The organism is Acinetobacter sp. ANC_7504, from assembly GCF_056779995.1.
In genome coordinates, this window is the sequence record NZ_JBWYIZ010000016.1 from 1 (window position 1) to 55,030 (window position 55,030).

General features: G+C 39.7%; 51 protein-coding genes and 4 tRNA genes. 25 read left to right on the forward strand and 30 right to left on the reverse strand.

The features are described from left to right. Positions 1-304 precede the first annotated feature (304 nt). The 3 genes from yfiR to yfiB are packed head-to-tail and all read left to right on the forward strand — an operon-like array spanning position 305 to position 2,483. Positions 305-769 (forward strand): regulatory sequestration protein YfiR, encoded by a 465-nt coding sequence (gene yfiR, locus AC1M9F_RS13355; protein WP_481598035.1) that lies wholly within the window; start codon positions 305-307, stop codon positions 767-769. Continuing rightward, positions 762-1,979: a diguanylate cyclase DgcN/YfiN gene (dgcN, locus tag AC1M9F_RS13360; protein WP_481598011.1), complete on the forward strand. Its 1,218-nt coding sequence runs from the start codon at positions 762-764 to the stop codon at positions 1,977-1,979. Before yfiR ends, dgcN begins: the two co-directional genes overlap by 8 nt. Positions 1,980-2,003: 24 nt before the next feature. Then, positions 2,004-2,483: an outer membrane lipoprotein YfiB gene (gene yfiB / locus AC1M9F_RS13365; RefSeq protein WP_481592342.1), complete on the forward strand. Its 480-nt coding sequence runs from the start codon at positions 2,004-2,006 to the stop codon at positions 2,481-2,483. 110 nt (positions 2,484-2,593) lie between these two features. Here yfiB and AC1M9F_RS13370 read toward each other — a convergent pair. The 8 genes from AC1M9F_RS13370 to secA all read right to left on the reverse strand — a co-directional run bounded on the left by AC1M9F_RS13370 (position 2,594) and on the right by secA (position 8,929). Continuing rightward, positions 2,594-2,670, reverse strand: a tRNA-Pro gene (locus tag AC1M9F_RS13370). Between the two features lie 17 nt (positions 2,671-2,687). Then, positions 2,688-2,763, reverse strand: a tRNA-His gene (locus AC1M9F_RS13375). A gap of 37 nt (positions 2,764-2,800) precedes the next feature. After that, positions 2,801-2,877, reverse strand: a tRNA-Arg gene (locus AC1M9F_RS13380). Between the two features lie 47 nt (positions 2,878-2,924). After that, positions 2,925-3,001, reverse strand: a tRNA-Pro gene (locus AC1M9F_RS13385). A 156-nt stretch (positions 3,002-3,157) separates the two neighbouring features. Then, positions 3,158-4,225, reverse strand: coding sequence for a quinolinate synthase NadA (gene nadA, locus AC1M9F_RS13390; RefSeq protein ID WP_481590904.1), 1,068 nt, complete (start codon positions 4,223-4,225; stop codon positions 3,158-3,160). Between the two features lie 114 nt (positions 4,226-4,339). Further along, complete coding sequence (gene argJ / locus AC1M9F_RS13395) at positions 4,340-5,560, reverse strand: bifunctional glutamate N-acetyltransferase/amino-acid acetyltransferase ArgJ (RefSeq protein ID WP_481592341.1); 1,221 nt, start codon at positions 5,558-5,560, stop codon at positions 4,340-4,342. 169 nt (positions 5,561-5,729) lie between these two features. Beyond that, positions 5,730-6,080, reverse strand: coding sequence for a hypothetical protein (locus AC1M9F_RS13400; protein ID WP_092768561.1), 351 nt, complete (start codon positions 6,078-6,080; stop codon positions 5,730-5,732). Positions 6,081-6,214: 134 nt separating this feature from the next. After that, positions 6,215-8,929: a preprotein translocase subunit SecA gene (gene secA, locus AC1M9F_RS13405; RefSeq protein WP_035267914.1), complete on the reverse strand. Its 2,715-nt coding sequence runs from the start codon at positions 8,927-8,929 to the stop codon at positions 6,215-6,217. Positions 8,930-9,259: 330 nt separating this feature from the next. On the opposite strand from secA, the gene AC1M9F_RS13410 reads away from it, so the two are divergent. Next, positions 9,260-9,901, forward strand: a complete 642-nt coding sequence (locus tag AC1M9F_RS13410) for a peroxiredoxin (protein ID WP_481598012.1) — start codon at positions 9,260-9,262, stop codon at positions 9,899-9,901. A 141-nt stretch (positions 9,902-10,042) separates the two neighbouring features. Here the strand turns inward: AC1M9F_RS13410 and AC1M9F_RS13415 are convergent, their stop codons facing one another. The 4 genes from AC1M9F_RS13415 to trpA are packed head-to-tail and all read right to left on the reverse strand — an operon-like array spanning position 10,043 to position 13,974. Beyond that, positions 10,043-11,005 carry an SPOR domain-containing protein gene (locus AC1M9F_RS13415; RefSeq protein WP_481598013.1) on the reverse strand — a complete coding sequence of 321 codons (963 nt, stop codon included), beginning with the start codon at positions 11,003-11,005 and terminating at the stop codon, positions 10,043-10,045. Continuing rightward, positions 10,992-12,281, reverse strand: coding sequence for a bifunctional tetrahydrofolate synthase/dihydrofolate synthase (gene folC, locus AC1M9F_RS13420; protein WP_481598014.1), 1,290 nt, complete (start codon positions 12,279-12,281; stop codon positions 10,992-10,994). The genes AC1M9F_RS13415 and folC overlap by 14 nt, the downstream gene beginning before the upstream one ends. After that, positions 12,278-13,174 carry an acetyl-CoA carboxylase, carboxyltransferase subunit beta gene (gene accD / locus AC1M9F_RS13425; RefSeq protein ID WP_035267924.1) on the reverse strand — a complete coding sequence of 299 codons (897 nt, stop codon included), beginning with the start codon at positions 13,172-13,174 and terminating at the stop codon, positions 12,278-12,280. Before accD ends, folC begins: the two co-directional genes overlap by 4 nt. Further along, positions 13,171-13,974: a tryptophan synthase subunit alpha gene (trpA, locus tag AC1M9F_RS13430; RefSeq protein WP_035267926.1), complete on the reverse strand. Its 804-nt coding sequence runs from the start codon at positions 13,972-13,974 to the stop codon at positions 13,171-13,173. Before trpA ends, accD begins: the two co-directional genes overlap by 4 nt. A gap of 351 nt (positions 13,975-14,325) precedes the next feature. On the opposite strand from trpA, the gene AC1M9F_RS13435 reads away from it, so the two are divergent. Beyond that, positions 14,326-15,663, forward strand: a complete 1,338-nt coding sequence (locus AC1M9F_RS13435) for a Na+/H+ antiporter NhaC family protein (protein ID WP_481598015.1) — start codon at positions 14,326-14,328, stop codon at positions 15,661-15,663. Positions 15,664-15,725: 62 nt separating this feature from the next. Here AC1M9F_RS13435 and AC1M9F_RS13440 read toward each other — a convergent pair whose 3' ends face one another. Then, on the reverse strand, positions 15,726-16,781 hold the full coding sequence (locus AC1M9F_RS13440) for an AraC family transcriptional regulator (protein ID WP_481590896.1): 1,056 nt from the start codon (positions 16,779-16,781) through the stop codon (positions 15,726-15,728). A gap of 141 nt (positions 16,782-16,922) precedes the next feature. Here AC1M9F_RS13440 and AC1M9F_RS13445 point away from each other — a divergent pair, with 141 nt between their 5' ends. Then, positions 16,923-17,798, forward strand: a complete 876-nt coding sequence (locus AC1M9F_RS13445; protein ID WP_035267930.1) for a metal-dependent hydrolase — start codon at positions 16,923-16,925, stop codon at positions 17,796-17,798. Between the two features lie 157 nt (positions 17,799-17,955). Continuing rightward, positions 17,956-18,825: a metal-dependent hydrolase gene (locus tag AC1M9F_RS13450; protein ID WP_481598016.1), complete on the forward strand. Its 870-nt coding sequence runs from the start codon at positions 17,956-17,958 to the stop codon at positions 18,823-18,825. A 53-nt stretch (positions 18,826-18,878) separates the two neighbouring features. Here AC1M9F_RS13450 and AC1M9F_RS13455 read toward each other — a convergent pair whose 3' ends face one another. Both AC1M9F_RS13455 and AC1M9F_RS13460 read right to left on the reverse strand, forming a co-directional pair. Then, complete coding sequence (locus AC1M9F_RS13455; RefSeq protein WP_481598017.1) at positions 18,879-19,874, reverse strand: DUF2804 domain-containing protein; 996 nt, start codon at positions 19,872-19,874, stop codon at positions 18,879-18,881. A gap of 131 nt (positions 19,875-20,005) precedes the next feature. Beyond that, complete coding sequence (locus tag AC1M9F_RS13460; RefSeq protein ID WP_481598018.1) at positions 20,006-21,124, reverse strand: CaiB/BaiF CoA transferase family protein; 1,119 nt, start codon at positions 21,122-21,124, stop codon at positions 20,006-20,008. 210 nt (positions 21,125-21,334) lie between these two features. Here AC1M9F_RS13460 and AC1M9F_RS13465 point away from each other — a divergent pair, with 210 nt between their 5' ends. The 5 genes from AC1M9F_RS13465 (at position 21,335) to AC1M9F_RS13485 (ending at position 26,884) form a co-directional block, all read left to right on the forward strand. Beyond that, on the forward strand, positions 21,335-22,345 hold the full coding sequence (locus tag AC1M9F_RS13465) for an AraC family transcriptional regulator (RefSeq protein WP_092768523.1): 1,011 nt from the start codon (positions 21,335-21,337) through the stop codon (positions 22,343-22,345). A gap of 125 nt (positions 22,346-22,470) precedes the next feature. After that, complete coding sequence (locus AC1M9F_RS13470) at positions 22,471-22,896, forward strand: hypothetical protein (RefSeq protein WP_481598019.1); 426 nt, start codon at positions 22,471-22,473, stop codon at positions 22,894-22,896. A 196-nt stretch (positions 22,897-23,092) separates the two neighbouring features. Further along, positions 23,093-24,298, forward strand: coding sequence for an acetyl-CoA C-acetyltransferase (locus AC1M9F_RS13475; protein ID WP_035267939.1), 1,206 nt, complete (start codon positions 23,093-23,095; stop codon positions 24,296-24,298). A gap of 11 nt (positions 24,299-24,309) precedes the next feature. Beyond that, positions 24,310-26,442 carry a 3-hydroxyacyl-CoA dehydrogenase NAD-binding domain-containing protein gene (locus AC1M9F_RS13480; protein ID WP_481598020.1) on the forward strand — a complete coding sequence of 711 codons (2,133 nt, stop codon included), beginning with the start codon at positions 24,310-24,312 and terminating at the stop codon, positions 26,440-26,442. Positions 26,443-26,554: 112 nt separating this feature from the next. Beyond that, complete coding sequence (locus tag AC1M9F_RS13485) at positions 26,555-26,884, forward strand: hypothetical protein (RefSeq protein WP_481598021.1); 330 nt, start codon at positions 26,555-26,557, stop codon at positions 26,882-26,884. Positions 26,885-26,922: 38 nt separating this feature from the next. On the opposite strand, the gene AC1M9F_RS13490 is transcribed toward AC1M9F_RS13485, so the two are convergent. Next, positions 26,923-27,351, reverse strand: coding sequence for a GNAT family N-acetyltransferase (locus tag AC1M9F_RS13490; RefSeq protein ID WP_481592330.1), 429 nt, complete (start codon positions 27,349-27,351; stop codon positions 26,923-26,925). Positions 27,352-27,372: 21 nt separating this feature from the next. Beyond that, positions 27,373-28,584 carry a class I SAM-dependent methyltransferase gene (locus tag AC1M9F_RS13495; RefSeq protein ID WP_481598022.1) on the reverse strand — a complete coding sequence of 404 codons (1,212 nt, stop codon included), beginning with the start codon at positions 28,582-28,584 and terminating at the stop codon, positions 27,373-27,375. A 103-nt stretch (positions 28,585-28,687) separates the two neighbouring features. Between AC1M9F_RS13495 and trhA the strand changes: the two genes are divergently transcribed. After that, entirely contained in the window at positions 28,688-29,326 is a 639-nt protein-coding gene (trhA, locus tag AC1M9F_RS13500) for a PAQR family membrane homeostasis protein TrhA (RefSeq protein ID WP_092768508.1), read from the forward strand. A gap of 141 nt (positions 29,327-29,467) precedes the next feature. Continuing rightward, entirely contained in the window at positions 29,468-30,778 is a 1,311-nt protein-coding gene (locus AC1M9F_RS13505) for an MFS transporter (RefSeq protein WP_035267948.1), read from the forward strand. 43 nt (positions 30,779-30,821) lie between these two features. On the opposite strand, the gene AC1M9F_RS13510 is transcribed toward AC1M9F_RS13505, so the two are convergent. Next, positions 30,822-31,832 (reverse strand): metallophosphoesterase, encoded by a 1,011-nt coding sequence (locus tag AC1M9F_RS13510; RefSeq protein ID WP_035270000.1) that lies wholly within the window; start codon positions 31,830-31,832, stop codon positions 30,822-30,824. A gap of 171 nt (positions 31,833-32,003) precedes the next feature. On the opposite strand from AC1M9F_RS13510, the gene AC1M9F_RS13515 reads away from it, so the two are divergent. After that, on the forward strand, positions 32,004-33,566 hold the full coding sequence (locus tag AC1M9F_RS13515; protein WP_481598036.1) for a phospholipase D family protein: 1,563 nt from the start codon (positions 32,004-32,006) through the stop codon (positions 33,564-33,566). Between the two features lie 40 nt (positions 33,567-33,606). On the opposite strand, the gene AC1M9F_RS13520 is transcribed toward AC1M9F_RS13515, so the two are convergent. Then, on the reverse strand, positions 33,607-34,401 hold the full coding sequence (locus AC1M9F_RS13520; protein WP_092768504.1) for a lysophospholipid acyltransferase family protein: 795 nt from the start codon (positions 34,399-34,401) through the stop codon (positions 33,607-33,609). Positions 34,402-34,779: 378 nt separating this feature from the next. Between AC1M9F_RS13520 and hflX the strand changes: the two genes are divergently transcribed. The 3 genes from hflX to AC1M9F_RS13535 are packed head-to-tail and all read left to right on the forward strand — an operon-like array spanning position 34,780 to position 37,212. Then, positions 34,780-36,111: a ribosome rescue GTPase HflX gene (gene hflX, locus AC1M9F_RS13525; RefSeq protein ID WP_481596616.1), complete on the forward strand. Its 1,332-nt coding sequence runs from the start codon at positions 34,780-34,782 to the stop codon at positions 36,109-36,111. A 42-nt stretch (positions 36,112-36,153) separates the two neighbouring features. Continuing rightward, positions 36,154-36,525: a hypothetical protein gene (locus tag AC1M9F_RS13530; protein WP_092768555.1), complete on the forward strand. Its 372-nt coding sequence runs from the start codon at positions 36,154-36,156 to the stop codon at positions 36,523-36,525. Between the two features lie 9 nt (positions 36,526-36,534). Further along, the gene (locus tag AC1M9F_RS13535) at positions 36,535-37,212 is read left to right on the forward strand and encodes an LrgB family protein (protein ID WP_481598023.1); all 678 of its coding nucleotides are present in this window, start codon (positions 36,535-36,537) and stop codon (positions 37,210-37,212) included. A gap of 78 nt (positions 37,213-37,290) precedes the next feature. Here the strand turns inward: AC1M9F_RS13535 and AC1M9F_RS13540 are convergent, their stop codons facing one another. The 4 genes from AC1M9F_RS13540 to AC1M9F_RS13555 form a co-directional block, all read right to left on the reverse strand. After that, positions 37,291-38,142: a symmetrical bis(5'-nucleosyl)-tetraphosphatase gene (locus AC1M9F_RS13540; RefSeq protein WP_481598024.1), complete on the reverse strand. Its 852-nt coding sequence runs from the start codon at positions 38,140-38,142 to the stop codon at positions 37,291-37,293. Beyond that, positions 38,143-38,955 (reverse strand): 16S rRNA (adenine(1518)-N(6)/adenine(1519)-N(6))-dimethyltransferase RsmA, encoded by an 813-nt coding sequence (rsmA, locus tag AC1M9F_RS13545; RefSeq protein WP_035270009.1) that lies wholly within the window; start codon positions 38,953-38,955, stop codon positions 38,143-38,145. A gap of 30 nt (positions 38,956-38,985) precedes the next feature. Further along, complete coding sequence (gene pdxA / locus AC1M9F_RS13550; RefSeq protein ID WP_481598025.1) at positions 38,986-39,966, reverse strand: 4-hydroxythreonine-4-phosphate dehydrogenase PdxA; 981 nt, start codon at positions 39,964-39,966, stop codon at positions 38,986-38,988. Between the two features lie 106 nt (positions 39,967-40,072). Further along, on the reverse strand, positions 40,073-40,345 hold the full coding sequence (locus AC1M9F_RS13555; RefSeq protein ID WP_481598026.1) for a hypothetical protein: 273 nt from the start codon (positions 40,343-40,345) through the stop codon (positions 40,073-40,075). Positions 40,346-40,705: 360 nt separating this feature from the next. On the opposite strand from AC1M9F_RS13555, the gene rplM reads away from it, so the two are divergent. The 6 genes from rplM to AC1M9F_RS13585 all read left to right on the forward strand — a co-directional run bounded on the left by rplM (position 40,706) and on the right by AC1M9F_RS13585 (position 44,184). Then, complete coding sequence (gene rplM, locus AC1M9F_RS13560; RefSeq protein ID WP_035270016.1) at positions 40,706-41,134, forward strand: 50S ribosomal protein L13; 429 nt, start codon at positions 40,706-40,708, stop codon at positions 41,132-41,134. A 12-nt stretch (positions 41,135-41,146) separates the two neighbouring features. After that, positions 41,147-41,533: a 30S ribosomal protein S9 gene (gene rpsI / locus AC1M9F_RS13565; protein WP_035270019.1), complete on the forward strand. Its 387-nt coding sequence runs from the start codon at positions 41,147-41,149 to the stop codon at positions 41,531-41,533. A 277-nt stretch (positions 41,534-41,810) separates the two neighbouring features. Continuing rightward, entirely contained in the window at positions 41,811-42,182 is a 372-nt protein-coding gene (locus AC1M9F_RS13570; protein ID WP_092768494.1) for a hypothetical protein, read from the forward strand. A 222-nt stretch (positions 42,183-42,404) separates the two neighbouring features. Then, positions 42,405-43,058, forward strand: coding sequence for a glutathione S-transferase N-terminal domain-containing protein (locus tag AC1M9F_RS13575; RefSeq protein ID WP_035269487.1), 654 nt, complete (start codon positions 42,405-42,407; stop codon positions 43,056-43,058). Between the two features lie 21 nt (positions 43,059-43,079). Continuing rightward, on the forward strand, positions 43,080-43,514 hold the full coding sequence (locus AC1M9F_RS13580) for a ClpXP protease specificity-enhancing factor (protein ID WP_035269488.1): 435 nt from the start codon (positions 43,080-43,082) through the stop codon (positions 43,512-43,514). Positions 43,515-43,533: 19 nt separating this feature from the next. Continuing rightward, on the forward strand, positions 43,534-44,184 hold the full coding sequence (locus tag AC1M9F_RS13585) for a hypothetical protein (RefSeq protein ID WP_481598027.1): 651 nt from the start codon (positions 43,534-43,536) through the stop codon (positions 44,182-44,184). Between the two features lie 45 nt (positions 44,185-44,229). On the opposite strand, the gene AC1M9F_RS13590 is transcribed toward AC1M9F_RS13585, so the two are convergent. The 6 genes from AC1M9F_RS13590 to AC1M9F_RS13615 form a co-directional block, all read right to left on the reverse strand. After that, on the reverse strand, positions 44,230-46,179 hold the full coding sequence (locus AC1M9F_RS13590) for an acetyl/propionyl/methylcrotonyl-CoA carboxylase subunit alpha (protein ID WP_481598028.1): 1,950 nt from the start codon (positions 46,177-46,179) through the stop codon (positions 44,230-44,232). An 87-nt stretch (positions 46,180-46,266) separates the two neighbouring features. After that, a complete protein-coding gene (locus AC1M9F_RS13595; RefSeq protein ID WP_481598029.1) occupies positions 46,267-47,097 on the reverse strand; it encodes an enoyl-CoA hydratase/isomerase family protein in 831 nt (276 codons plus the stop codon). A 14-nt stretch (positions 47,098-47,111) separates the two neighbouring features. Continuing rightward, positions 47,112-48,269, reverse strand: coding sequence for an acyl-CoA dehydrogenase family protein (locus AC1M9F_RS13600; protein ID WP_481598030.1), 1,158 nt, complete (start codon positions 48,267-48,269; stop codon positions 47,112-47,114). Positions 48,270-48,413: 144 nt separating this feature from the next. Beyond that, complete coding sequence (locus AC1M9F_RS13605; protein ID WP_481598031.1) at positions 48,414-50,027, reverse strand: acyl-CoA carboxylase subunit beta; 1,614 nt, start codon at positions 50,025-50,027, stop codon at positions 48,414-48,416. Positions 50,028-50,051: 24 nt separating this feature from the next. Further along, positions 50,052-50,933, reverse strand: a complete 882-nt coding sequence (locus AC1M9F_RS13610) for an SDR family oxidoreductase (RefSeq protein WP_481598032.1) — start codon at positions 50,931-50,933, stop codon at positions 50,052-50,054. A 74-nt stretch (positions 50,934-51,007) separates the two neighbouring features. Beyond that, positions 51,008-52,813 (reverse strand): acyclic terpene utilization AtuA family protein, encoded by a 1,806-nt coding sequence (locus tag AC1M9F_RS13615; protein WP_481598033.1) that lies wholly within the window; start codon positions 52,811-52,813, stop codon positions 51,008-51,010. Positions 52,814-52,967: 154 nt separating this feature from the next. Between AC1M9F_RS13615 and AC1M9F_RS13620 the strand changes: the two genes are divergently transcribed. Then, positions 52,968-53,570 carry a TetR/AcrR family transcriptional regulator gene (locus tag AC1M9F_RS13620; RefSeq protein WP_481593999.1) on the forward strand — a complete coding sequence of 201 codons (603 nt, stop codon included), beginning with the start codon at positions 52,968-52,970 and terminating at the stop codon, positions 53,568-53,570. 52 nt (positions 53,571-53,622) lie between these two features. Here AC1M9F_RS13620 and AC1M9F_RS13625 read toward each other — a convergent pair whose 3' ends face one another. Next, positions 53,623-54,786: an acyl-CoA dehydrogenase family protein gene (locus AC1M9F_RS13625; RefSeq protein WP_481598034.1), complete on the reverse strand. Its 1,164-nt coding sequence runs from the start codon at positions 54,784-54,786 to the stop codon at positions 53,623-53,625. Positions 54,787-55,030 lie beyond the last annotated feature (244 nt).

The following is a 55,030-nucleotide window of genomic DNA, read 5'->3' on the forward strand; positions in this document are numbered from 1 at the left end:
TAAATCCTTGTTTTTCAACAAGTTTTAATCAACATCACCGCCGATGGATGTGCATTCTACAGTATTTCATATCCAATGCAACCTCTTTTTTCAATATTTTAGTATTTTTTTAAATTATGAGTTTTGAGTGGGCATTAAATAGTCAAATTCACATCATTCAGTATGATATTGATAAAAAATCGAACACTTTAACTTTATTAAAATTAGATTAGAATAGTCACTATTATTTAACTGACTAGAACTATCTTACTAAATGGCTATATTTAAAATCAAAAAAGCCGTATTGATCTCCCTACTGCTTTTGATGTGCAGCTTTAGCCATGCCAATTCCAACCAGAACATTTATCAAATGACTCTATCTATTTTGAGCTATGCCAAAATTTCATCTCCACAACCAGATTTATGTCTAATTGATAACACTGTGGCATTAGCAGAGTTTAATCAAACTATTCAAAAGCAAAATTCAAATATCAAAGCACAAAATATTCATGATTATGAATTAAACAAGACCAATTGTGATGTTATATTTTTCTCTAAATCTTCTCCAACAGTCGAACAAAAACTCATCCGAGAATCACTAAATAAGTCAATTCTCTCATTTTCAACAAATAATGAAGATTGCGAGGTTGGAAGTGTTTTCTGTCTCTATAGCAATAAAGCAGGTATTACAAAATTTAAAGTCAATTTAGACAGTCTTGCAAAAACCAAAATCCACGTTGATCCTCGTGTATTACTTCTTGCACAGAAATGGAGTAATTCAGATGATTGATAAATTTTTTGGATTAACTTCACTCCAATCACTATTTAGAAGATCACAATTTTTAATTTTTGCGATTACTTTTTTGATCTGCACTTTAATTTTTGCAACGATTTCAATTTTTACGGTGAAATCATACGCCAATCAAAACTTAACCTTAGTGAGTCGCACAATTGCGGAACGCATTCAACCTGCTCTTGTTTTCCAAGATAAATACACTTTAGACAATATTTTACACGAGTACACACAACAACATTCAATTCGCCTTATCCAAGTATTGGATAGCAGTAAAGTTAAAATCACTGAAAGCAGCAAACTGATAGATCGCCATTCAGAACTTCAAACTTGGTTTGATGGATTATTTTTTTCTAAGCCGATTCAAATTGAAGTTACTCACAATGGACAATTGGTCGGTGAGCTTCATCTATTCGGCAGTTCTCAAGATATCATTTTATTCATTATCAAGATTTGTTTAGCCTTGATCTTAGGTATGCTTTTTATGATTTTCGCCTTATGGTGGTCGGTTAATGCAACCTATCGTCATATTATGAATTCTATATCACCAATTATTCATACAGCACAATTAGTGAGTCAACAAAAAGCATATAATCTCCGCTTTCCAAAAAATGATATTCAAGAATTTCATCATCTAAACTCAGTATTTAATCAACTATTAGAAGAAATTCAATCTTGGCACAATCAGTTACAGTCTGAAAATACGCAGCTTAATTATCAAGTACAACATGATGAATTAACACAATTACCAAACCGACATTACTTTTATAAAGTTTTGTGTAGCCTTTTCGATCAGCCTGATAAACGTGAAAATACTGTTTTGATTTTTATAGATAACAATAAATTTAAGTCTATTAACGATCAATATGGTCATTTAGTAGGGGATGAAGTGTTGAAAGAGATGGCTAAACGATTAAAACAAAACACTCGTCAAAATGATTTTGTCGCAAGATTAAGCGGTGATGAATTTGCAATTATCCTAAGTCCTGTCAGTCAGGTGGATCACTTAATTTCGATCGCCGAAAATCTTATAAAATGTTCTGATGAGCCCTTAAAATATAACGGACAATCAATTCATTTTAGTTTTAGTCTTGGTATTGCTTTGGCTAAAGAAGCTCATAACCCAGAGGACTTAATTTCTCAAGCAGACCAAGCGATGTACAAAGCGAAGAATCTAAAACATCATTGGCACATATTTCAACAATAGAGTTTTTACTGAGGATTAATACCTATGCTCAATCGTAGTTTCAAACTTTTTATCATGAGCATTCTTTGTATAGGATTAAGTGCATGCTTGGGTATGGGATCTTTAAGCTATAAACAAGTAAAAATGTTAAAACAACAAGGTTTCGTCCTCACAGAGGAAGGTTGGAGTTTGGGACTCCCCGAACGACTTCTTTTCGATTTCGATCAGGCTGAAATCTCTAAAAAAAATCGTGAACAGATTCAACATCTCGCAGCACAACTACAAAAGTACAATTTAAAGAAAGTCCGTATCGTCGGTCATACCGATCTTATTGGCAATCCAGATTATAATTTTAAACTTTCTGAAAGCCGTGCCCGAAGCGTAAGCACTATTTTTATCGAAGAGGGTTTTAACCCTACTCATATCCAAACCATTGGTCGCGGTTCCACCCAACCTATTAATACTGCAAATACTGACGCTGCCCATGCAGAAAATAGACGCGTTGCTGTTATTATCGTGCCTTAAACATTCAACAAAAAAAGATCCTGATAGGATCTTTTTTTAACAGCAAAAATCAGACATAAAAAAACCGCTTAACGCGGTATATTTTATCTGACCATTTATAATGAAATAAATGGTCGGAGCAGTAGGATTCGAACCTACGACCCCCTGGTCCCAAACCAGGTGCACTACCAGGCTGTGCTATACTCCGATTACATCGGTTTGTGTTGGGGTGAATGACGGGATTCGAACCCGCGACAACCGGAATCACAATCCGGGGCTCTACCAACTGAGCTACATCCACCATCACAAAATTTGGTTCTATAAAATCAAGCGACCAATGGCGCGCCTGACAGGATTCGAACCTGTGACCATCCGCTTAGAAGGCGGATGCTCTATCCAACTGAGCTACAGGCGCATTACCCATGATTGCGAGATCATTGGAAAACCTTTGCCTTGAAGAATTGGTCGGAGCAGTAGGATTCGAACCTACGACCCCCTGGTCCCAAACCAGGTGCACTACCAGGCTGTGCTATACTCCGATTCATCTCAGCTTTTGTACCGTTCAACTTATCGTTTGATGTATCGTTCGGTACGGTGTGCATTCTAGGCGTGACGCTGGATAACGTCAACACCTATCTTCAAAAAAAATCAAAAAAACACTTCAAATGTATATTTATCAAGCATTTTGACTAATATTAACGCTTTAATGACGCACTAAAGTTTAACATTCGATCTAATGGTAATTTAGCGCGCTCTGCTAAAGCGGGATCAACATGCACTTCCTGATCACCATGTCGTAAAACATGCAAAATGCCATCCAATTCATTCATTGCCATCCATGGACAGTGTGCACAAGAACGACAAGTCGCCCCCTCACCTGCCGTAGGAGCCTCAATCAAAGTCTTATTCGGCACCATTTGTTGCATCTTATAAAAAATACCGCGATCGGTCGCAACAATCATTGTTTCATGCGGTAGTTCTTTTGCAGCTTTAATCAATTGTGAGGTACTTCCTACTGCGTCAGCAACATCAATTACCGATTCTGGTGATTCAGGATGTACTAAAACTGCAGCATCAGGATAGATGGCTTTCATCTGAGCGATGCCACGTGCTCTAAATTCTTCATGTACGATACAAGAACCATCCCAGAGCAACATATCCGCTCCAGTTTTCTTTTGAATGTAACGTCCTAAATGCTGATCAGGTGCCCAAATAATTTTTTCACCTAAACTATCTAAATGCTCAACAATTTCGACAGCACAACTTGATGTTACCACCCAATCTGCACGTGCTTTTACCGCAGCTGAGGTATTTGCATAAACCACAACAGTATGATCAGGATGAGCATCACAGAACTTGGTAAACTCATCTACAGGACAACCTAGATCGAGTGAACAAGTTGCCTCTAAAGTAGGCATTAAAATGGTTTTGTTAGGTGATAAAATTTTAGAAGTTTCACCCATAAACTTCACACCAGCCACAACGAGTGTTGTCGCATCATGATCACGTCCAAAACGTGCCATTTCAAGTGAATCTGAAACACAACCACCAGTAAGCTCCGCAAGCTCCTGTACGACCGGATCACAATAATAATGAGCAACCAATACCGCATTACGCTTTTCCAATTCAGCCTGGATCTCAGCAAATTTTTGCTGCTTTAACTCTGGTGTTAAATCTTGATTGTTAGATTCACCAATCAGGTCTAAATGAGCTTGAACAATTGCTTTCGCATCATTTGCAATTAAATTGGTTGCATCATTCATTATTTGCATCTCTATCCATAGCGCTTATCAATATAAGCAATTACACACCGATTGGATTTGACCAATCATTAAAATTTGATAAATAAAAAGCCTCAACAGGGAGGCTTAATTTATTTAAGAACGATAATCTGCGTTGATCTTGACATAATCATATGACAAATCACAGGTGTAAACCGTATCTTTGGCAGAACCACGGCCCAAATCAACGCGGATAGTAATTTCTGATTGATTCATTACTTTAGCACCAGCCTCTTCTGTGTAATCTGCCGCTGCACCACCATCTTTACAGATCTGGACATCATCTAACCATACTTGGATTTTGTCGACATTTAAATCTGGGACACCAGCATAACCGATTGCAGCCAAGATACGCCCCCAGTTAGGGTCAGAAGCAAAGAACGCTGTTTTTACCAAAGGTGAATGTGCAATGCTGTAAGCGATGTCACAACACTCTTGCGTATTTGCACCACCTTCAACTGAAACAGTTATAAATTTGGTTGCACCTTCACCATCTCGAACGATCAACTGAGCCAAGCGCTTCATGACACGTGTAAGTACATCTAAAACAACAGAGTAACGAGCATCTTCTTTAGATGTAATTTCAGCACCACCTGCTTGACCAGTTGCTGCAAAAATACAAGAGTCGTTAGTAGATGTATCACCATCAATCGTGATGCGATTAAATGATTGTTCAACCGTGGTTTTTAATAGTTTTTGAACCAATTCACGAGCAATAGGCGCGTCTGTCGCTACGAAAGACAACATTGTTGCCATATTAGGACGGATCATTCCTGCACCTTTTGAAATCCCCGTCATTGTATAAACAACCCCGTCAATTTCAAATTGTTCAGAAGCCCCCTTAGGTAAAGTATCCGTCGTCATAATACCTGATGCTGCCTGAGGCCATACATCATCTTCAAGACTCTCAAATGCTGGTTTTAACCCAGCAATCAAACGCTCCATTGGTAATTGTTCACCAATTACGCCTGTTGAGAATGGCAAAACCTCGTTCTCATTTACACCAGCAATTTTGGCAAATTCAGCACAAGTGTCCTTTGCATTTTTCATACCTGTAGGACCAGTACCTGCATTCGCATTGCCTGTATTAATTACAAGGTAACGTGGATTTGTTTGAGACAAATGCAGTTTTGAAATATGTACTGGCGCTGCGCAAAAAGCATTTTGGGTAAATACACCTGCAACTTGAGTGCCTTGTGCAAATTCAAATACAACCAAGTCACGTCGATTTGGGTAACGTACATACGCTTCTGCTGAGCCAATTCTTACACCCTTTACCACATGCATTTGTGGCATTGATACGTCACCCACCGCCATTTTTGATTGTCCGAATTAAAAAAAATGATGGCTAAGCTTATTAGAAATTAGAAAAAAAATCGAGTGAATAAGGCATTAGGGTTGATTGAAATGAATGATTTGAAATAAATCTCGATCCCTAAAAACAATAAAGCCAGTCAAAGACTGGCTTTAGTACGAAATTCTAAAATTAATTAGATACAGTTTGTTCTAATAAAGCTTGTTTTGCTTTTTCTTGACTTGAACTTGAAAGAGCTGGATTTGATGCAACAATACGATTTGCTGTAGCTGGTGTTGCTGGTGCTATTGCAGCTGTTTGAAGAATAATTGGTCGACCAGCCGTATTACCAAGTGTATAACGAATACCAGTGCGTGGACTTATCACCGTTGTGGAGTCATTTTTAACTTCAGTTTGTGCTTGAGTAACACCCGCAGCTGCTTGAACTTTCGCTAGAGGTACAGTTTTTGTATCAGTATTGGCAAATGCAAAAGCTGGTAAAGCAAAAACTGCAAATAAAGCCGGTTTTAGTATTTTTTTCATTGTCGCTTCCATATATTCAATCATGCAAAATTAAATAGCATTAACTGAGAAAATTGGCAATGCTTATTCACATGAACTGACCAAGCACTATAATAAAATAAAAAAAGCAGAACCTAAGTTCTGCTTCATGAAATTTAGATTTTACCGTGACACTGCTTGTATTTTAAACCAGAACCACATGGACAAGGTGCATTACGGCTTTGAGGTGGCGTAATCTCAACTTCATTCTGATCCAATTCTTGAGTATTAACTGTTTGCTCACCTGTTAAACCATCAACTTCAGCATGAGAAAGTGAAAGTTGCATCGCTTCAGCTTGAGCTTGCTGCTGTGCTTCCATTTCTGCCAGCTCTTCAGGCGTTGGTAATCGCACCAATGAAAGATCTGTCACAACATCAGACTTAATGACAGCTAACATATTTACAAACAGATTAAATGCTTCTTTCTTATATTCCTGCTCAGGATTCTTTTGCGCATAACCGCGTAAATGAATACCTTGACGTAAATAATCCATCGCTGCTAAATGATCTTTCCAGTGGCGATCTAAAGAACTTAACATAAAGTTTCGTTCTAACACTGCTGCAGATTCAGCCCCCATTTGTTCACGACGCGCACGATAGCGTTGTAAAACCTCATCAGTAATACGACGTGCTAATGCTTCTTCATCTAATCGACGATCTTGATCCAACCATTGCTGCACAGGAAGATCAATATTAAAGTCTGAGCGTAATGCAGATTCAAGACCTGGGACATCCCACTGATCATGAATTGATTCAGGTGGGATATACGTTTCAATCACCCCTTTCATCACTTCTTCATGCATTGACTCGATGTATTCTTGCAATGTACTTTCTGCCAGAATTTCATCACGCTGTGAGTATATAATTTTACGTTGTTCATTATTTACATCATCATACTTCAACAGGTTCTTACGAATATCGAAGTTACGTGCTTCAACCTTACGTTGGGCGTTTTCAATCGAACGAGACACCATTTTATGTTCAATGGCTTCATTTTCTTGCAGACCCATTGCACGCATCATTGCGACGACACGATCACCTGCAAAGATACGCATCAAATCATCTTCTAACGATAAGAAGAAACGCGAAACACCTGGATCACCTTGACGACCTGAACGACCACGTAATTGGTTATCAATACGACGAGATTCATGACGTTCAGAACCAATAATGTGTAAACCACCAGAATTCAGCACCAGTTGGTTATTTTGTTCCCATTCTGCTTTTAAACGTGCTTCATCTTCAGGAGTTGGATTTTCAATTTTCGCCAGTTTCGCTTTCCAGTTACCACCGAGCAAGATATCCGTACCACGCCCTGCCATGTTGGTCGCAATAGTCACGGCACGTGGAGAGCCAGCTTGTGCAATAATATCCGCTTCACGCTCATGCTGTTTGGCATTCAGCACTTCGTGTGCGATACCCGCTTCTTTCAGTTTATCCGATAAGATTTCAGAAGCTTCAATTGTTGCCGTACCAATCAAAATCGGTGCAACACCAGCTTCATGAATTTTCTTAATTTCTTCAATAATCGCATTGTATTTACCATTACGATTCAAATAAATTAAGTCATTCAGATCTTTACGAATCATTGGACGATGGGTTGGAATCAGCACCACATCTAAGCCATAAATTTCTTTCATTTCAGCAGCTTCAGTATCTGCTGTACCTGTCATACCTGAAAGTTTACGGTATAAACGGAAATAGTTTTGGAATGTGGTCGTTGCAAGCGTTTGGTTTTCAGGTTGAATTTCTAAACCTTCTTTCGCTTCTACCGCTTGATGTAAACCTTCAGACCAACGACGACCAGGCATCGTACGACCTGTATTTTCGTCGACAATAATCACTTCACCGTCATGGACAATATAATGCACGTTACGTTGATACAAGTAATGTGCGCGAATAGAAGCTGTCACATGATGAACAAGATTTAAGTTGGCTGCAGAATATAGACTCTCACCTTCTGCCAATAATCCCATCGCAATAAGTTCACTTTCAATGGCTTCAAAACCAGCTTCTGTGATTTCGACTGAACGTTGCTTTTCATCGATCCAGAAGTGCCCACCATCTGCAACTTTTTCTTCTTTTTGAGCATGTAACTTTGGCGGAATCGCATTCATTGCCGCATAAAGTTGCGAAGAATCTTCGCTTTGACCCGAAATAATAAGTGGAGTACGTGCTTCGTCAATTAAGATCGAGTCAACCTCATCGATAATCGCATAAGCAAGACCACGTTGTTTTTTCTCGGCTAACGAGAACACCATATTGTCACGAAGATAGTCGAAACCAAATTCGTTGTTTGTACCGTAGGTAATGTCTGCTCGATAAGCTTCTGCTTTTTCGACAGGATTCTGCATGGAGTAAATCACCCCAACAGATAATCCCAAAAATTCATAAAGTGGACGGTTTAACTCAGCATCACGTTGCGCCAGATAATCATTGACAGTAATAACGTGAACACCTTGTTCACTAATTGCATTTAAATATACAGCCAAAGTACCCATTAGGGTTTTACCTTCACCTGTACGCATTTCTGCAATTTTACCTTCATGTAGGGTAATACCACCAATCAACTGTACGTCATAATGACGCATACCCATAATACGCTTACCAGCTTCACGACATACCGCGAAAGCTTCTGGTAACAAGCGATCAAGACTTTCGCCGTTTTTATAACGTTGTTTGAATTCTTCTGTTTTTGCAGATAAGTCTGCATCACTTAACACAGATATCGTCGGCTCGAGCGCATTGATCTTCTCGACAATTTTACGCATACGCTTCAATTCGCGCTCGTTTTTAGTACCGAAGATTCCTCCGATCAGACTTGCCAACATATAGACTCTCTAAAACTTACTTATCAAAATGATTTTTCTCAAACGTTATTATGGTGCTAGAAATTTGAAGTACAAGGGTTTTAAACAAATGCAATCAAAAAATTTCTGGATTATTTTCCATGACGCATGAGCAACGGCGAGTTAATGTAGCAAATTTGATCAAAAATATATATCGTTCAAATTCAATTTTATGAGCGTTTATTTGCACTCAGGCAGTCAAATAAATCTATTTTTTTCATAAGTAAATAAAAAAACACTATTTTTAATTATAAAGAGTTTCCGCCATATTAATTTCAGCACATTAAGGTTTTGATAAGAATAGAGGTATATATGGCATTACGTTTAGGTGACACCGCTCCAGACTTTGAACAGCAATCAAGTGAAGGAGTAATTAATTTTTATGATTTTCTAGGAGATCATTGGGGAGTTTTATTTTCACACCCTGCCGACTACACTCCCGTATGTACGACGGAATTAGGTTTTACAGCAAAACTAAAAGACGAGTTTGAAAAACGTAATGTTAAAGCGATTGCTCTCTCTGTAGATGATGTTGAATCACATCATGGTTGGATTAAAGATATCAATGAAACTCAGTCTACCACGGTAAATTTCCCAATCATTGCTGATCAGGATCGTAAAGTTTCGACTTTATATGATTTCATCCATCCCAATGCCAGCGAGACCCTAACCGTCCGATCTCTTGTGATCATTGATCCAAATAAAAAAGTACGCTTGATTATTACGTATCCAGCGTCAACTGGTCGCAATTTCCATGAAATTTTACGTGTTATAGATTCATTACAGTTAACAGATAACTATAAAGTGGCAACCCCTGCAAACTGGCAACATGGTGAAGATGTTGTGATTGTTCCCTCTATTAAAGACGAAAATGAAATTCAACAACACTTTCCTAAAGGGTACAAGGCAGTGACACCTTATCTACGTTTAACACCTCAACCTGATCTTGATTAATTTTGACGAGCCATCAAGTTTCAGCGTTCAGCCTATCCTCAGATAGGCTTTTTTTGATTATGGCTTATAATCTTTAACGCATTGATTTAAAAAGGATTTAAATTATGGTTTGAATCCTTTTTTCTAAAACAAAGCAAGAAACTATTGACGCTTATCCAGTGGTACCCAATCAATCACCCATGCTGATTTCATATTTAAACTTGTATCACTGTTAATTTTCTTACGTAACGCATCTGCCGAATCACGATCTTTAGATGGACCAACCATAATTCGAATACCTTTCGACGTTGGACTCTTCGTTACCTTATATCCTTTGGCACGAAGCTTAGCTGCAAGCGCATCTGCATTCGCCTCATTCGCAGCCAATGCCACTTGAACCATCCATTGACGATCTCCATTTTCCAGCAGATCACGAGCTTTTTCTGCCTCAGCTTTTTTCTTCGCTTCTTCAGCAGCTTTGTGTTTTTTCTCTTCTGCAGCTTTTTTATCAGCTTCAGCTTTCTTCTTCGCCTCTTCTGCTTTACGTTTTTCCTCAGCAGCTTTTTGCTCTGCTGCTTTCTTTTCAGCTGCACGTTTTTCTGCTTCGGCTTTACGCTTTTGTTCTTCTGAGGATTTCGCCTGTTGTTCTTTTTGCTCAGCTAAACGCTTCTGTTCAGCTATGCGTTTTTCTTCAGCCAAACGCTTTTGCTTTTCAGCTTCATCCTCAACCAATTCAGGAGGAATATTGTCTGAACTTTGCTGAGCAGCGTTTCGACGAGCATTCATTGCAGCATATTCTTCAGCAGCGCGACGTGCGGCTTCAGCTTCGGCCTCTTGTTGCATTCTTAAATATTCAGCAGCACGAGCCTCTTGCTCTGCCACAGCTTTCTCACGAGCACGTCGTTGCTCTTCAAGTAAACGCTTTTCAGTTTCCACATCAACTGTGAGAGGTTGAAGTTGTACTGCTTCAGGTTCATTCTTTTTTTGTTGAACAGCTTCAACCGGTTGTTCAACATTATTTTGGTGGATCTCTTCTTTGCCTTTTAGAAGTAATGCTGCCAATAAAACACCACCACCCAATAAAACAACACCACCCATCCAGCGTTGTTTGTTATTCATTGACATTCTCTAAATACTCCCAGACCGCTTCTAAGGTATGAAACGAACCACACACCAAAATCAACTGATTATTTTTTGTTTCTTCAAGTGCTGATTTAAATGCGACCTGTACATTTGAATACTGTTGTACTGTCTCACCTTGAAGCGCTGACTCTAATTGTTTTAATGGTGCTGCACGAGGCACATCCATCGGCGCAATTTTCCACATAAATACCGTGTTTTTCAATAAATTAACGACTGAATCTATATCTTTATCCGCTAACATCGAAAACACAGCGATAACTTCTGTGTACTGTTTATTGTATTCTAAATAATTTCGCAATTGCTTTAACAAAAATTCTACACCATGCGGATTATGTCCCGCATCGAAAATCACTGTTTTTCCTGCGATTTCCCTTATTTCAAATCGACCTGGTAAATGTGCTTGAATAATGCCCTGCTCTAGTGCAGTTTGAGAAATTTTCAATCCACTGACCAATAATGCAGCCACGGCAGTAGAAACATTATCTAGGGCCAACTGACCACATGGTAATTTTAAGGTCAGTGCTGAACTTGAAAATGTCCAAGTTTTACCATCACCATTTGCTTGATAAAAATAATCCTGATTTAGACATGACAGCGTCGCATTACATGCAATGACTTTATCCTGAATTGATGTTGGAAGTATTTGTTGCCCACCAAAAATGACTGGAATATCTGGACGAATAATACCCGCTTTCTCAAAAGCAATTTTTTCAATGGTGTCACCCAGCCAATCTGTGTGATCCAATCCAATATTGGTAATGACCGCAACATTTGGATTAACGACATTCACAACATCCAAACGTCCCCCAAGTCCAACTTCCAATACCCAAACATCACATTTCTGTTGTTTGAAGATGACAAAAGCTGCAAGGGTTGTTGCTTCAAAGAAAGATAAACTTAAATCACATTCACGTCGTGCTTGATCAACTTGAACAAATGCTTCGATCAGAAGCTCATCTGAAACTTCCTGACCTGCGAGTTTTACACGCTCATTGAAACGATAGATATGCGGAGATTGATACAGACCGACTTGATATCCTTGAGCATTCAGAATAGAAGCTAAGGTTGTGGTTGTTGAACCCTTACCATTCGTACCAGCAACGGTAATGACTTTCGCTTGCGGGTGTGTAACGCCCAATTTTTCAGCCACAGGAATGACGCGTTCAAGCCCTAAATCAATTCCTGTAACGTGAACATGGCTCCAATAATCGAGCCATGTTTGTAAATTATCTGTACTGAGTGGAGCAGTGAGGTTCAAGGCAAATTCATCAATTTCGCTACGATACGATAAACTGTATCACGTAATGCGTGACGATGAACAATTTGATCGACTACACCATGATCAAGCAAGAATTCAGCACGTTGAAACGGTTCTTCTAACTTTTCGCGTACAGTCTGTTCAATGACACGTTTACCAGCGAAACCAATCATTGCTTTAGGCTCAGCGATATGCACATCACCTAACATAGCTAAAGATGCGGTCACACCACCATATACTGGATGAGTTAATACAACAATGTACGGAATACGAGCATCTTTCATTTTTTGAATCGCAGCTGATGTACGTGCCATTTGCATTAAAGATAACATTCCTTCTTGCATACGAGCACCACCAGAGGCAGCAAAACAAATCATTGGCTGTTTGGTTTCAATCGCACGCTCTGCTGCTTGTACAAATCGATCACCAACTACAGTACCCATCGAACCGCCCATGAAATCAAATTCAAATGCACAAGCGATTAATGATAAACCTTTGATTTGCCCTTCCATCACCACGAGTGCTTCAGTTTCGCCAGTTTTCTCTTGTGCTTCTTTCATACGCACAGGATAAGCTTTGCTATCGACAAACTTGAGTGGGTCTTTTGCAACAAACTCTTGACCTAATTCTTTTGCGGTTTGATCAAAGAACCAATTTAAGCGGTCACGTGCTTTCATTTTTAAATGCTCATCACATTGAGGACAAACATAAGCATTGAAAGACATCGCCGTACGAGTCACCAGAGCATGACATTCTGGACATTCAATCGTAGGCTCAGTAAACGTCGCTTTTAACGATTGCTGTTGATCAGGGATTTGAATACCTGGTACTGAACGATCTGTCCAAGGTGTTGCAGGTGCTAAAGTTTTCCCTGATTTAACTTCTTGATTCATACTAACTCATCGAGCGCTGCTCGAAGCTCCTTGACTTTATTGACCGCCTGTTCAACTGCTTGATCAGGAGTTGTCTGTGCAAATGGTTTAACAAAAGCACTACCAACAATGACCGCATCCGCTGCGCTTCCGATTGCTTTTGCAGAGGCTGCATCACTAATACCAAAACCTACACCAACAGGTACATCCGTCATCGACTTGATTTTTTCGATGCGTTGAGCAGCTTCATTCACATCTAAAGTCGCTGCACCTGTTACACCCTTCAAAGACACGTAGTAAATAAAACCACTCGCTTGATTAGCGACATGTTGAATACGTTGATCTGTAGATGTTGGCGCCAACAAGAAGATCTGATCCATATCAAACTTTTTCAAGACAACATCGAGCGCTTGTGCTTCTTCAGGTGGTAAGTCCACCAAAAGAATACCGTCCACACCACAGTCATGAGCAGTTGATACAAATTTTTCATATCCAATGACTTCTACAGGATTCAAATAACCCATCAACACCACTGGTGTATCTGTGTCCTTTTCACGGAATTGCTTGACCATTTCCAATGCATCCAATGTATTTGTACCGGCTGCCAATGCTCGCTCAGCCGCAAGTGCAATCACTGGACCATCGGCCATTGGATCTGAAAATGGTAAGCCAAGTTCAATTACATCCACACCTGCTTCCACCATTTGATGTAACAAAGGAACCGTTACGTGTGGATGAGGGTCACCTGCCATGACATAAGAAACTAGAGCCTTACGCTGTTGAGATTTAAGCTGTGCAAATCGTGTGGCTAAACGTGACATAGGGATGTACTTTCCTTGAATTGTATAGAATTGAGGAGTTGGTTTTGTAAAATACAAGACGGCCCATTGTAACGCTATTTTTTACTCATTGAACAGAGTGTGATGAAAAGCACCAAACACTCTTTTCAGTTAAGTATTCCAAGTGCATATTTATCAATGTTTTGATTTTTTTAACAATGATCAAAAAGCTCGATTTTTTCTGTTTTTTCTAAATCATGAATATTTATATGAACTTATGTTTATTGATTAAAAATGTTTAAAAACAAATAGCTTAGCACTTACATTTTAACTTTTCTGAATTAGCCAAAGCTGTTCTATACTATACATGCTTACTCTTTTATTTCTTATGTTATGACCACAATCTCCCCAGGCAAAGCTTCTCCGCGAGCGCTTGCCCTTCTACCGCTTATTGTGTTTTTAGCCATTTTTTTGGGCAGCGGTATTTATCACACTCTGATTGGCACTGAGTTTGCCTTCTACCAAATTAAAGCCCCGATTGCTGCTATCCCCGCCCTTATTCTTGCGGTATTACTTTATCGTGGCAAATTAAATACAGGTATAGATGAGTTTCTCCGTGGGGCAAGCCATCCTAATCTTATTTTAATGTTTATGGTCTTTATGCTGGCAGGTGCTTTTGCCAGTATTAGTAGTGCCATTGGTAGTGTTGATGCAACAGTACAATTAGGTTTATCTCTCATTCCTTCGGCTTTTGTCCTGCCAATGCTCTTTGTTATTTCAGCGTTTATTGCTACTGCGATGGGCACCTCGATGGGTACTATCGCTGCTTGTGCGCCGATCGCATTTGGCTTCACTCAAGTCACCGATATAAATCCTGTTGTTGCGATTGGTGCTGTGGTTGGAGGAGCCATGTTTGGTGATAACTTGTCAATGATTTCAGATACCACTATCGCCGCAACTCGTAGTCAACGTGTAGAACTAAAAGATAAATTTAAAGTCAATGTATGGATTGCAGTACCAGCAGCACTTTTCACGATTTTGATTTATTTTGTGATGAGTCGTGATACGCAACAAGTTTCTTTCAATGACTATAATTTTTGGCTGATTTTGCCTTATTTAGCTGTATTTGCTTTGGCTTTTACCCGATTACATGTGTTGGCTGTACTTATGCTGGGCATTGTTATGTCTGGACTCGTCGGTCTGACTCAAGCCCCCGACTTTAACCTACTTAAATTAAATATTGCGATTTACGATGGCTTTTTGGGCATGTTTGAAGTCGCATTGCTTTCAATGTTACTCGGTGGTATTTCTGCCCTTATGCGAAAAGAAGGTGGCTTAGAGTGGCTAATACAACGCATTTATCAACTTACGCGTTTATTCAAAGTGGGAACGCAAAGAGCTGGTGAAATCGGAATCTGCCTTCTGGTAATCTTGTCTAATTTCTTTGTGGCAAATAATACGGTTGCCATTATTCTATCTGGCGATATGGCACGTGAAGTTGCTAAAGAATATGGTGTTGACCCAAAACGCTCGGCTGCTTTGTTGGATATTTTTTCTTGTGTTGTTCAAGGCTTAATTCCGTTTGGCGCACAATTATTATTGGCATGTTCAATTGCAAAATTATCGCCAATGGAAATGATCCAAAACGTTTATTACTGCTGGATCTTAGCGGTGATTGCTATACTCTCCATTGCTTTTAGATATCCCAAAATACAGATGAATCAATTTTAGACTGGCATAAAAGTGAAGTCTTTAAAGGTAAGCTACATGCTTACCTTTTTTATTTCCATAATCTAACTTAGATTATGGTGGTGAGTTGGTCGTTGTTTAAGTTGTTTTTTAAACTGCAACAGCGTTATTCCATTATACATTTTAAATGCTCTAGCAAGCGCAGACTGATCTGAGTAACCGAGTTGCACTGCGATATCCGTTAACTCTAGCCCCTGATTTAATAGGCGCTCACATTGTGACATCCGCTCTTGCTCAAGTATGCGTTTAAATGATGTTCCGCGATCTTTTAATTGTCGTTGCAAAGTCCTCACCGACAAACATAATTCTGTCGCAATATCTTCAATCTTTGGCGCTTCGTGACGAATACGCAAATACTCAGCAATAATTAAGTGGAGTTGCCGATCAAGACTCGATTGCACGGGTTTTGATGCAATCGCCTCTTCCGCTTGTTGAACCAACAATTGCATAAGTGAAGGATCTGCTTGTTGGGGTTTTAGCTGCAACCCCTGAGTGCGAATTTGAAACTGATATTCAACTTGGCTGAACTCTACCTGACAACCATAGAACTTTTGATATTCATACAATGGTGCGATAGCTTCATGCGCCATGATCACTTTATACAGTGGAAAGGTATCATGCACTAATATTTGCTTTGCCAATGAAACCATCATGGCATTCGTCAGCTCATTGATAAAATTATAGTCATCACAAATAAACGGCCAGCTTAAAATCAGTATTTCACCGTTCTGGTGAATCTGCATGGGTGTAATCTCTTCACCATCAATCACCAAGCGGCTAAATCTTAAAATATAGTTCAGTGCTTCCGCCACCGTCTCACTTCGTGTCGCCATATATCCAAGCACACCAAAATGCTCAGGTTTCACATATTGAGCCATTTCAAAAATATAATTGGCGCGATTCAAATAAACCTGCGTGAGAGAGTTAAGTTTTAAGAAAAAAGAATATGATGATTGCATGGCAATCGGTGCTGCCAAAATTTTATTCAGCGTATCAACATCCTGATTTAACGCAGTCTTTATCTCTTTATCGAGCTGTTTCACTTGAATAAATGTTTGCCATAAATGGAAATATCCATTGGGTATTTGAATATCTTTCACGATGCACTATTCCTTTAGGCAAAATTGACTTTATTCATTTTCATTTGTCGTAAAATGTATAAAAAATGGCAAGTACTGTCAAAACAATCAGACCAATGCCATACATACTTAAACGATCTAAAGCGGATGAATGAAAATAAGATGAACGCATTGGTAAAATATCAGGTTGATCCTGTCGTACGCACGAATCTCAATTTCAAGCTCTCAGAAATTCCTCGTTTTTGGTTTGGTGGAGATCCATTCAAAACCCGTATGTTTGATGCATTGAGTCTAACTTTCCCAGACGGAGAGCGCTACTTCATTGAATCAGTTCGATTATTTAGAGATAAAATCAAAGACCCTGAATTACAAAAACGCGTCGCAGATTTTATTCGACAAGAAGCACAGCATGGAATTGCGCATGACAAGATGAATCAGGTCATGAAAGATCAAGGTATGCCTGTCGATCAATTTATTAAGGTTCTTAACAAAATTTTTAAATTCGAACTGACACGTCGTTCACCTCAATATAATATTGCCATGACTGCTGCAGCCGAACACTTAACTGCATTAATGGCTGATACTTTTTATAGTCAAAAAGCAACCCTTGAAGATGCTCACCCCTATGTGCGCGCGCTTTTAGCATGGCATGCTATCGAAGAGATGGAGCATCGTGATGTGGCTTTTGATGTCATGAAACAAGTCGGTGATGTTCCAGAACTTACTCGACAATTTGCTTTGGCATTTACAACTTTCATGATGCTTGGATTTACAACTTATCGTGCCAATATCATGTTGAAGTATGACGGATTTAGTCGTTTAGACCGTTTCAAAATGACCGTCAAAGGACTTCCATGGTTTATCGGTCGAAATGGCATGTTAACGAGAATGAAAGGTCCATACCTAGATTGGTTTAAAAAAGACTTCCATCCAAGCCAACATCCTGTGATTGCCCAATATGATGTATGGGTAAAAACATTAGCCGAGACCAATGATCCAATTCAAGCTGGTGAAGCATTCTGGCAAGCAGCTCGATAGTATTTCTATTACTGGCTAAATCATTTTTATTCGGATGATTTAGCCGACATTACTTACAGTTTTAATCTCCTTCTCTCTTCTTTTGTCCTGTAGAGATAATGACCTTAATGTGATTTTTTTACATACTTGTTCTTTCTGCATAAGTGATAAAAATAAAATGAATGCAATTACCACATACCATCCAGTGATTCGTAAGCACCTTGATTTCCGACTCAACGAAGTACCACGATTTTGGTTTAACAACGATCCTTTTAAAACACGTGTATTTGATGCTTTGAGTTTGACATTTCCAGATGGAGAACGATATTTCATACAGTGTGTCCGACTATTTCAACCGCATATTAAAGATCCTGTCTTAGCCAAACGTGTGAAAGACTTTATTCAACAAGAAGCGCAACACGGTATTGCCCATGACAAAATGAATCAAATTTTAATTGAGCAAGGTATGCCGATTGAAAAATATATTCATCAAGTCAATCAACGTTTCAAACATGCGTTAAAAAGGTATCCTGATCGTTTTAATATTGCTATCACCGCTTCATGCGAACACTTAACCGCTTTAATGGCAACGACATTTTTCAGTCATAAAAGTACGATGGCCCATGCACATCCTTTTGTCCGGGGTTTATTTGCATGGCATAGTATTGAAGAAATGGAACATCGCGATGTTGCTTATGATGTTATGATCGAGGTAGCGCAGACTTCAAACCTTACACGTTATACCGCCTTGGTTTTAGTTACGCTTATGATGTTTGGATTTACCATGCAAAGAACACATGGACTTCTCAAACAAGATGGTTTTACTCGAATTGAAAGGTTAAAAATGTTTGCTCAAGGCTTGAAATGGTTGCTTGGAAAAGATGGCATTTTAACGGCAAAAAAACGAGAATATTTAGACTGGTTTAAAGCTGATTTTCACCCAAATCAACACCCTATTATTCATCAATACCAAGTTTGGGTTGATACGCTCGCTGAAACTCAAGATCCAATTCAAGCAGGTGAAGCTTTTTGGCAAGCTGCGATATAAAAAAGAATGTAAAAAAGTCCGATCAATCGGACTTTTTTGTTGTTATGACGCCATTACCATTTAGCGTAATGTTGCTCTAATAGTCCATACTCTTGATTAAGCTCAATATGCTGACCATCATCTGAAATAATAAAACCCGTAATTTTAGATTGCCACTGACTGAACTGGCTGCCTACCATTCTAAGATTAAGATTTTCATAACGGCGCCAGCCTGTTTCAATGGTCAATTGTAATTTATCATCCATAGATCGTATGGTCCACATCTGATCATTTTGCATTTCAAAAAGAACATCCGTCAACGCATAAAGGCGTCCATTAATCCACAAACAGTTTTCATTGCCAAAGCTTTCATTCACGCCAGAGGCAAGATTCAAACCCACACGGTTTCCTTGCGAATCCCAAAAATTAGAAGATAGCCAAAACCAAGCCGTTTCAGGTCTTAGAAAACCGCAAGTATCATCAAGCGAAGCAAAAGTTCGTGAGTTAAATTCAATTTTTTCTTTTTGTTTATTAATGAAATACCCTTCAACGGCCAATGTAGTTAGTTTCTGAGTATAGGTCCAACCATTTATACCAGTAGGACTGCACATCGACAAAGGATCTGTTCCAGCACAAAAGATTCGTGCAGACAGTTTTTCTTCACCATGTTTGATCACTTTGATATAACGAACACCATTGGCATGTTGGATATCGAGTTGGATTTTTCCATGTTGAAAATGGCTATGATTAAATAGTGGCTGTTCATCTAGAACCGTACTGTGTGCCAATACATTAATCGCATTCCACTCGACGACTTGTCCGGTGTTATGGTCATAAATATAGATGAAACCATGTCCCGCCCAAGCGATATCGACGATAGCCATCCCAATGCTGTAATGCTCATGTTGGATACTACAAAACTTAAATTTCTTATATTTAAGTTTTTTTCTCCATCCTTTGAGCACTTTGCCATATGGCGTTTTATAAATATATTTTGAGACAGAAATTGCACTTGGCAATTCTGTAAAACGCCCATAGCGCGGTTGACCATTTACTTGAATTAAATCCATTGGGACTCAGCCTAATTTCATTCCATGACAATTATAGACTTTAGTCTAAAGTATTTCATTTACTGTATGAAAACATAGATTAAAGAACCGATACAGATCGGTTCTTTTTTTTCATATATTCAATACTTTGACTACCAGTTCCCTTCACCCAGGGTTTGGCCGATATAATGATACTGTGCCTTGGATCTTGAAAATTTAATTGGGCAAGCCAACTGTTTTTCTACCTCATTTGCATCTTTCCTTAGAGGTACATCTACTGTCCAAGCACGTTGTTGAGCCAAATCTGACGTCAGAGCTTCGTCTAGATTTAACACAGGTTCTACACATACGTCTAATTCAGAAAATGTTTTACGCCATACATCAAAACTTTTTTCCTTGATTTTATCAGCGATGGCAGTCTTGACTGCTTTTCGATCTTCAACATCAAATGAAGTTCCTTTTTCCAATAAGATAGGCAGTTCTAATACAGTTGCCAGACCTGTCATAAATTGAGGTTCTAAACTTCCAATTGAGATATAGCGCCCGTCTTGCGTTTGATAATAGTCATAAAATGTTCCCCCGTTCAGATGTTCATTTTCAGGGTACTGATTCTGCCCACCTGCAAGTACAGCTGCCGCGGCCATATTGTTTAAAGTCACCGCACAATCCGTCATAGAGATATCAATATATTGACCTAAACCACTTCGTTGCCTTTCGATCACGGCTGTTAAAATGCCGATCACTGCGTGTAAAGAACCGCCTGCGACATCTGCAATTTGAATCCCCATTGGTGGTGGTCCATTTTCCTGTCGACCTGAATGTCCAGCAATCCCTGAAAGTGAAACATAATTAATGTCATGTCCCGCTTTATCTTTATAAGAACCTGTTTGCCCATATCCTGTTATTGAACAATAAATCAGACGTGGGTTTATTTCAGATAAAGTTTGATAGTCGAGTCCTAAACGTCGCATCACTTCAGGACGGAACTGCTCAATGACGATATCGTATTCTGAAATTTTTGATTTAATGAGTTCAATACTCTGACTATCTTTTAAATCTAGGGCAATCGACTGCTTGTTACGATTCAAATAACTGTGCGCCGTGGCTTGACCATTTGCATAAGGTGGCAACATTCTGACAAGGTCTGGTCGATTTGGTGACTCTATATGGACCACCTCTGCCCCTAGATCTGCTAAGTACAAGGTCGCAAAGGGTCCGGGTAATAATGTGGAAAAATCTAAAACTTTCAATCCCTTTAATGCAGCTGTCATTGTTATTTTCACCAAGAATATGTTGATTTTTCACCCATAATAGAAATATAAAACAAGATTAACAATGTCATGTTCAGCCATTTACCTTGATCATTTCGGCAATTTATGATGTAAAAGAGCAATTACTCTAGTGATAATTGCCAATTAAATTATTTTTTGTGTCATTTAGGTCAAGTAGCAGTGAACATCAAAGAGACTGAAGGATTTAACATGAGTCGCGATACGATAAGTATCCATTTTGTGAATGCAGCCCTGACTGGGGTAAAACGTCTAGGGATGGATGTTGACACTTTACTTTCACATGTCGGCATTGAAGCTGAACTACTCCGCCAACCTAAAGCACGTATTTCTCCTGAGCAGTACACACGCTTTGTTAAAATGCTGTGGATGGTCACCCAAGATGAACACGTTGGTTTTGATATCCAGCCACGTCGCTTAGGGACCTTTGCGATCATGTGTCAATTGATCATACATGCCAAAACTTTAGGTGATGCGCTTGAGTTATCATCACAGTTCTACAAGTTATTTGGTGATGAGTGGTCTGTGACTTTAGAGCGCGATAAGCATGAAGCACGCTTAGTTCCACTCATTCCAAAAACAATGGATCCTGACCATTTCATTACTGAAAGTATGCTCATGATCTGGCATGGTTTGGCATCGTGGCTCATTGAGCGTCGTATCCCGTTAGAGCGTGTACATTTTTCATATCCACGCCCACAACATGCAGATGAATATGATGCGTTATTTTTTGCGCCAGTAATCCAATTTGATTCAGCTCGTACTGAAATCACATTTGCTGCAGACTACTTAGATCTTCCAATTCGCCAAGATGAAAACACCTTGGAAGAGTTTCTAAAAGGTGCTCCAGCGAAACTGTTGGTGAAATTCAAAAATACCAATTCGCTCACATCACGTATTCGTGAAGTATTGAAGAGCCAAATTGGTGAAGAAATGCCAACATTAAATGATGTTGCAGCCATGCTTTATTTATCACCACAGACGCTTCGCCGTCGCTTAGCTGCTGAAGGTAAGAGCTATCAAGGTGTAAAAGATGCCTTACGTCGAGACGCTGCAATTCACTTACTGTTAAACCCATCTTTAACTTTAGAAGATGTGGCACAACAAGTCGGCTTTAGTGAAACCAGTACCTTCCACCGAGCATTTAAAAAGTGGACAGGGGTAACACCAGGACTGTATCGTCAATTACATGGTTATCATTAATTTATTCAAACATAAAAAAGTCTGACATTGTTCAGGCTTTTTTTTACATATGGATTTAAGTGCTTATTTAACAAAAATATTCAAGTTGAAATTAAAATATTCGTAATATTTAAAGGAATAATAAGATGACACTTACTGCAATCTTAATCTCAATTTTGATTGGAATAGCAATTTATTTTTACAGTGTAAAATCGCACAGCTCTCGACCTCAAGCTGATATACAGTACACTTATAATATTGTCGGAGAAAATGCATATCAAAAAAATTTACTTAAAATAGCTGGTCAAAAAAAAGCTGTATCTAAATTTCATGAATGTACTGCTCATGTTCTGTCAGAACCATTTAACCAATACGATCCAAATGCAATCAAAGTTGAAATCAACGGATTAACAGTTGGCTATTTAAGTAAATTAGAAGCTGAAAAGCTGAAAGGGCAGATTATCAATAAAAAAGTGCCCGCTGTAATTAACGGTGGTTGGTATGTTGATAAAGATAATGAAGGTTCTTATGGTGTAAAGCTTGCCATATCAAGCGCCAAAGATTTGATATAGCAAAATTATAATCAAAGCATTCGCAATACAAATTTTTTTTAATTCGTCAAAAACTTTCATTTCACAATTTAAAACACTTAATTTTTCAGTGACCAAAAATATCAAACGACTCATCCGTTCTCGTCATTGCACAATCACATAGATCATCTACACTCAAAACACCATAACAATTTCAACCTATAAAAAAGGAACTATTATGAGCGAGGCTTACATCATTGATGCCATTCGCACACCACGCGGAAAAGGAAAAAAAGATGGTTCTTTACATGAAGTAAAACCAATCACATTACTCACAACGCTGTTAAATGAACTTCAAACTCGCCATCAACTCGATACTTCTAAAGTCGATGACATCGTACTGGGTTGTGTAACTCCAATTGGTGATCAAGGCGGTGATATCGCTAAAACTGCTGCAATTGCTGCAGGCTGGAATGATGATGTAGCAGGCGTTCAAATCAACCGTTTTTGTGCTTCAGGACTAGAAGCTGTCAATCTTGCTGCACAGAAAGTTCGTTCAGGCTGGGAAGATGTTGTAGTTGCTGGTGGTGTAGAGTCAATGTCGCGTATTCCAATGGGCTCCGATGGTGGACCATGGGCACTCGATCCAGAAACAAACCTGAAATCTACGTTTGTTCCACAAGGGATTGGTGCTGATTTAATCGCAACTTTAGATGGCTACTCTCGTGCTGATGTAGATGCTTTTGCTGCAGATTCACAAAAGAAAGCAGCAGCGGCTCAAGCGAATGGTTACTTCAATAAATCAGTTGTACCAGTAAAAGATAAAGCTGGCGTTGTCGTTTTAGATAAAGACGAGTTCATCAAACCAACGACTACCGTTGAAGGCTTAGCCAAATTAAATCCAAGCTTTGAAATGATGGGTGGTATGGGATTTGATGCAGTCGCATTACAAAAATATCCAGAAGCTCAGAAGATTAATCACGTTCACCATGCAGGAAACTCTTCAGGCATTGTAGACGGCGCTGCTGTTGTTCTACTTGCATCTGAAAAAGCGGTTCAAGAACAAGGCTTAAAACCACGAGCCAAAGTATTAGCAACTGCGCTTGTCGGAACTGATCCAACAATCATGTTAACTGGTCCAGCACCTGCGGCACGCAAAGCTTTGGAAAAAGCTGGCTTAACCATTGATGATATCGATTTATTTGAAGTGAACGAGGCGTTTGCGGCTGTAGTAATGCGCTTTATTAATGAACTCAATGTCGATCCTGCAAAAGTCAATGTAAATGGTGGTGCAATTGCAATGGGTCATCCACTCGGTGCGACAGGTGCCATGATTTTAGGTACGTTGCTCGATGAACTTGAGCGTCAAGGTAAAAAACGTGGCTTGGCTACACTGTGTGTAGGTGGTGGTATGGGTATCGCAACGATCATTGAATTGGTATAAGGAGAAGAATAATGAGTGCAATTCAATTTGAAAAAAATGCTGATGGCATTGTTATTCTCACCTTAGACTCACCTAATCAGTCTGCCAATACCATGAATGCAGATTTCCGAGTTGCTTTAGAAGAGACGGTAACAAAACTGAAAGCCGAATCTGGCATTACAGGTATCATTTTTAAATCTGCAAAGAAAACCTTTTTTGCAGGCGGTGATTTGGATGAGTTGATTCAAGCTCAACCCGAACACGCCACTGAATTCTTTGGCATGATCCAAAAAATGAAAGCGGAATTCCGCTATATTGAAACCTTGGGTGTACCTGTTGTTGCTGCATTAAATGGAACAGCGCTCGGTGGTGGTTGGGAAATCGCACTAGGCTGTCATGCTCGTATTGCATTAAATGATCCTAAAGCGAAATTTGGTCTACCTGAAGTTACCTTAGGATTGTTACCAGGTGGCGGTGGTATCGTGCGTATGGTACGACTGCTCGGCTTGCAGAATGCTTTTCCTTTCTTGATGGAAGGTAAACAATTTGGTGTAGAAAAAGCAAAATCTCTAGGCTTAATTCAAGATACGGCTGATTCTGAACAAGAGCTCATGGATAAAGCGATTGCTTGGGTTAAAGCAAATCCAAAATCTCAACAACCATTCGATGTTAAAGGATACAAAATTCCAGGTGGTACGCCATCATCACCTCAAGTGGCTCAAGTCCTTGCGATTGCACCAGCGATGCTGCGTGATAAAACAAAAGGTTGCTATCCAGCCCCTGAAGCCATTATGGCTGCTGCCGTTGAAGGTGCTCAGGTAGATGTTGATAATGCATTAACCATTGAATCTCGCTATTTTACGTATTTGGCAACTGGTCAAGTTGCGAAAAACATGATTGGTACTTTCTGGCATGGACTGAATGCAATCAAATCAGGTGAAAGCCGCCCTAAAGAGCCTGCAAAATGGCAAGCGACGAAAGTAGGTGTTTTAGGCGCTGGAATGATGGGCGCTGGCATTGCCTACTCGACAGCGATTAAGGGGATTCAAGTCGTCCTTAAAGATGTATCGATTGAAAATGCAGAAAAAGGTAAGGCATATAGTCAAAAACTGTTAGATAAACGTGTTTCACAAGGTCGAATGACTGCTGAAAAGCGCGAACAAATTTTATCTCTCATTACCCCTACAGCAAATGCATCCGATCTACAAGGCTGTGATTTAATCATTGAAGCTGTATTCGAAAATCAAGAACTCAAAGCCAAAGTAACTCAAGAAGCTGAGCAATATTTGGTTGACGGCGGTGTGATGGCTTCTAATACATCCACCTTACCGATCACAGGTCTTGCAACAGCAAGCAAAGATGCGAAAAACTTTATTGGACTGCATTTCTTTAGCCCTGTTGATAAAATGCAGTTGGTTGAAATTATTAAAGGTAAAGAGACTTCAGCTGAGACACTAGCTAAAGCCTATGATTATGTTCAACAAATTGGAAAAACACCTATCGTTGTGAATGATAGTCGTGGTTTCTTCACCAGCCGCGTATTTGGTACTTTTGTCAACGAAGGTTTGCGTTTACTGGCTGAGGGAGTACATCCAGCCAAAATTGAAATGGCTGCTTTAAAAGCAGGTATGCCAGTCGGTCCATTAGCAATCCAAGATGAAGTCGCATTAACCTTGTCTGAGCATGTGACCAACGAAACGCGTAAAGCGCTTCAGGCTGAAGGCAAAGATTTACCACACTCCCCTGCTGAAGATGTTTTAAAGCAAATGATCCATGAGTTTGGGCGTAAAGGGAAAGCTGCTGGTGCTGGTTTTTATGAATATCCTGAAAGTGGTAAAAAATACCTTTGGGATGGTTTAAACCATTGGACGAAAGAGACTGATATTTCTGAGCAAGAAATGATTGATCGCTTCTTGTTTGTGCAATCTTTAGATACCTTACGTTGTCTTGAAGAGGGTGTTTTAGAGTCTGTCATTGATGGAAATATCGGTTCTATTTTTGGCATAGGATTCGCCCCTTGGACTGGCGGCGCTTTACAGTTCCTCAATCAATATGGACTCGCACAAGCGCTTGAGCGCGCGAATCAGCTTGAAGCGAAGTATGGTGAGCGTTTTAAAGCACCTCAACTCCTCAAGGACAAAGTTCAGTCTGGTCAATCAATCTGATTGATATAAATTAAATCCTCTCTTCGGAGAGGTTTTTTTCGGTCTTGTCGATAAATATGTGTTATAAAGTAACATATTCTCAGATTCATTTTACCCAACTTGGTATAGCATTATGACTGATCATTCTTCACCAGAAAAATCTCCTTGGGGTTGGAAAGCGCTAATTATCGCGATCATTTTAAGTATTATATTTATGGTGATTTTCTATATAGCCATTGAAAATGAACCTGACTATATGCCAAGTAAACAACGAACAGAAACCAGTGAACATCATGCATTCAAAGCATCACCTGTGATGTCTGAAGAAGCAGCAGCAAAAATAGAAGCCAACAAAGCTGCTCAAGCTAGTGCAACTGAGCACAATATGACTGAAGAAGAACACGCAGCAATGGGCGAACACAGTCATACACATGATGGTGAATCAGGTTCACATAGTCATTGATATTTGTGATGAAAAAACGGAGCATTGGCTCCGTTTTTTTATTCAAGCTGCATCGTCATATAAACATGAGGAATACCACAATCTAAGTATTCCTTACCTTGGGGCTCAAACCCTAAACGTTGATAAAATGGTAATGCATGAACTTGAGCAGAAAGATTCAAGGTTGGTCGCTTTTCCCTTTGAGCAAACTCAATTATAAATTTCATGAGCTCAAACCCAACACCTTTTCCTCGATAAGCCTTTATGACTGCTACCCTTCCAATACTATGGTTTTGAAGTAGTCGAGCCGTGGCGATTGCCTCACCTTCATGGAAAACAACGAAATGAATCGATGTCTCATCTTCCATATCCCATTCGTCTTCAGGTGAAATTAGTTGTTCCAGAATAAATACTTGCTCTCGTATCTGCATCGCGTAGCACTTTAATTGCGACCATGAACCTACTTGAACATCAAAGACATTACTCATATGTTAATTCCCAAAGGGGTGTTAGCACTTTTCACCAATATTTTGTTGCTCCCACTCACCTTTTAGAAGCAACTCTAATGAGTGCTTTTGAATACCATACATATTTTTTAATGCAATTATTTGATCTAACACTTGCTGATCTGGTGCGTTAAAATCTTTGCGCTTGGTGGCTAAAATCATTTTATTTTTGCTAGTATGTTCCAAAGCCACAAATTCAAAAACTTTAGTCTCGTAACCATAGGCTTTTAACAATAGCGCTCGAATTGTATCTGTCAGCATTTCAGCTTGTTGCCCCTCATGAATACCAAACTGCAACATTGGTTTTAATACAGAGGGACTTTGCATTTGAGGTCTCAACTCTTTGTGGCAGCACGGCGCGCACATAATCATTTGCGCATTCAATCGAATACCGGTATGAATCGCAAAATCAGTTGCTACATCACAGGCATGCAACGCAATCATGACATCGAGTTTTTCAGGCGAGTAAGTTCGTACATCTCCTTGGAAAAAATCTAAATGCTTAAAATCTGATTTACGGGCAACATCTTCACAAAAATGAACCATTTTCTCGTTCAGTTCCACACCTGTAACATAAGGATTATAATCATTTTTTTGTAAGTAGTCATACAGTGCAAAGGTGAGATAACCTTTACCTGAGCCAAAATCGACAACGTTGAGCTGCTGATCAACTTGAATTTGGTTTAATGCGCCTGAGCAAATCTCAACAAATTTATTAATCTGTTTCCACTTACGCGCCATGCTTGGAATAATTTGTTCTTTTTGATCCGTAATACCCAACGGTTGAAGAAAATAACTTTCTTGCTCAACAAAACGGTGTTTTTGACGGTCGTGTGATTTTTCAATGATCTTGGAGACTGAAGCCTTTTTACTTTGAGTTAAGATCGCTTTTTTCTTATTTTTCTTGAGCTGTAACTCGCTGTCCAATGTAAAAAGATTGGCTTGTTTGCATTCACTGACCAATTTACTCACCAACGGATCAGCTTCATCAATTGGAAAATTTTTGGTCACATCTTGAGTTTTAAAGCGATACAGAACATTCAGCATCCATTCATCTTGTAATCGAATCATGCGTAAAGTCATCTTCTCTAAAGCTTCTATCTCGCCCTGATACTGACTCAGAATCATACGATCAAAACGCTGAGAAGCTAATGCTTGATGAAATGCTTCAAGAAATTGTTGCTCTTGCGGTGTGGAGGATGCCGAAACGGTCATAAACAGTGCCAAAAAAAGAAATGCTATTAAATTTTAATGCGTCTTACGCGAAAAGCAAAATTCAATTACGATACAGATGTATAATTAAATGTGTAAGTGAACAATGAAAGCATCTCCTGCTTCGTATGATCCATTAGAAGAAAAAATTAATTTCATCAGTCATGCCATTGGTGCTGTCTTGGCCGTCATCGGTGCCATTTTATTGATTATAAAAGGTGCTGCTTATCCTATGGCACAATGGATCGGGCTTTGGGTCTATGGACTTAGTTTAGTTCTACTCTTTACGGCGTCTAGTCTTTATCATTTTGCGGAAACACCTGAGCGTCGGGGTTGGTTTAAAAAATTGGACCACACGGCTATTTATTATCTCATCGCAGGAACATACACGCCTTTTCTATCTATAGCTTTACCAACGCAAAAAGCTCACTATTTATTAATTGCACTTTGGGTAATTGCGGCGATTGGCACTTTATTTAAATTGGTATTTATTCACCATTTTCAAAAAATATCGCTTTTTGCCTATCTCGCAATGGGATGGTTAGCATTACTTGTGATCGATGATATGCGCACATATTTATCTGATCAAAGTTTAACCTTCCTTATTGTTGGTGGTCTTGCTTACACCATAGGCGCATTGTTTTATGCCTTAAAAAAGGTAAGATACACTCACGCTATCTGGCATATTTTTGTATTGATAGGTGCAGGATCACATTTCCTGTCTATTTATCTTTACGTGCTATAACCACTTTAACTACATCGTCTAGCAACCCTAACACCGTAGAGCAAGCTGGTATTTCGTATTTTTTTAAGAAATTACGCCTTTTTTAAAAAGATTACGCTATTAAATCTAAGTTTTTTATTTTTAGTAAGTGTAAGGTCTCTCATGGCGTCTAATACAGCATCACAACAAGCTCAGCCCGCAAACTCTAAAACTCGGGTATTAACTGCAAGCCTCGTTGGTACAACCATCGAGTTCTTCGATTTTTATATTTACGCAACAGCTGCGGTCATAATTTTCCCCTACTTGTTCTTTCCAACAAGCACAGATCCTATGACAGCAACGATTCAATCATTAGCAACTTTTGCAATCGCATTCATCGCACGTCCTATCGGCGCCGCACTATTCGGTCATTTGGGAGATCGAATCGGTCGTAAAGCAACCTTAGTGGCAGCCTTGCTAACCATGGGCCTTTCTACCGTTGCGATTGGTTTACTTCCAACCTATGCGCAAATTGGCATTGTGGCACCCTTACTTTTAGCTTTGTGCCGATTAGGTCAGGGCTTAGGTTTAGGTGGCGAATGGTCAGGTGCAGTTCTACTCGCAACTGAAAATGCGCCAGAAGGCAAACGTGCTTGGTACGGTATGTTCCCTCAACTTGGTGCACCAATCGGCTTCATCCTTGCCACAGGCTCTTTCCTTACGCTTGGGGCATTCATGAGTGAAGAAGCATTCATGTCATGGGGATGGCGTATTCCATTTATTTCAAGTGCCTTATTGGTGATTGTAGGCTTGTGGATTCGCTTAAAGTTGCATGAAACGCCAGCATTCCAAAACGTGCTTGATAAACAAAAAGAAGTGAATGTTCCTTTTGTACAAGTTTTTAAAAAGCATTCAAAAATGCTTGTACTCGGAACGATTGCAGCCATTTGTACTTTCGTAGTTTTTTACTTAACCACTGTATTTGCTTTGCAATGGGGTACAAAACAATTAGGTTACTCTCGTGAAGAGTTCCTACAACTTCAGTTGGTTGCAACGCTTTGTTTTGCAGCATTTATTCCCCTTTCTGCAATTTTTGCGGAAAAGTTCGGTCGTAAAACCACTTCGATCGCGGTGTGTGTAATTTCTGCTATTTTTGGTATTTTCTTTGCGGACATGTTGGAGTCAGGAAGCACACTGATTGTGTTCTTATTCTTATGTATTGGTCTTGCGATTATGGGCTTAACCTATGGTCCAATCGGTACGGTACTTTCAGAAATCTTCCCGACATCGGTGCGTTATACTGGTTCGGCGTTAACATTTAACCTTGCTGGTATTTTTGGTGCATCTTTCGCACCTTTGATTGCAACGAAATTGGCAACTGAATATGGTTTGTCTGCAGTAGGCTATTATTTGACGGCTGCATCAATCCTTTCGCTGATTGCTTTCCTCATGATTCGCGAAACGAAACATGATGATGTGAATAATCAAATTTGATGCTTTCAGCTAATAAAAAAACCGGCTTAAGCCGGTTTTTTTATTAGCTGAGCTCAATGATATCAATCATCGGTGGTACTCTGAATCTGAATGGGACACCTACCATACCAGTACCTACGGACACATAAACATTGGCATGTTCATGCTTATATAAACCACGTTTATGACCCAAGATAGACACTTTTTTCATGATGTAATCTGTCAACCACGGAAGTTCCACTTGTCCCCCATGAGTATGCCCTGACAACATCAACGGATGAGTTGGCAATTTTGGCACCATATCCACCGTATCCGGATTATGTGACAGAATTAACCACGGCTTATCTTGTGGTAAATCAGGCATATCCCGCATGTCAGCCTTACCTGCCCACAAATCCCCCACACCAATCAATCTAAACTCATCAAACTCAACAATCTTACCTTCAATATCCATCACCTGATTTGAAGCTAGCGCATCTTTTAATAATGCCTGAATCGGTGGACCTGGATATTGCTCATCATGATTACCATTCACAGAATAGACAGGCGCTTGAATTTCTCTTAATACTCGGAGCTCTTCTGCCAGCTTATTTTCTGGTTCATAGGTCCAATCACCTGCCACAACCACTAAATCTGGTTGAGCTTGATTAATCTTATTCACGATAATTTTCAGTTGTCTTTCATGCCCAGAAAACAATCCAATATGTAAGTCTGCAATTAATGCCACTTTAATCGGATGTTTAAAGGGTTGCGCCGAACTTAACTTGTAACTCAGGTTATTCACTACTACACGATGAGGCTCAATGAAACGTGCATAAATCAATACACTGCTCAACAAGAAAATAAACACACCTTCATGCAATGAAAATATACCTTGCCAAGTAGCAAAAATACTAAAAAACCACAACGGAACAAGTAAATAAGAAAGATAAAATGCCAAGAGATGAACAAAGGCTTTAAATGGATGTATGGTTTCAGTTCGAGATTGGCTCATCCATGCTTGCGTGACTCCCCAAATAGCGAAGAGCGAGAAAATAATATAGAACGCAGCAAGGATGTTATTTGTTGTCCACATATTCAATCTCTTTCATTAAATCAGACGAATAATCTGAGTGGTTCATTTATCTTTTAAATGGTGCTCTTTATACTTTAGCACATTGAGTTCAAAGAATAGATTATGCAAGCAAATCACATGGAAAAGAATCAATCTCAACAATTGAATCGCCAAAAGAAAACATCTTTTAAAATGCGCTTCATCATGAGTTCATGTTTGGTTCTTGCTTTACCTGCATGCTCAACTTTACCCACTCAACAAGCTATTGCACCTCAATATGCGTACGACATCGACACTCATGGCACTTCATTGGCGCAAATTGTCGAACCTTTGAAAATTAAGAATCCTGAATTAACAGGTTTTCATGTTTTATATGATCCAATCGAAGCGATAGCTGCACGTTTTCAATTAATTGAGAAAGCTGAGAAAACACTCGACCTTCAATATTACATTTGGGATAACGACCGTGTAGGTGCATTGGCTCTTTATAAAATCATTCAAGCTGCTGATCGTGGTGTAAAAGTCAGATTGTTAATGGATGACAACAACGCTAAGACGATGGAAAGTATTTATCTCGCGCTGGATCAACATCAAAACATTGACGTAAAGTTATTCAATCCTTATAAATTCCGACGCCTTAGACCCGTTGATATGATTTTGGATCTGAAACGTATCAATCGACGGATGCACAACAAAACGTTTACAGCTGACAATCAAATTACCCTGATTGGCGGCCGAAATATGAGTAATCAATACTACAATGTCAGTGACCGATATCAATTTTCAGATGTTGATGTCATGCTTGTCGGTCATGCAGTAAGTGATATTACACACTCGTTTGATGAGTACTGGAATCATGAATATGCCTATCCAGTTAAAAATATTGTCAATCATCAACAATATACATTGCGCTATGAAGGTTTAAAACAGCAACTGCAAGAGCACTTTGATGATGGTGCTGTACGTAGTTATGTTGAAATTACTCGTGAATCTCATGATTTTGATCGTTGGCTCAATCAAGAAATTAAGCTGGATTGGGTGAAAGCAGAAGTCATCAAAGATTCTCCTGAAAAAATCAAAGCGAAAGCTAAGAAAGAAGAACATCTCAACTTTCAACTGGTTGAACGCTTAGAGAAACCAGAAAAAAGTGTCGATATCATTTCCGCTTACTTCGTTCCTGAACGCAAGGGTGAGCAACGCTTAAGTGCGATCGCACAAGATGGCGTTAAAGTTCGCGTACTGACCAACTCTTTTAAAGCCAATGATGTTGCGCTTGTACATGCATTTTATGCGAAATATCGTCAGGATTTACTGCAAAACGGCGTAGAGTTATATGAGTTCCTCCCTGCTTTGCCAGAAGAATTCCAAAATAAAAATAATATTGAAATTTCTAAGCAGTCCAAAGTGAGCCTTAAAGGGCTGAGTCGCTCAAGCCTGCATGCAAAAATGATGGCTTTGGATGATAAGCAAGTATTTATCGGATCATTTAATTTTGATCCACGTTCAGCCAATTTAAATACTGAAATTGGCGTCATTTTAAACAGCCAGCCCCTAGCGCAAGCTGTGCATAAAACCATGGATCAGAACCTAAAAAAATATGCCTATAAATTAGTTCTAGATTCACAAAATAATATTAATTGGAAACAAGCGACACCTGAAGGTATTAAAATCTATACCAAAGAACCAAAAATGAAATGGTGGCAAAAAGCAAGCTTGAAAGTTATCTCGTGGTTGCCAATAGAAGGATTCATGTAAAAAGCAGGGATCATCATGATCCCTGCTTTGCTTCTACTGATTAAGCTTTGAGCACTTTTTGATGTAATACTTCCAATCCTTCCTGCATTCTGAGTTGCACTTCTCTCGTTAAGCTTTCAACTGTATGTCCAGTAACATCAATCGTGGGCAAAGCTGTTAAATGTGCAACGACTTGAGGCATTTCCAATACTGCTTTGAGATGCGCTGTAAATCCAATATTTCCGATAAAGGGAGCAACCTGATCTAACTCCCCCTCTTGATTGACATAACAGATTAAACAAACTTGCACAGGTTTTTGAGCCTCGATAGCTGCAGCTAAAAGTCTTCCATGCACTTTTTTGACTTTAGTTCCATCAGTCGTGGTTGCTTCTGGAAAAAATAAGACAGGAATATTTTGCTTCAAAAATTCTGTGATTTGCTCTTTAATACGGACCGAATCTCCTGAACCTCGGTTAATGAACAGTGTTCCACCACCCTTGGCAAGTTTCCCAAAAATCGGCCAATTTTCAATTTCTGCTTTTGCTAAGAAAAATACACGCGCACTCGAACCTAATACAGGAATATCTAACCAAGAGATATGATTGCTCACCCATAATGCGGGTTCACGAGGAATGTTGCCATGTACTTGTAAATCGATATTAAAAACTTTGCATAAGCGACGGCAAAAATGTTGTACATAGCGAGTATTGTTTGGATTATTCGGATTTTTATACATTTGATGCCTAAAAATTAAATAAAACCCTTCAGTGACAGCAGCAGTACCTGAGATGATTTTTTGGCTATATAGCGCTGTTTTTGAAAATAAATTGAGTTTTTTAGGCTTTAATGTTGTCATAAATTATTTCACTGAATAATAACAGGCGTTATCCACTATAGCTCCATTCTATACTGAGCTCACCAGAGATGCATTGATTATAAAAACCGTATACACATATTTGAAAATTCAATTTCAATTCAAATACCCAATAAAATATAATTTTTAAATCGAATTTATAGATTTAAAAATTATGCAAACTACAACTCAATCACCATCAAATCAAGTCATTCCCATCTGGTCGGCACTCTTCTCATTGGCATCAATTGTCGGTGGCGTCTTTTTATTTATACTGGCGTTTATACTTATGTTCAAAACTGCTTTAGGTTAATTTAAATCTATTTCCCTCAATTGTTCAATTTCCTCTACACTAGAGTTTTGATGTGGAGTATTAGCTGAGTGGAAGTTACTGGACAAAATCAAGCAAATGAACGTGCGGTCTTGGTGAGTGTTAATGTCCAAATATTAGAAGATCTTGATCAAGAAGAATTTCGTCTATTGGCCAAATCTGCTGGTGCAGAGATTCTTGAACATATACAAGCTCAACGTATTAAACCTGACCCTAAATTTTTTATTGGTTCGGGTAAAGCTGAAGAAATCGCCGAATTTGTTGCAGCGGTAGAAGCTGATATTGTCATTTTCGATCATTCCCTCACACCATCTCAAGAACGTAATCTCGAGCGTGTTATTCAATGTCGGGTCATCGATCGTACTCGCCTTATCTTAGATATTTTTGCACAACGCGCACGCACACATGAAGGTAAACTACAAGTTGAATTGGCTCAGTTAGACCATCTCGCTTCACGTTTAGTGGGTGGTCGCATGGGCTTAGATGGCCAAAAAGGTGGTATTGGTTTACGTGGTCCAGGTGAAACACAATTAGAAACAGACCGTCGTTTACTCCGCCTCCGCATAAACCAGCTTAAAGACAAACTTGAAAAAGTCCGCCAGACACGAATCCAAGGTCGTGCAGCGCGTCAAAAAGCGTCTATTCCAACAGTGTCTCTAGTCGGTTATACCAACGCAGGAAAATCCACCCTATTTAATATTCTTGCTGAAAGTGATGTGTATGCAGCAGATCAATTGTTCGCAACTCTTGACCCAACTTTAAGAAGATTAAATTGGGATGGCATTGGAACATTGGTCTTGGCTGACACAGTGGGATTCGTTCGCAATCTTGCACACTCCTTAGTAGAGTCATTCAAAGCAACCCTTGAAGAAACACTTGAGGCGACTTTGCTTTTGCATGTTATCGATTCAAATAGTCCAGACAAGCTTGAGCAAATTGATGCTGTTGAAAAAGTCCTGAAAGAAATTGGGGCTCAGGTGCCAATATTACGCGTATACAATAAAATTGATCAAACGGGTGAAGAGCCTAAAATCATTTATGCTTCTCCCAATTTGCCTGATCGAGTCTATGTTTCAGCACACTCAAGTCAAGGTTTAGATTTACTGCGACAAGCCGTTCAAGAGTGTTTAATGGGGCAAATACAACAATTTGAACTCACACTCAGACCTGAATATGGCAAATTACGCAATCAACTGTATGAATTAAATGTGATTCAGTCTGAACATTATGATGATCTAGGTCATTTGATTTTAAATATTCAAATTGCGCCTCATAAATTAGAGCAACTTATAAAACAAGCACATTTACCAATTGATCAAATTCTTGGTGATAAGGCGCAACAATTTAAAAGACCTTTAGAAGAGTTTGAAATCAAATCATAAATCAGTTAAAACGTGATAAATAATGTTAAAAGTATAATCATGATGCAGTGGATGAAAACGATAGATTGGCCAGCATGGATTGGCACCATAGTGCTTATTATTGGCTTCCGAGAAGGTTCAGTTTGGCTTATGACTCAATTGAATCATCCCGAACTGGGCAATCTTGTCGGGTTGCTTTCCTTACTACTTGTACTGTTTGCTTGGCGTAGATTTGGCACTCTTCCAACCAGAGTTGTCGATGTAAATAATAAAATCATGAAAGAAAGTGCTTTCGCATTTTTACCAATTAGTGCTGGGGCATTGGTTATGTTGGTTCATATGGGTAAAGAAATTCCTCTTTTTTTACTCGTACTCACGTTAAGTACACTTATTCCACTTTGGGTTTACGCCAAAATGGCAAAACGCTGGTTATAGGAGAGAAATATGCTCGCAATTTTAATCGGCTTTGCTATTACGTTATTCGCCTATATAATTTCAAAACCCTGTAACCGTGTCGTACCACAGATTCCTGTAATTGTATTCGGGATGTTCTTTGTGATCGTCATCTTACTGATTATTGGTATTCCTTATGATCACTACATGAAAGATGTCAATCCGATTTTTGATCATTTATTAGGATACGTCACAGTGGCTCTCGCGATCCCACTTGCAGCAATGCGTTATGACGATTTACCACTAAAAGGCATTTTAGGAATATTAGTGTTTGCTAGTGTCAGTGCTGTCGCATTGCCTATGGGCTTAGCGTATCTACTGCATATGGCAGATTCGACCATTATGGCTTTCGCTACACGTGCAGTGACAACACCAATCGCAATTAATATTGCGACCTTACTCCATGCACCAATTAGCTTAGCCATTTTAATCGTTATTTTATCTGGTGTGATTGGCGCAGCTTTTTCACCACTCATACTACGTCATATTAATGATGAGCGTGCCTCAGGCTTAGCACTCGGTTTAGCAGCCCATGCGATTGGGACAGCTCAAGCTTGGCAACGAGGCAGTGTAGCTGGTCGTTATGCTGCATTTGGTATGGCGGTAAATGCAACGTTTACAGCCGTTTGGCTCCCTACTTTTATTCACTTTTTAAAAGCGACCTCTTGATTTACCCACGATTGAAAATAAAAAAGCCACTGATGAGTGGCTTTTTTATTAGACGAAAACGACCTAAAGTAGATGATTCTATGCAAACATAGGATTATCTACAGCAAACATTTGCTGATCTTCAAGACGATACGCCATTAATTGATTGCCCCAGACACAACCACCGTCAACATTCTGAATATGCGCAGATATTGTTCTGCCCTGTAAGGCAGCCCAATGTCCAAAAATGACTTGATGAGTTTGAGCAGCTTTTGACTCATATTCAAACCATGGCTGATAGCCAGCTGGCATCGGCTCATCTAAAGCGTCTTTAAAACTAAATTCAAGTCGACCCTCTGGATCAGTCAAACGCATACGGGTTAGATAATTCACGATACATCGTAAGCGCTCATGTCCTGTTAAATCATCTGACCATAATGTAGGTTCTTTACCATACATTTCTTTCAAAAATGCATCCAGAACATCAAAATCATCATGCGCAATAACCGTTTCAACCTCTTGAGCAAACTGTTTCACTTGCTCTACTGTCCAAATATGTGGAATACCCGCATGTGTAATGACAATATTTTCATTTGGACATAAACATAAGGGTTGTTTACGTAACCAGTCGATTAAATCATCACTGTCAATCGCATCAATCACATCACGAGTATTGTCTTTCTCTTTAATCTCTTTAATGCCCCTTGCGCACGCTAACAAGGTCAAATCATGATTACCCAAGACTGTCGCAGCAACGCCTCGATCGACCAGTTTCTTGATAAAACGTAAAACGCCAATCGAGTTTTCACCACGTGCGACTAAATCACCCGCAAACCATAAAAAATCCTGATCAGGATCAAATTTGATTTCCTTGAGTAACATTTTCAAAGCTTCAAAACAGCCCTGAACATCACCAATCACGTAATTATATCGAATGTTTTCACCAGCCATTTATGCATCTACCATTTGATCTGCAAGTGCAACAAATTGAGCAAGTGTTAATGTTTCTGGACGCGCCATTGGATCAACACCAGCTTTTTCAAATCCTTCCTCTTGCAACATGCCTTTTAAACTGTTGCGAAGTGTCTTACGGCGTTGTGTAAATACATGGGAGACTAAACGTGCCAAGGCTTTTTCATTCTTCGCCACTATTGGTTTTACATCATACGGCTCTAAGCGAAATACCGCAGAAGTTACTTTGGGTGGTGGGTTGAACGAACCAGGTGGCACTTCAAACAAGAATGTCGGTTTACAGTAGTACTGAATCATGACTGATAAACGACCATATTCTTTGGTATTTGGTGATGCCGTAATACGATCGACCACTTCTTTTTGCAACATGAAGTGCATGTCTTTGACTTTGTCACCAAACTCTAAGAGATGAAATAACAAAGGTGTAGAAATGTTATAAGGTAAATTACCGACAACACGCAACGGACGACCATCAAACAGTTCAGTGAAATCGTAGCGTAAGGCATCAGTTTCCACAATAGTTAAACGTTCAGGATGCGGTACACGACCGGGTAATCCAGCTGCTAAATCACGGTCTAATTCAATGACAGTCAAAGCATCACATTCACCAATTAAAGGCGATGTTAAAGCAGCAAGACCTGGACCAATTTCAACAATATTGTCACCAGTACGCGGGTTCACCGAACGCACAATTTTGGCAATGACACGTTGGTCATGTAAGAAGTTTTGACCAAAACGCTTACGCGTGTGATGCCCTTCATCTTTCGGGTTTAAGGCATTAATCTGATACATAAAGATTTCCAACGTGTAATTAAGACAAGATCACTGACGCGCTAAATCGAGCGCTAAGTCCACAGCCACATGTAAGCTCGAGCTTTTCGCAAGTCCAGTACCTGCGAGGGAGAGTGCTGTGCCATGATCGACAGAGGTGCGAATAAACGGCAAGCCCAAAGTAATATTAATGGCTTCACCAAATCCTTGTGATTTTAACACAGGTAATCCCTGATCGTGATACATGGCTAAAACTGCATCGGCATCTTTTAAATTTTCTGGTGTAAATAAGGTATCTGCAGGCAGACATAAACTCATGTCTATCCCTTGCGCACGATAGCGTTCAAGTACAGGATTAATCACTTCGATCTCCTCCACTCCTAAATAACCATCTTCACCTGCATGAGGATTTAAACCGCACACCAAAATTTTGGGAGATTCGATTTTAAATTTTGATTTTAAATCATGAATCAGAATGTCGATGACCTGATGCAAGCGCTCAGCTGTAATCGCATTCGCAACCGCACGAAGGGGTAAGTGCGTGGTTGCAAGTGCAACACGTAAGGTTTTGGTTGCCAGCATCATGACCACGCGTAATACACCAGCAAACTCTTGGTAAAACTCAGTGTGACCACTGAAATGAATACCTGCCTCATTGATCACTGACTTTTGTACAGGTGCTGTCGCCACGCCAACGCTTTTACCTGACATCGCATAGTCTGCAGAACGGCGGAGTTGCTCTAAGACATAACTCGCATTTTGAGCATTTAACTCACCCAGTACTACACTTTCATTTAAAGGAATATGTTCCACATAAAGCTGACCCACTTTTGACGATGTTTGTTGCCCTTGATACTCAATCACTTCAACTTCAAGATGAAGTTTTTCTGCACGTTGCTTGAGCATTTGTATATCAGCAAGTACGACGAGTGGACGCTCATCCAAACGTTGCGCAAGGCTTAAACAGATATCAGGACCAATTCCAGCAGGCTCACCGCTGGTGACATACAAAGGAAGCATAACGATCATCATTCAAGGATTTTTATTATTTTAATACAGATCGAATGTACGATGTTCAACAATACCAAAATGGTAAAATCTTAGCCCTCTGATTTTTTTAATCGTTCTTTTGAGTCTTTTAGCGCCAATCCATACGAAATCTTGCATCTAATAGACCAAAAGCATGAGCGACTTCGGATACACATACAATCACGATGACGAAGAACAAACCCAACAAAAGAATCCGTCCAATCGTTGAACGCGCTGAATAAAATGCTGAATCTTTAATGCACAAGAAACCAAAGCCACCGATTAAATAGATGATCCAAGGGAAAATCATAAAATGTGCATACATTGAATATATAAGAATGACACTTAAAACATCGATTCCATAAATAGCGCCAAACACCATGCTAACACTAAATATATTCCGAGAAAAATGAATAAAAATCCGGTCAAAAATTTCGTCACCTTGCTCACTTTGATTTGATCATGGCGTGAAGATAAATCTGAATGACGAACAGGAGGAGAGAAACGATCATTATTATTTTGTGAACTCATCAAAACTCCGAGCTATTATTATGATTATTTCCTCATTACAAACGAAATTGATTAAATAAACCGCTATACTTTTCAATCTAAATTAAATAGAATATGCCCCTCGAAATCTTAATATTTTGATTGTGGTTCTAGTGTTTTTCCGCTAGAATTCGCTCTCCTTTTTGTTTGGACAGATTCCACCGTCCAAACCAACTATAATAGGTAGTGGTTAATGAAAACTCTCAGCGCTAAGCCAGCTGAAGTTCAACACGACTGGTACGTTGTTGATGCTTCTGGCAAAACTTTAGGTCGTCTTGCGACTGAAATCGCACGTCGTTTACGCGGTAAGCACAAAACTTCTTATACTCCTCACGTTGACACTGGTGATTACATCGTAATTATCAATGCTGAGCAAGTTCAAGTAACTGGTAATAAGTCACTTGATAAGAAATACTATCGCCACACTGGTTTCCCTGGTGGTATCCGTGAAACTAACTTTGAAAAATTAGTTGCTCACAAGCCAGAAGAAATCTTCCAACGCGCTGTAAAAGGCATGTTGCCAAAAGGTCCTCTTGGTTATGCTATGATCAAGAAAATGAAAGTGTATGCTGGTGCTGAGCATCCTCACACAGCTCAACAGCCACAAGTTTTGGACATCTAAGGGATACAGCACATGGCTACTAACTATGGTACAGGTCGCCGTAAGACCGCAACTGCACGTGTTTTCCTATCTGCTGGTACTGGTAAACTCGTTATTAACAACCGTTCTTTAGAACAATACTTCGGTCGTGAAACTGCTCGTATGGTTGTACGTCAACCACTAGAGCTTTTAGATGCTACTGAGAAATATGACCTTTACATCACTGTTGCTGGTGGTGGTATCGGTGGTCAAGCTGGCGCAATCCGTCACGGTATTACTCGTGCATTGATCGCTGCTGACGAAACTTTAAAACCTGCTCTTCGTCAAGCTGGTTTCGTTACTCGTGATGCTCGTGAAGTTGAACGTAAGAAACTTGGTTTACGTAAAGCTCGTAAACGTCCACAATTCTCTAAACGTTAATTCGTTTTCCGAATTCGGACAAAAAAACCTTGGCTTATGCCAAGGTTTTTTTTTCATCTTTATATTTTCCCTTACTCATGAAAATCAGTCGTACACGATACTTTAAAATGAATATTAAACGCTGATATCAATAAAAAGACACTAGTTTTTATTGCTCTATTTTGACTGACTTAAACAAATATATGCTTAATCATCTATCCCAATTTGAGGATTGTTAACTTTTTACAACTTTATTAAAAAATACTTTCATGCAGTTTTTTAAATTAAAGGGATAAAAATGTTAAATAGGGAAATATGTTTATCATTCGCCGTAGCCGCTACAATATTAGGTACATCCAATATTGCACAAGCAAATAACTCACAATCGATAGATGCTTTAGCCGTGTGTTGGCAATCCAATACGGGTAAGCATGTTTGTGATGGACCCATACAAAGATTAATGTCTTCATATGAAAACATAAATAAAGCATTAGAGTTAGTTGGATGCTCAGATGGATATCCTGTACAAAATAACAGTCTGGTACATCGATCTTTAGGTCAAAAATTCTCAATGGTTTACAAGTGTGGCTATAAACTTAGACCTGGCGACACAAGTGCATTAACTAACAATCGCGACGTCCGTCAATGGTGGAGTGGAATCATACATTAGTGCACAAGGCCGATTTAAAGATCGGCTTTTTATATCGCTTTGGATAAAAAGCTAAAGATTAAATTTCAACAATACAAGGATAGAAATTTAAAAAACCACGTTACAGACATAAATACGATTCAATATAAAATCCAAGTGTTTTGATAGGCATCGCTCATTAAACGATGATTTTAGCGTGCATTTTTAGTATCCTTATCTATTCATTAATACTTTGATTGGAATATGTCAGTCGAAACCACCCCCTTACAAGGCATCACCGTTTATAGTCATGCAGATGACTTTCGATCGCATTGGATTCGCTTCTTACTGGCAGAAAAACAAATTAAACATAATTTATTTATTGTCGACGAAGACAACGAGGATCTTGCGAGTTTAAATCCATACAATCGACTCCCGATGATGATTGAAAATGAGTTAAAACTTTTCAATACATCCATCATTTCTGAATATTTAGATGATCGCTATCGTCAGAATAAGTTATATGCAGATGCTCCTGCTCCACGTGCAGAACAACGCCAATATATATGGCGTTTTGAAAATGACTGGTTAAAACTTGCAGATGATATGTTGCGCCACCCAGACACACTTGATGTTGACGCACAAAAGGCAGCTCAAAAAAAGTTAAAAGATACGCTTATCTCGCTGACACCTTTGTTTCAGCACTATCCTTATTTCATGTCTGAACAATTTACAATTTTAGATTGCATGTTGGCACCGATTTTTATACGGTTAAGAACGATGGGGATTGAGCTTCCAAAGCAACAATGCCGCCCGTTTTATTTATATTGCCAGCGTGTTTTCAGTCGTCCAGCCTTCATTAAGTCCATGACGGTTCAGGAAAAAAATCGTTATAGTCCTGAATTAAAATCCGCTTAAAAAAGCAAAAGAGTGAGTCACATGTCTGATCAAGAAATCAAATTAAGTCCAACTCGCCCGTATTTAGCACGTGCGATTTATGAATGGATTTGCGATAACAATCTCACCCCATATCTACTGGTAGATGCCACACAGCCTTATACCGATGTACCTACACAGTTCGTTCAAGACGGTCAGATTGTTTTAAATATCGTGCCACATGCTGTGCATCAACTACACATGAGCAATGAAGCGATTACCTTTTCTGCACGTTTTGGTGGTGTTTCCAAAGATATTTATGTGCCAATCAATGCTGTACTCGGGTTATATGCAAAAGAAAATGGTCAAGGATTATTCTTTGATCCTGATGAATATGCCAATGCACAAACGGATGAAAATCCGATAGAATCTAAACAGCAACAAAATCAAGAAAATGAAGCACCAAAGAAAAAACCAAGTTTAAGAATTTTGGATTAAAAACTTACAGGAGAGTTGAATGGCTTTTGATTTAGTACAATATTTTGTTGAGCAGACCAAAATTCAAAAGCCTCAGTTGTTGAAACAGTATCCAGCTGAACAACGGCATGAATATTTCAATGAATTAAATATCTTAGCTTTAGGTAAACTCATCAGCCTATGGCGTAAAGACGAAAAAAAAATATACCAAGAAGTTCATGCCGCTGACCAACTTTATATTCAAGAAGTCGCACGGCATTTGACGACATCTCAACATAATCAGTCTACGCTGTCTCATCAAGAACTTGAAACCGCGACATCAGAGATTTTGACCTTACAGCTTAATGAACTTAAACAACTTGATGTAACAGGTCATTATCAACTACAAGGCATGAATGAATTACTTCAGGGTCAAGTTGAACATCTCTCTGGTAAAGCAAAAGATTGGGTTTGGCTAACAAATAACCTAAATGAGTTGATTGGTTCTCAACCTGTCATTCAAGAAGAGATATCATTAGACCAAACGATGAAGGAGTTTCATGACATGGTCAATCAAGTTCAACATGATCACCACGATGTTGCTGAGCCAGAAGTAGTAGCTACACCAACTTGGGCAAAAGTTTTAGAACCTGTAGTTGCGATTGCAATTCTTTGGGTGCTTTACTGTGCAGTACAAACAGTATTTGCATAAATCTGGTCATAAAAAAAGCCATCGTTAGATGGCTTTTTTTATTGCTTATTCAGCATCAACCTCAATATTCATCAAGATTTGACGTTTTTTCACTTGCTGACCAACTTGTCCTACGATTTCACCCACAACACCGTCGACATCTGACTTAATTTGCTGTTGGATTTTCATCGCTTCAAGAATCAATAATGTTTGCCCTTTAGTTACACGCTCTCCAGGTTGAGCAATGACATTTATAATTGCACCATCCATTGGGGCACGAATTTTACCATCCCCTGCCACATCGGCAGTCTCAGGTGGTAAATAGGTAATATTTTCCACCATGACGTTGCCATTCGCGCGATCTAAATAAACAAAATTACCATCAAGAACATAGTCGATTCGACGTCGAATTCCATTAATGCTATAAATCAATTGCTGTGTATTTTGCGCTACAACCTCAATCGACTGGCTTTCACCACAGGTTTCAACACTCACTGAACGACCATCACGATGCACAATGAGATCTAACTTTTGATCATCATATCGAAGTTTCAGTGGTAATGCTGAAGAAACTCCTGTGTTCCAATCTGTTTGCGCAGATGCATTTGTCAACAACGCTGCAACCAATGCTAAGCTTTCTAAATTTAGACTCTGCTTATTCAAACTCACATCACTTTGGAAATGCTGTTGAATAAAACCAGTGTTCACATCACCTTCCACCACAAGTGGATGACGTAATAAGTTAACTAAAAACTCCTTATTACTGTTTACACCTAACAGTACAGAATCATTTACGGCACGAGCAAGTAAACGGATCGCATCAGTACGAGTTTTACCATGTACGATGATTTTAGCCACCATTGGATCGTAGAATGGGCTAACTTCATCAGTTGGCATCATGCCGTGGTCGATACGTACGCCTTCTAAATCTGCAGGTTGCCAACGCAAGATTTTACCTGTTTGTGGTAAGAAGTCTTGGCGTGGATCTTCTGCATATAAACGCACTTCAATCGCATGACCATTCATGGTCAATTCTTCTTGTTTAAGCGGTAAAGTTTCACCGTTTGCGACACGAAGTTGCCATTCAACAAGATCAAGACCTGTGATCATTTCTGTTACAGGATGCTCAACTTGTAGACGCGTATTCATCTCTAAGAAATAGAATTCACCTGATTGATCTAGTAAGAATTCAACCGTACCTGCACCCACATAGTTACAAGCTTTGGCTGCGGCAACTGCGGCATCACCCATGGCTTGACGTGTTTCTTGTGTCAATACTGGACATGGTGCTTCTTCAACCACTTTTTGGTGACGACGTTGAATCGAGCAATCACGTTCAAATAAATACACGTAGTTGCCATGTGTATCACCAAAGACTTGGATTTCTACATGGCGAGGCGCAATCACTGCTTTCTCGATAATCAGCTCACCCGAACCGAACGCATTTTCTGCTTCAGAACGGGCAGTTTTTAACGCTTCAAGCAAATCAGCTTCTTGATGTACAAGACGCATACCACGTCCACCACCACCTGCTGATGCTTTCACCATCAATGGGAAACCTACTTTTTTCGCTTGATCTGCTAAAAAGTCGATGTCTTGTTGGTCGCCTTCATAACCCGGTACACATGGTACGCCTGCTTCAATCATGGCGATTTTAGACAAACGCTTACTACCCATGAGCTCAATCGCACCTGCTGGCGGACCGATAAAGGTAATGCCGTTTTCTGCACATGCTGCGGCAAAGTCAGTATTTTCTGATAAGAAACCATAACCCGGATGCACAGCATCTGCGCCCGTTTTCTTACACGCTTCGATAATATTTGGAATCGATAAATAAGATTCTGATACTTTTGAAGGGCCAATATAAACCGCCTCATCTGCTACTTGTACATGACGCGCATTTTTGTCGGCATCAGAATACACAGCAACGGTTTCGTAACCTAAGGCTTTTGCTGTACGCATCACACGAGCAGCAATTTCACCACGGTTTGCAACTAATACTTTTGTAAACGCCATAGTTCCACCAATATTCTTTAGGCTCCCCTTTAATTTCGGGGAGCGTATCCTTTTTAATTCACATTCATACAGGCGTTGGAATGTGGTTTATTCTGCCCAGCTTGGCTGACGTTTTTGGATAAACGCCATAGTACCTTCCATGCCTTCTGCACTTGCAACTGCTTCTGCGAATTGGCGTGCTGCATCATCTAATAACGGTCCCAATTCTTCTTTGGTGGTACGATGTAATAATGCTTTGGTTGCACGAGATGCCAATGGCGCACAGCGTTTAATTTGGGTAATGGTTTCTTCAAGTGCCGATGCAAGTTCAACTTCATCTGCAACTACTTGATGCACAATCCCCACCTCTAATGCGGTTTGACCTTTAAAACGCATACCTAAAAGTGCCAAACGACGTGCTTGAGTTAAGCCAACACGTGTCACCACAAACGGTGCGATTTGTGCCGGTAAAATCCCTAGACCAGTTTCAGGTAAACCAAATTGTGCTTCTGCATGAGCGATGGCTACATCAGAGACACATGCCAAACCAAAACCACCGCCAAGTACCGCACCTTCAAGTACAGCAACTACGGTTTGTGGTGCTTGATCCACTTGCTCAATCATTGCACCAAAGGTACGGTTAAAATTGGTATAAGGTGTGTTATTACCCACTTCCATGGCTTTAGCACGGATACCTGCCATATCTTTGATGTTTCCACCAGCACAGAAATGACCACCTTTACCACGCAAAATTACAGCACGTACAGACACATCATCTTTAATTGCTGTAAATACAGCCTGAATCGATTCCACCATTTTTAGGCTCATGGCATTACGGCTTTCAGGATGGTTTAACCATAACGTTAAAATGCCACCGTCTTGCTCTAGGATGATGCTGCCATCAACCTCTAAATTGGCAATTGAACTTGATAATGTCATATCAGATCTCCTGCTTATTTTTTCTTACCAGGAAGGATGTCCATCATCTTACAGATAATCCCAAGCATGATTTCGTCTGCACCACCACCGATCGATACTAAACGACCATCACGGTAGAATTGGGCAGCTGGGTTATCAGCCATAAAGCCATTACCACCCCAGAACTGTAAGCAGCTATCTGCAACTTCACGCGTTAAACGACCCGCTTTCAGTTTTGCCATAGATGCCATTTGCGTTACGTTTTCACCTTCGATATGCAATTGGCAAGCACGATAGGTTAATGCTTTCAGCGCTTCAATCTCAGTCATTAACTCAGCAAAACGGAAATGGATATATTGGTTATCAATTAACGGCTGACCAAATGTCGTACGCTCTTTAGTGTACTGAATTGTTTTTTCGATACATTGCAACATACCACCCATTGCATTAGCTGCACCCCACATACGCTCTTCTTGGAACTGAAGCATTTGCATCATAAAGCCCATGCCTTCTTGACCCACTAAGTTACGCTGTGGAACACGTACGTTGTCAAAGAACACCTGTGCAGTGGTACTTGAGCGCATACCTAATTTGTCTAATGGCTCAGAGAATGTAATACCCGGTGTATTCGCAGGAACCACAATCATTGACTTGTTAAAGTGTGGTTTACCATCAGATGTATTCGCTAACAAACAGAAGAAGTCTGCTTGTAGAGAGTTTGTGATCCACATTTTATGACCATTGATGATGTAGTCATCACCATCTTTAGTTGCTGTGGTTTTTAGTGCTGCAACGTCAGAACCTGCTTGAACCTCAGATACCGCAATCGCTGCAACTTTTTCACCTGCAACTGCTGGCGTTAAAAACTCATCACGTAATTCTTTAGAACCAAAACGTGCAATTGCAGGTGTTGCCATATCCGTTTGTACACCCATCGCAAGTGCAACACCACCGACATTGATGCGACCTAATTCTTCTGCAACAACAAGGTTATAAGAATAATCTAATGCTAAACCACCGTTTTCTTCAGGTTTACAGATACCCAATAAACCCAAATCACCCATTTTTTTGAATACTTCGTGGATTGGGAAACGACCTGCTTTTTCCCATTCTGCTGTATATGGGTTAATTTCGTTTTCTACAAATTGACGTGTTGTACGGCGTAGCGCTTCATGCTCTTCAGTAAATTTCATTTTTTATGTCCTTTAATTTCAATATTTGTTTTTAATCTTTAATCCCTCCCAACCTTCCTTTGAAAAAGGGAGGAGCTTTCTCACTTCATTTAAGAAAGCTATTTCCTCTCCTCTTAGGAGAGGGTTAGGATGAGGTAATAAAAGTTAGAATCTTGGTACACCAAAACGTGTTGGATTCAATTCACGTGCTTGTGATTCATTAATGGTTTGCAATAAGAAAATCAGCAATTTACGTGTATCACGTGGGTCGATAATGCCATCATCATGCAACATTGCAGTATTAAATAGCGCTGTAGATTGTGACTCTAATTTCATTGCTGTTGATTGCTCTAAGAAGTCCAACATTTGCTCATTTGGCTCCATGCCAGATTCACGTTGTTTCGCTTCCGCAACAATACGAAGAACTTTACCAGCTTGCGCACCACCCATTACCGCAACACGTGAGTTCGGCCATGAGAAGATAAATTGTGGGCCAAGTGGACGACCACACATTGCATAGTTACCTGCACCGTATGAACCATGTGCAATGATCGAAATCTTCGGCACTGTACAATTGGCAACAGCTTGGATCAGTTTAGAACCATGTTTAATGATGCCGTTTTGTTCTGCATCTGTCCCTACCATAAAGCCTGTGGTGTTATGCAGGAATAAAATTGGGCGTTTAGTTTGTTCACATAATTGAATAAACTGCGCTGCTTTTGCTGCACCTTGTGGCGTAATCGGGCCATTATTAGTAATGATGCCTAAGTGCATACCACCAATTTGCGACCAACCACATACCGTATGTGAGTCATACTCATTTTTAAATTCGAAGAAATCAGAATCATCAACAATACGTGCAATGATTTCTTTCATATCAAGTGGCTGCTTGGTATCAGATGGAATAATACCTAACAATTCTTCTGCTGAATAACGTGGTTCTTTGTATTCTTGTGTTTCAAGTTTAACTTGTTCTTTCCAGTTTAAATGCTTAAAGATTTCACGTGCGATACGGATACCATCAGCGTCATTTTCTGCTAAGTATTCTGCTGTACCTGCCACTTGTGCGTGCATTTCTGCACCACCTAATTCTTCAGCAGTCGCAACTTCACCTGTTGCAGCCAATAATAATGGTGGACCTGCAAGCAACATTTCAGTTTGCTTACGAACCGTAATTACATAATCAGATAAACCCGGTTGGTATGCTCCACCTGCTGTTGCGTTACCATGGACTACAGAGATTTGTGGAATCCCTTTTGCAGATAAACGTGCTTGGTTGGCAAATGTTGTACCACCCGCAGTAAATACTTCTGCTGCGTAGTTTAAGTTTGCACCACCACTTTCTGCCAAAGTAATGATTGGTAATTTTTGCTCTAAAGCAATTTGGTGTAGACGTAAGCTTTTGTGTACGCCCATTGGTGCAATCGTACCACCCTTGATTGCGCTGTTATTTGCAGCAACCATCACACGTGTACCGTTTACAAAACCAATCCCTGCAATGATCCCACCACCTGCTTCTGAACCATCTTTATCATCATGCATCTTGTAACCCACAAGACCACATAACTCTACAAATGGAGAATCTGCATCTAACAATAAACGTACACGTTCATGCGGTAAGATTTTACCTTTTTTATCAAACTTTGGCTTTGCTTTATATGAGCGATCTAATGCGCTTTGTTGAATAGCACGAATTTCTGCGAGTTGCTCAAGTAGTTTGGCTTTATTCTGTTCAAATACTTCACTTCCTACTGCAACTTCGGACTGAATCACCGCCATACAGTTTCCTCCTTGTAATCTGAATTACTTTTTGTCTTCTTTTTTCTTTAATACTTCTGGAATAAATGCACGGTGAAAGCCGTTATACGACTCACTATTATTCGCAGTCGATAATGGGAATACGCGTGTACCTTGTGAAGCAGCACCATCAATACGTACTGTCATCCCTGAAACAAAGTTGGCCGCTTCAGAGAGTAAATACACAATCGCTGAAGATACTTCCGATTCTGTTCCCATGCGTTGTAAAGGCACATTGCTTGAAAGATTAGGGATAATAAATTCCGCCACTGGGCCTGAATAAGTATCCATCCCTGATGAGATAATCCAACCCGGTGCCACGCAGTTTACACGCACACCTGATTTACCCCATTCCACCGCAGCCGTTTTAGTCAAGTTATCTACACCCGAACGTGCTGCACCTGAATGACCCATGCCCGGCATACCGCCCCACATATCTGCTGCCATATTGACGATGGCTCCACCATTTTTTGCCATCCACTGGTTATAGGCTTCACGCATAAGATAGAAGGTCGAATGTAAGTTATTACGGATGACAGCATCAAAACCATTGGCAGAAATACTTTCTAATGTTGATGGGAACTGACCACCTGCATTATTGACTAAACCATCGATGCGACCGAACTTTTCGATCACCTCCGCAATCATGTTTTTCACTTGTACTTCTTCGCGGTTATCACACACGATGCCATGTGCGTGACCACCGTCTTCAGTGATTTCAGCAATCACATTTTCAATTTTTTCGATCTTACGACCTGTAATCACCACTTGCGCACCAAGTGATGCAAGCTCATGCGCCGTACAACGACCAATGCCCGAGCCACCACCTGTGACAATCACGACTTTGCCAGCAAATGCATCATTTCTAAATATCGACTGATAACCCATTACTTACACTTCCATATATGAATCAATTGTTTTTTTTATTTTGCTTGGGCATCAGATGATGCCCGTACGCTGGCTTACAATAAATTTGCAGGAACTTTTACCGGTATATCTAATAATTGTTGTGCAAATGCTTTGCCTTGTGGATCAATACGTAAGCTCGCAACACCACCACCACCAAGCGCATCAATTAACAAGAAGTTAAGTGCATTTAAGCCCGGCAATTCATAGCGACGTACTTCGCCACCATTACCACCTTCAAACACATGCTTCATATATTCCGCAACATTCGCTTCAGTTAAAGATGCACGAATCCAAGGTAAAAATTCTGGTTTACGTGCAAGTACACCGATGTTGCTGTAGTTACCTTTATCACCACTACGTGCATGTGCAACTTGTACTAAAGGCACTTCAACTTCATTACCTGTTAAAGTTGCCACTTCACCTGCTGGAATGGTTGGGATTTCTTGTGGTGCTTCACCATGCGGAACATCAACTTTATGACGCTCGCCATTGATATCCACTTCGATATTTAATTTCGATTTTTCTACCAAGAACGAGAATAATTTAATTACTGGAGATGGTTTTGGACGCCCCCCCACAATCCCTGTTAATGCAGGTGCCATACCTGTAGAAGCTTGTGCAATTTCAGAAGCAAAGAACATACATGCTTCTTTAAACATATGTTTAACTGCAATTTTCACCACAACTTCACGTGGATTTTGCACACGTCGGTTTGCACCATAGGTTGTTTCCGTACCTAAAATCTCAATAGATTTTTCAGTAAATGGTGGAATTGAACGAAGCGCCATTACACGCTCAACTTTATTTAAAATTGCATTAGAAACGGCATAAGCTTTTTCTTCTGCATCTTGGCCTGCAAGTAAGAAGCTCACTAGAACACGGTTACCATCAGGATAGGTCGTGCTTACCTTGTAGTGCTGTGTCGGTGCTTTACCTTTTGCACCTGTAACCAATACACGGTGCTCGCCTACTTGCTCAAGTTTTACTTGGCTAAAGTCAGCAGTTACATCAGGCAATAAATAAGCTTGTGGATGACCAATTTCATACACAATTTGCTCGCCCACAGTACCTGTAGAAACTAAACCACCTGTACCATTTGGTTTAGTGACGATAAATGATGAATCTGCTTTCACTTCAACAATTGGGAAGCCCATGTTGTCAAAGCCTTCAACCAAACGCCAATCTGTGAAGTTACCTCCAGTACACTGTGCACCACACTCAATCACGTGACCTGCAAGCGCCGCTTGTGCCAATTTATCGTAATCGCTTAAATCCCATTTGTATTCGTGCAATAAAGGCCCAATCACCACAGCCGAATCCACCACTCGACCTGTGATCACAATGTCTGCACCTAAATCCAGAGCATCACGAATCCCTACAGCACCCAAATAAGCATTACTACTTGCGACATGTGGAGGAAGATCCTCACCATTAAACATTTCTTTTATATTTTGTTTTTGAAGTTCAACGTGCTGATCCATTAAATCATCACCAAGTACCACCGCAACTTTCAAATCTAAACCAGCATTTTTGATCACTTCTTGAAGTGCATCACGGCATGCCAATGGATTTACACCGCCAGCATTACTTACAACTTTGATTTTCTTGTCCGCAATTTTTTTGATGAGCGGTGTCATAACACGACTAACAAAGTCCAATGCATATCCATGAGAAGGATCTTTCATTTTGGCTTTTGCCATGATAGACATGGTGATTTCTGAAAGATAATCAAATACTAAATAGTTAATATCCGACATGTGTACCAATTGAAATGCAGCTGTGTTGGTATCTCCCCAGAAACCTGAAGCACAGCCAATTTTTACAATTTTTTGTTCGTCCTGAATATTTGTCATAACCATCTCATTATTCTGTTTAGAATTTGAGCTTAATCTACCAAGCAAGCGCTTGGTTTGTAAAGTGCAAAATGTTATTATTATTTGCAAATCTGCTTATTGCGCTAAAATTTGCATGGAAGCAACGCGTTTAGAAAACAAAATAGGATAAAATAACAAGATGATCGCGACCTCTATTGACCAAATTCAACCAATAGCCTGCTTTGACGATACACCACGTGGTCGTTTACTTTTGGGGGCAGCTTATTTATTCCATAAACAAGGTTATGCCAAAACCACTGTTCGTGAACTCGCTCAGTTTATTGGTATCCAATCTGGAAGTTTATTTCATCATTTCAAAACCAAAGACGATATTTTGGCACATGTGATGGAACAAACCATCATTTACAATCACGCTTGCCTTGAAAGTGCCATATCCACTTCAGACCATCCAGAGCAACAACTCAAGGCTCTGATTAAAGCTGAACTCGATGCGATCTCTGGGGATACAGGTTCCGCTATGGCTGTATTGGTCTATGAATGGTTTTCACTTTCTGAGGAAAATCAGAAGAAACTATTAAAATTAAGAAATGATTATGAAGAGATATGGCTGAGTGTCATCAAGGTATTACATGACAAAGGCAAAATTAAGCACGATCCTTTTATCTGGCGAAGACTGATTGGTGGGTCAATCGCTTGGACCGTAACTTGGTACAATCCAGAAGGGAAAATGTCACTTGATGAGTTAACCAATATCGTCTGGGATATGGCAATGAATGCTTAACTTTATATCTGATCAATTAAAAAAGGTGGCTTTAGCCACCTTTTTATTTCTTTTAGAAGCCCAGCTGTCGACTTGCCAAATCTTTCATAATTTCCTCAGCTCCACCGCCTATCATATTCACTTTAACTTCGCGATATATACGTTCAGATTTCATGCCACGCATAAAGCCCATGCCGCCTAGTGTTTGAACGGCTGCATCAGCACAGAATTGCATAGTTTGCGTTGCTACGTTTTTGAGCATACAAATTTGTGCAATCATTTCATTCCCCTGAAGTTCAGGACGACCCATTTTATATGCCGTATCTTCAAGTAAAGCGCGAGTCGTTTGTAAACGTGTTGCCATATCTACCAATTTATGACGAACCACTTGGTGATCAACCAAACGCTTACCAAAAGTACGTCGCTGTTGAGCCCAATCTAAAGCTTCTTCATAACAAACTTTTGCATAACCATAACTACTCGCAGCCAAGAAAAATCGTTCCATATTGAAATTATTCATGATAACAAAGAAGCCCATATTCTCAGGACCAATCAAATTTTTTGCAGGCACTTTAACTTGATCGAAGTGCAAATGAGCTGTATCAGATGCCCACCATCCCATTTTATCTAACTTCGTTTTTGTAATACCTGGCGTATGAGCATCAATCAGTAGCATTGAGATACCATTGGGTCCCTTTCCTTCAGGATCAGTTCGAACGGCAACAGTATAGTAATCAGCACGAATACCAGAAGTAATAAATGTTTTTTCGCCACTGACTACATAGTAATCACCTTCTTTTACTGCTTTTGTTTTAAGTGCTGCAACATCAGACCCCCCTCCCGGTTCTGTTATTGCTAATGCCGAAATCTTCTCACCTGATAAGATTTGTGGCAAAACCTCTGCTTTAACATCTTCACTTGCAAAGCTATTGATTGGCGGTGCACCGATCATATGTGAAAGTAAGGAAGCGATTAACCCACCTGATGCCGCCTTTGCCAACTCCACACATCCCAATAAAGTATAGAATGCATCTGTATCAGGGATACCCCCGTATTTTTCATCAAAACCTGATGCCATCAATCCAACTTCTGCAGCTTTTTTGTAGAGTTCTCGTGGAAAAGTTTCAGCTTCGTCCCACTCATTTACATAGGGAATAATTTCTTTTTCTACAAATTTTTTTACTGCATCGGCAAATGCAAAGTGTTCATCTGTGTAATAGATCGGATTGTATTGCATCAACTATGTCCCTGAAATTATTTAAATCCTCATAGGCATACTGACATTTATTGTTGTTTTTTTAATTGCAAGAATCATCAATCTTTTGGCATAAATTAACTGAATGGAGCTTCTTATTTAAGTTAAAAGGATTTAATTATTTTCAAATTCAATTTTTATATATATAAAAAAACACCCCCTTCGAATGAAGGGGGTGTTTAGAATAATGAGCTGGCGATGACTTACTCTCACATGGGTAACCCCA

Bases quoted from the DNA above. Each gene is read 5' to 3' on its own strand.
- yfiR (WP_481598035.1), top strand. From the start codon at position 305: ATGTGCAGCTTTAGCCATGCCAATTCCAACCAGAACATTTATCAAATG.
- dgcN (WP_481598011.1), top strand. From the start codon at position 762: ATGATTGATAAATTTTTTGGATTAACTTCACTCCAATCACTATTTAGA.
- yfiB (WP_481592342.1), top strand. From the start codon at position 2,004: ATGCTCAATCGTAGTTTCAAACTTTTTATCATGAGCATTCTTTGTATA.
- nadA (WP_481590904.1), bottom strand. From the start codon at position 4,225: ATGAATGATGCAACCAATTTAATTGCAAATGATGCGAAAGCAATTGTT.
- argJ (WP_481592341.1), bottom strand. From the start codon at position 5,560: ATGGCGGTGGGTGACGTATCAATGCCACAAATGCATGTGGTAAAGGGT.
- AC1M9F_RS13400 (WP_092768561.1), bottom strand. From the start codon at position 6,080: ATGAAAAAAATACTAAAACCGGCTTTATTTGCAGTTTTTGCTTTACCA.
- secA (WP_035267914.1), bottom strand. From the start codon at position 8,929: ATGTTGGCAAGTCTGATCGGAGGAATCTTCGGTACTAAAAACGAGCGC.
- AC1M9F_RS13410 (WP_481598012.1), top strand. From the start codon at position 9,260: ATGGCATTACGTTTAGGTGACACCGCTCCAGACTTTGAACAGCAATCA.
- AC1M9F_RS13415 (WP_481598013.1), bottom strand. From the start codon at position 11,005: ATGTCAATGAATAACAAACAACGCTGGATGGGTGGTGTTGTTTTATTG.
- accD (WP_035267924.1), bottom strand. From the start codon at position 13,174: ATGAATCAAGAAGTTAAATCAGGGAAAACTTTAGCACCTGCAACACCT.
- trpA (WP_035267926.1), bottom strand. From the start codon at position 13,974: ATGTCACGTTTAGCCACACGATTTGCACAGCTTAAATCTCAACAGCGT.
- AC1M9F_RS13435 (WP_481598015.1), top strand. From the start codon at position 14,326: ATGACCACAATCTCCCCAGGCAAAGCTTCTCCGCGAGCGCTTGCCCTT.
- AC1M9F_RS13445 (WP_035267930.1), top strand. From the start codon at position 16,923: ATGAACGCATTGGTAAAATATCAGGTTGATCCTGTCGTACGCACGAAT.
- AC1M9F_RS13450 (WP_481598016.1), top strand. From the start codon at position 17,956: ATGAATGCAATTACCACATACCATCCAGTGATTCGTAAGCACCTTGAT.
- AC1M9F_RS13455 (WP_481598017.1), bottom strand. From the start codon at position 19,874: ATGGATTTAATTCAAGTAAATGGTCAACCGCGCTATGGGCGTTTTACA.
- AC1M9F_RS13460 (WP_481598018.1), bottom strand. From the start codon at position 21,124: ATGACAGCTGCATTAAAGGGATTGAAAGTTTTAGATTTTTCCACATTA.
- AC1M9F_RS13465 (WP_092768523.1), top strand. From the start codon at position 21,335: ATGAGTCGCGATACGATAAGTATCCATTTTGTGAATGCAGCCCTGACT.
- AC1M9F_RS13470 (WP_481598019.1), top strand. From the start codon at position 22,471: ATGACACTTACTGCAATCTTAATCTCAATTTTGATTGGAATAGCAATT.
- AC1M9F_RS13475 (WP_035267939.1), top strand. From the start codon at position 23,093: ATGAGCGAGGCTTACATCATTGATGCCATTCGCACACCACGCGGAAAA.
- AC1M9F_RS13480 (WP_481598020.1), top strand. From the start codon at position 24,310: ATGAGTGCAATTCAATTTGAAAAAAATGCTGATGGCATTGTTATTCTC.
- AC1M9F_RS13485 (WP_481598021.1), top strand. From the start codon at position 26,555: ATGACTGATCATTCTTCACCAGAAAAATCTCCTTGGGGTTGGAAAGCG.
- AC1M9F_RS13490 (WP_481592330.1), bottom strand. From the start codon at position 27,351: ATGAGTAATGTCTTTGATGTTCAAGTAGGTTCATGGTCGCAATTAAAG.
- AC1M9F_RS13495 (WP_481598022.1), bottom strand. From the start codon at position 28,584: ATGACCGTTTCGGCATCCTCCACACCGCAAGAGCAACAATTTCTTGAA.
- trhA (WP_092768508.1), top strand. From the start codon at position 28,688: ATGAAAGCATCTCCTGCTTCGTATGATCCATTAGAAGAAAAAATTAAT.
- AC1M9F_RS13505 (WP_035267948.1), top strand. From the start codon at position 29,468: ATGGCGTCTAATACAGCATCACAACAAGCTCAGCCCGCAAACTCTAAA.
- AC1M9F_RS13510 (WP_035270000.1), bottom strand. From the start codon at position 31,832: ATGTGGACAACAAATAACATCCTTGCTGCGTTCTATATTATTTTCTCG.
- AC1M9F_RS13515 (WP_481598036.1), top strand. From the start codon at position 32,004: ATGCGCTTCATCATGAGTTCATGTTTGGTTCTTGCTTTACCTGCATGC.
- AC1M9F_RS13520 (WP_092768504.1), bottom strand. From the start codon at position 34,401: ATGACAACATTAAAGCCTAAAAAACTCAATTTATTTTCAAAAACAGCG.
- AC1M9F_RS13530 (WP_092768555.1), top strand. From the start codon at position 36,154: ATGCAGTGGATGAAAACGATAGATTGGCCAGCATGGATTGGCACCATA.
- AC1M9F_RS13535 (WP_481598023.1), top strand. From the start codon at position 36,535: ATGCTCGCAATTTTAATCGGCTTTGCTATTACGTTATTCGCCTATATA.
- AC1M9F_RS13540 (WP_481598024.1), bottom strand. From the start codon at position 38,142: ATGGCTGGTGAAAACATTCGATATAATTACGTGATTGGTGATGTTCAG.
- rsmA (WP_035270009.1), bottom strand. From the start codon at position 38,955: ATGTATCAGATTAATGCCTTAAACCCGAAAGATGAAGGGCATCACACG.
- pdxA (WP_481598025.1), bottom strand. From the start codon at position 39,966: ATGATGATCGTTATGCTTCCTTTGTATGTCACCAGCGGTGAGCCTGCT.
- AC1M9F_RS13555 (WP_481598026.1), bottom strand. From the start codon at position 40,345: ATGGTGTTTGGCGCTATTTATGGAATCGATGTTTTAAGTGTCATTCTT.
- rplM (WP_035270016.1), top strand. From the start codon at position 40,706: ATGAAAACTCTCAGCGCTAAGCCAGCTGAAGTTCAACACGACTGGTAC.
- rpsI (WP_035270019.1), top strand. From the start codon at position 41,147: ATGGCTACTAACTATGGTACAGGTCGCCGTAAGACCGCAACTGCACGT.
- AC1M9F_RS13570 (WP_092768494.1), top strand. From the start codon at position 41,811: ATGTTAAATAGGGAAATATGTTTATCATTCGCCGTAGCCGCTACAATA.
- AC1M9F_RS13575 (WP_035269487.1), top strand. From the start codon at position 42,405: ATGTCAGTCGAAACCACCCCCTTACAAGGCATCACCGTTTATAGTCAT.
- AC1M9F_RS13580 (WP_035269488.1), top strand. From the start codon at position 43,080: ATGTCTGATCAAGAAATCAAATTAAGTCCAACTCGCCCGTATTTAGCA.
- AC1M9F_RS13585 (WP_481598027.1), top strand. From the start codon at position 43,534: ATGGCTTTTGATTTAGTACAATATTTTGTTGAGCAGACCAAAATTCAA.
- AC1M9F_RS13590 (WP_481598028.1), bottom strand. From the start codon at position 46,179: ATGGCGTTTACAAAAGTATTAGTTGCAAACCGTGGTGAAATTGCTGCT.
- AC1M9F_RS13595 (WP_481598029.1), bottom strand. From the start codon at position 47,097: ATGACATTATCAAGTTCAATTGCCAATTTAGAGGTTGATGGCAGCATC.
- AC1M9F_RS13600 (WP_481598030.1), bottom strand. From the start codon at position 48,269: ATGAAATTTACTGAAGAGCATGAAGCGCTACGCCGTACAACACGTCAA.
- AC1M9F_RS13605 (WP_481598031.1), bottom strand. From the start codon at position 50,027: ATGGCGGTGATTCAGTCCGAAGTTGCAGTAGGAAGTGAAGTATTTGAA.
- AC1M9F_RS13610 (WP_481598032.1), bottom strand. From the start codon at position 50,933: ATGGGTTATCAGTCGATATTTAGAAATGATGCATTTGCTGGCAAAGTC.
- AC1M9F_RS13615 (WP_481598033.1), bottom strand. From the start codon at position 52,813: ATGGTTATGACAAATATTCAGGACGAACAAAAAATTGTAAAAATTGGC.
- AC1M9F_RS13620 (WP_481593999.1), top strand. From the start codon at position 52,968: ATGATCGCGACCTCTATTGACCAAATTCAACCAATAGCCTGCTTTGAC.
- AC1M9F_RS13625 (WP_481598034.1), bottom strand. From the start codon at position 54,786: ATGCAATACAATCCGATCTATTACACAGATGAACACTTTGCATTTGCC.